The organism is Anaeromassilibacillus sp. 1001302B_160321_C8, from assembly GCF_015554745.1.
GTDB classification, from domain to species: domain Bacteria; phylum Bacillota; class Clostridia; order Oscillospirales; family Acutalibacteraceae; genus Anaeromassilibacillus; species Anaeromassilibacillus stercoravium.
The window spans coordinates 57,672-115,342 of record NZ_JADNJD010000010.1 but is presented as its reverse complement, the minus strand read 5'-3'; the positions used below and the strand labels follow the sequence as shown (position 1 = coordinate 115,342).

General features: G+C 59.2%; 52 protein-coding genes and 1 tRNA gene (2 of these 53 cut by a window edge). 27 read left to right on the top strand and 26 right to left on the bottom strand.

The window, feature by feature from the left end; all coding sequences use genetic code 11:
* Both I2E77_RS08660 and I2E77_RS08655 read right to left on the bottom strand, forming a co-directional pair.
* On the bottom strand, positions 1-46 hold part of the coding region annotated (locus I2E77_RS08660) for an ATP-binding cassette domain-containing protein (RefSeq protein WP_140400304.1) (this coding region is incomplete at its 3' end). The annotated region extends 157 nt beyond the left edge of the window; 46 of 203 annotated nt are visible.
* A gap of 122 nt (positions 47-168) precedes the next feature.
* Entirely contained in the window at positions 169-1,287 is a 1,119-nt protein-coding gene (locus tag I2E77_RS08655; RefSeq protein ID WP_195451040.1) for a galactose ABC transporter substrate-binding protein, read from the bottom strand.
* A gap of 436 nt (positions 1,288-1,723) precedes the next feature.
* Here I2E77_RS08655 and I2E77_RS08650 point away from each other — a divergent pair, with 436 nt between their 5' ends.
* Positions 1,724-2,545, top strand: coding sequence for a C40 family peptidase (locus tag I2E77_RS08650; RefSeq protein ID WP_195451039.1), 822 nt, complete (start codon positions 1,724-1,726; stop codon positions 2,543-2,545).
* 380 nt (positions 2,546-2,925) lie between these two features.
* On the opposite strand, the gene I2E77_RS08645 is transcribed toward I2E77_RS08650, so the two are convergent.
* Complete coding sequence (locus I2E77_RS08645) at positions 2,926-4,176, bottom strand: peptidoglycan-binding protein (protein ID WP_191441628.1); 1,251 nt, start codon at positions 4,174-4,176, stop codon at positions 2,926-2,928.
* A 26-nt stretch (positions 4,177-4,202) separates the two neighbouring features.
* Entirely contained in the window at positions 4,203-5,459 is a 1,257-nt protein-coding gene (locus tag I2E77_RS08640) for an ATP-binding protein (protein ID WP_237967223.1), read from the bottom strand.
* Positions 5,460-5,711: 252 nt separating this feature from the next.
* On the opposite strand from I2E77_RS08640, the gene I2E77_RS08635 reads away from it, so the two are divergent.
* Positions 5,712-6,533: a hypothetical protein gene (locus I2E77_RS08635; protein ID WP_087234510.1), complete on the top strand. Its 822-nt coding sequence runs from the start codon at positions 5,712-5,714 to the stop codon at positions 6,531-6,533.
* A gap of 120 nt (positions 6,534-6,653) precedes the next feature.
* Here I2E77_RS08635 and I2E77_RS13945 read toward each other — a convergent pair whose 3' ends face one another.
* Together I2E77_RS13945 and I2E77_RS08625 are read right to left on the bottom strand one after the other, a co-directional pair.
* Positions 6,654-7,265, bottom strand: a complete 612-nt coding sequence (locus I2E77_RS13945) for a hypothetical protein (protein ID WP_242969694.1) — start codon at positions 7,263-7,265, stop codon at positions 6,654-6,656.
* Between the two features lie 29 nt (positions 7,266-7,294).
* Positions 7,295-7,741, bottom strand: a complete 447-nt coding sequence (locus I2E77_RS08625) for a cell wall hydrolase (protein ID WP_195451038.1) — start codon at positions 7,739-7,741, stop codon at positions 7,295-7,297.
* Positions 7,742-7,937: 196 nt separating this feature from the next.
* Between I2E77_RS08625 and I2E77_RS08620 the strand changes: the two genes are divergently transcribed.
* The 5 genes from I2E77_RS08620 (at position 7,938) to I2E77_RS08600 (ending at position 11,879) form a co-directional block, all read left to right on the top strand.
* A tRNA-Ser gene (locus I2E77_RS08620) sits at positions 7,938-8,026 on the top strand.
* A gap of 286 nt (positions 8,027-8,312) precedes the next feature.
* Complete coding sequence (locus I2E77_RS08615; RefSeq protein ID WP_191521391.1) at positions 8,313-9,206, top strand: DUF2935 domain-containing protein; 894 nt, start codon at positions 8,313-8,315, stop codon at positions 9,204-9,206.
* A 248-nt stretch (positions 9,207-9,454) separates the two neighbouring features.
* A complete protein-coding gene (locus I2E77_RS08610) occupies positions 9,455-10,804 on the top strand; it encodes a replication-associated recombination protein A (protein ID WP_195451037.1) in 1,350 nt (449 codons plus the stop codon).
* 284 nt (positions 10,805-11,088) lie between these two features.
* On the top strand, positions 11,089-11,478 hold the full coding sequence (locus I2E77_RS08605) for a heavy-metal-associated domain-containing protein (protein ID WP_087234502.1): 390 nt from the start codon (positions 11,089-11,091) through the stop codon (positions 11,476-11,478).
* 161 nt (positions 11,479-11,639) lie between these two features.
* Positions 11,640-11,879: an Lrp/AsnC family transcriptional regulator gene (locus tag I2E77_RS08600; RefSeq protein WP_087234500.1), complete on the top strand. Its 240-nt coding sequence runs from the start codon at positions 11,640-11,642 to the stop codon at positions 11,877-11,879.
* 203 nt (positions 11,880-12,082) lie between these two features.
* Here I2E77_RS08600 and I2E77_RS08595 read toward each other — a convergent pair whose 3' ends face one another.
* The 13 genes from I2E77_RS08595 to larE all read right to left on the bottom strand — a co-directional run bounded on the left by I2E77_RS08595 (position 12,083) and on the right by larE (position 25,916).
* Positions 12,083-14,158, bottom strand: a complete 2,076-nt coding sequence (locus I2E77_RS08595; RefSeq protein WP_195451036.1) for a heavy metal translocating P-type ATPase — start codon at positions 14,156-14,158, stop codon at positions 12,083-12,085.
* Positions 14,159-14,239: 81 nt separating this feature from the next.
* Positions 14,240-14,509, bottom strand: a complete 270-nt coding sequence (locus I2E77_RS08590; RefSeq protein ID WP_191441632.1) for a DUF6110 family protein — start codon at positions 14,507-14,509, stop codon at positions 14,240-14,242.
* A gap of 185 nt (positions 14,510-14,694) precedes the next feature.
* Positions 14,695-15,630, bottom strand: coding sequence for a helix-turn-helix transcriptional regulator (locus tag I2E77_RS08585; RefSeq protein WP_195451035.1), 936 nt, complete (start codon positions 15,628-15,630; stop codon positions 14,695-14,697).
* A gap of 182 nt (positions 15,631-15,812) precedes the next feature.
* Positions 15,813-16,961 (bottom strand): aldo/keto reductase, encoded by a 1,149-nt coding sequence (locus tag I2E77_RS08580; RefSeq protein WP_195451034.1) that lies wholly within the window; start codon positions 16,959-16,961, stop codon positions 15,813-15,815.
* A 129-nt stretch (positions 16,962-17,090) separates the two neighbouring features.
* Positions 17,091-17,969 carry a DUF362 domain-containing protein gene (locus I2E77_RS08575; RefSeq protein ID WP_087234492.1) on the bottom strand — a complete coding sequence of 293 codons (879 nt, stop codon included), beginning with the start codon at positions 17,967-17,969 and terminating at the stop codon, positions 17,091-17,093.
* Positions 17,970-18,108: 139 nt separating this feature from the next.
* Complete coding sequence (locus I2E77_RS08570) at positions 18,109-18,714, bottom strand: ABC transporter ATP-binding protein (RefSeq protein ID WP_191448681.1); 606 nt, start codon at positions 18,712-18,714, stop codon at positions 18,109-18,111.
* Positions 18,711-19,643, bottom strand: a complete 933-nt coding sequence (locus I2E77_RS08565) for an ABC transporter ATP-binding protein (protein ID WP_195451033.1) — start codon at positions 19,641-19,643, stop codon at positions 18,711-18,713. Before I2E77_RS08565 ends, I2E77_RS08570 begins: the two co-directional genes overlap by 4 nt.
* 12 nt (positions 19,644-19,655) lie before the next feature.
* Positions 19,656-20,480 carry an ABC transporter permease gene (locus I2E77_RS08560; RefSeq protein WP_195451032.1) on the bottom strand — a complete coding sequence of 275 codons (825 nt, stop codon included), beginning with the start codon at positions 20,478-20,480 and terminating at the stop codon, positions 19,656-19,658.
* Positions 20,477-21,469, bottom strand: coding sequence for an ABC transporter permease (locus tag I2E77_RS08555; RefSeq protein WP_419761413.1), 993 nt, complete (start codon positions 21,467-21,469; stop codon positions 20,477-20,479). The genes I2E77_RS08560 and I2E77_RS08555 overlap by 4 nt, the downstream gene beginning before the upstream one ends.
* A gap of 46 nt (positions 21,470-21,515) precedes the next feature.
* Entirely contained in the window at positions 21,516-23,123 is a 1,608-nt protein-coding gene (locus tag I2E77_RS08550; RefSeq protein ID WP_195451031.1) for an ABC transporter substrate-binding protein, read from the bottom strand.
* On the bottom strand, positions 23,120-24,382 hold the full coding sequence (larC, locus tag I2E77_RS08545; protein WP_195451030.1) for a nickel pincer cofactor biosynthesis protein LarC: 1,263 nt from the start codon (positions 24,380-24,382) through the stop codon (positions 23,120-23,122). Before larC ends, I2E77_RS08550 begins: the two co-directional genes overlap by 4 nt.
* A gap of 4 nt (positions 24,383-24,386) precedes the next feature.
* Entirely contained in the window at positions 24,387-25,148 is a 762-nt protein-coding gene (larB, locus tag I2E77_RS08540; RefSeq protein ID WP_087234480.1) for a nickel pincer cofactor biosynthesis protein LarB, read from the bottom strand.
* A 12-nt stretch (positions 25,149-25,160) separates the two neighbouring features.
* Positions 25,161-25,916 (bottom strand): ATP-dependent sacrificial sulfur transferase LarE, encoded by a 756-nt coding sequence (larE, locus tag I2E77_RS08535; protein WP_191405534.1) that lies wholly within the window; start codon positions 25,914-25,916, stop codon positions 25,161-25,163.
* A gap of 476 nt (positions 25,917-26,392) precedes the next feature.
* On the opposite strand from larE, the gene I2E77_RS08530 reads away from it, so the two are divergent.
* The 3 genes from I2E77_RS08530 to I2E77_RS08520 all read left to right on the top strand — a co-directional run bounded on the left by I2E77_RS08530 (position 26,393) and on the right by I2E77_RS08520 (position 29,131).
* Positions 26,393-26,818, top strand: coding sequence for a MarR family winged helix-turn-helix transcriptional regulator (locus tag I2E77_RS08530; protein WP_195451029.1), 426 nt, complete (start codon positions 26,393-26,395; stop codon positions 26,816-26,818).
* A 91-nt stretch (positions 26,819-26,909) separates the two neighbouring features.
* Complete coding sequence (locus I2E77_RS08525; RefSeq protein WP_195451028.1) at positions 26,910-28,421, top strand: DUF1538 domain-containing protein; 1,512 nt, start codon at positions 26,910-26,912, stop codon at positions 28,419-28,421.
* Positions 28,422-28,423: 2 nt separating this feature from the next.
* Positions 28,424-29,131, top strand: coding sequence for a hypothetical protein (locus I2E77_RS08520; RefSeq protein ID WP_087234470.1), 708 nt, complete (start codon positions 28,424-28,426; stop codon positions 29,129-29,131).
* Positions 29,132-29,490: 359 nt separating this feature from the next.
* On the opposite strand, the gene I2E77_RS08515 is transcribed toward I2E77_RS08520, so the two are convergent.
* A complete protein-coding gene (locus I2E77_RS08515) occupies positions 29,491-34,338 on the bottom strand; it encodes a glycoside hydrolase family 2 TIM barrel-domain containing protein (RefSeq protein ID WP_195451027.1) in 4,848 nt (1,615 codons plus the stop codon).
* 162 nt (positions 34,339-34,500) lie between these two features.
* Complete coding sequence (locus tag I2E77_RS08510) at positions 34,501-40,512, bottom strand: discoidin domain-containing protein (protein ID WP_195451026.1); 6,012 nt, start codon at positions 40,510-40,512, stop codon at positions 34,501-34,503.
* A gap of 861 nt (positions 40,513-41,373) precedes the next feature.
* On the opposite strand from I2E77_RS08510, the gene I2E77_RS08505 reads away from it, so the two are divergent.
* The 11 genes from I2E77_RS08505 to I2E77_RS08455 all read left to right on the top strand — a co-directional run bounded on the left by I2E77_RS08505 (position 41,374) and on the right by I2E77_RS08455 (position 48,663).
* Positions 41,374-41,934, top strand: a complete 561-nt coding sequence (locus tag I2E77_RS08505) for a DUF3793 family protein (protein WP_172749724.1) — start codon at positions 41,374-41,376, stop codon at positions 41,932-41,934.
* A gap of 96 nt (positions 41,935-42,030) precedes the next feature.
* Complete coding sequence (locus I2E77_RS08500) at positions 42,031-42,438, top strand: flavodoxin (RefSeq protein WP_087234459.1); 408 nt, start codon at positions 42,031-42,033, stop codon at positions 42,436-42,438.
* Positions 42,439-42,885: 447 nt separating this feature from the next.
* Positions 42,886-43,170 carry a FeoA family protein gene (locus I2E77_RS08495; protein ID WP_242969693.1) on the top strand — a complete coding sequence of 95 codons (285 nt, stop codon included), beginning with the start codon at positions 42,886-42,888 and terminating at the stop codon, positions 43,168-43,170.
* Positions 43,171-43,191: 21 nt separating this feature from the next.
* Positions 43,192-43,416: a FeoA family protein gene (locus I2E77_RS08490; RefSeq protein ID WP_191405529.1), complete on the top strand. Its 225-nt coding sequence runs from the start codon at positions 43,192-43,194 to the stop codon at positions 43,414-43,416.
* Between the two features lie 211 nt (positions 43,417-43,627).
* Entirely contained in the window at positions 43,628-45,817 is a 2,190-nt protein-coding gene (gene feoB / locus I2E77_RS08485; protein ID WP_191405528.1) for a ferrous iron transport protein B, read from the top strand.
* 25 nt (positions 45,818-45,842) lie between these two features.
* Positions 45,843-46,019, top strand: coding sequence for a FeoB-associated Cys-rich membrane protein (locus I2E77_RS08480; RefSeq protein ID WP_195451025.1), 177 nt, complete (start codon positions 45,843-45,845; stop codon positions 46,017-46,019).
* Positions 46,020-46,066: 47 nt separating this feature from the next.
* Positions 46,067-46,456, top strand: coding sequence for a metal-dependent transcriptional regulator (locus tag I2E77_RS08475; protein ID WP_087234453.1), 390 nt, complete (start codon positions 46,067-46,069; stop codon positions 46,454-46,456).
* Between the two features lie 207 nt (positions 46,457-46,663).
* Entirely contained in the window at positions 46,664-47,386 is a 723-nt protein-coding gene (locus I2E77_RS08470) for a DUF434 domain-containing protein (RefSeq protein ID WP_087234451.1), read from the top strand.
* Between the two features lie 14 nt (positions 47,387-47,400).
* Positions 47,401-47,664: a TfoX/Sxy family protein gene (locus I2E77_RS08465; RefSeq protein WP_191441180.1), complete on the top strand. Its 264-nt coding sequence runs from the start codon at positions 47,401-47,403 to the stop codon at positions 47,662-47,664.
* 64 nt (positions 47,665-47,728) lie between these two features.
* Complete coding sequence (locus I2E77_RS08460) at positions 47,729-48,094, top strand: MmcQ/YjbR family DNA-binding protein (RefSeq protein WP_191405525.1); 366 nt, start codon at positions 47,729-47,731, stop codon at positions 48,092-48,094.
* The gene (locus I2E77_RS08455; protein WP_195451024.1) at positions 48,091-48,663 is read left to right on the top strand and encodes a hypothetical protein; all 573 of its coding nucleotides are present in this window, start codon (positions 48,091-48,093) and stop codon (positions 48,661-48,663) included. The genes I2E77_RS08460 and I2E77_RS08455 overlap by 4 nt, the downstream gene beginning before the upstream one ends.
* A 194-nt stretch (positions 48,664-48,857) precedes the next feature.
* Here I2E77_RS08455 and I2E77_RS08450 read toward each other — a convergent pair whose 3' ends face one another.
* Positions 48,858-49,373 (bottom strand): O-acetyl-ADP-ribose deacetylase, encoded by a 516-nt coding sequence (locus tag I2E77_RS08450; protein WP_191405523.1) that lies wholly within the window; start codon positions 49,371-49,373, stop codon positions 48,858-48,860.
* A gap of 211 nt (positions 49,374-49,584) precedes the next feature.
* On the opposite strand from I2E77_RS08450, the gene I2E77_RS08445 reads away from it, so the two are divergent.
* From I2E77_RS08445 to I2E77_RS08420, 6 genes are all read left to right on the top strand, one after another.
* Positions 49,585-50,442, top strand: a complete 858-nt coding sequence (locus I2E77_RS08445) for a DegV family protein (protein ID WP_191405522.1) — start codon at positions 49,585-49,587, stop codon at positions 50,440-50,442.
* A 204-nt stretch (positions 50,443-50,646) separates the two neighbouring features.
* Positions 50,647-50,970, top strand: coding sequence for a PadR family transcriptional regulator (locus tag I2E77_RS08440; RefSeq protein WP_087234439.1), 324 nt, complete (start codon positions 50,647-50,649; stop codon positions 50,968-50,970).
* A 17-nt stretch (positions 50,971-50,987) separates the two neighbouring features.
* Positions 50,988-51,623 (top strand): permease prefix domain 1-containing protein, encoded by a 636-nt coding sequence (locus tag I2E77_RS08435; protein ID WP_087234437.1) that lies wholly within the window; start codon positions 50,988-50,990, stop codon positions 51,621-51,623.
* Between the two features lie 4 nt (positions 51,624-51,627).
* Positions 51,628-52,542 (top strand): DUF4097 family beta strand repeat-containing protein, encoded by a 915-nt coding sequence (locus I2E77_RS08430; RefSeq protein ID WP_191448695.1) that lies wholly within the window; start codon positions 51,628-51,630, stop codon positions 52,540-52,542.
* A 139-nt stretch (positions 52,543-52,681) separates the two neighbouring features.
* Positions 52,682-53,047, top strand: a complete 366-nt coding sequence (locus tag I2E77_RS08425; protein ID WP_087234433.1) for a VOC family protein — start codon at positions 52,682-52,684, stop codon at positions 53,045-53,047.
* Between the two features lie 315 nt (positions 53,048-53,362).
* Positions 53,363-54,064 carry a hypothetical protein gene (locus tag I2E77_RS08420; protein WP_195451023.1) on the top strand — a complete coding sequence of 234 codons (702 nt, stop codon included), beginning with the start codon at positions 53,363-53,365 and terminating at the stop codon, positions 54,062-54,064.
* Between the two features lie 87 nt (positions 54,065-54,151).
* Here the strand turns inward: I2E77_RS08420 and I2E77_RS08415 are convergent, their stop codons facing one another.
* From I2E77_RS08415 to I2E77_RS08400, 4 genes are all read right to left on the bottom strand, one after another.
* Positions 54,152-54,952 carry a DUF975 family protein gene (locus tag I2E77_RS08415; protein ID WP_195451022.1) on the bottom strand — a complete coding sequence of 267 codons (801 nt, stop codon included), beginning with the start codon at positions 54,950-54,952 and terminating at the stop codon, positions 54,152-54,154.
* A gap of 126 nt (positions 54,953-55,078) precedes the next feature.
* The gene (locus I2E77_RS08410) at positions 55,079-56,680 is read right to left on the bottom strand and encodes a DUF975 family protein (protein WP_243252574.1); all 1,602 of its coding nucleotides are present in this window, start codon (positions 56,678-56,680) and stop codon (positions 55,079-55,081) included.
* A 257-nt stretch (positions 56,681-56,937) separates the two neighbouring features.
* Complete coding sequence (locus I2E77_RS08405) at positions 56,938-57,408, bottom strand: hypothetical protein (protein WP_195451021.1); 471 nt, start codon at positions 57,406-57,408, stop codon at positions 56,938-56,940.
* 6 nt (positions 57,409-57,414) lie between these two features.
* A protein-coding gene (locus I2E77_RS08400) for a hypothetical protein (protein WP_191448699.1) crosses the window boundary here: on the bottom strand, positions 57,415-57,671 show its final stretch. The gene runs 283 nt beyond the window's last position; 257 of the gene's 540 nt are visible here — the last part of the coding sequence; the start codon falls outside the window, past its right edge — the gene reads right to left on this strand; its stop codon occupies positions 57,415-57,417.

Here is a 57,671-nt window from a genome sequence, read left to right as displayed (position 1 = left end):
GGAATACTTTGGTGATGTTGTTCATTTCAAGCACATATTCACCCATTCCATCAGTCCTCCTTCTTGCTAAAATTAAGCGGGGAACGGAAAGCGCTCGCTTTCGCGTTCCCCGTAGAACAACAATTTCTTTAAGAAATCAAAAGAAAGTGTACTGCGTTCGCGCTAAACTTAGGAAATGTAATCCTGATAGTTGTCCTGCGTGACCTTTACATAGTCAATCCAGACATACTTGTCATCGGTTACCGGGTAGCCGATGTTCTCTTCGGTGACTTCCTTGCCCTGTGCAGCTGCAACTGCGATGTTCACGCTGGCGTTGCCCTGGCTGGTAGCATCGTTCAGAACGGTGCCGAGCAGGGAACCTTCCTTCATAGCTTCCAGAGCCGGAGCCGTTGCGTCAACGCCGACAACCGGGATATACTTGGAAGCATCGCCGGAGTTGTAGCCTTCTGCCTTCAGAGCTTCGATTGCGCCGAGAGCCATATCGTCGTTGTTGCAGAGAACAGCTTCGATCTTATCCAGGCTCTGGGAGGAGATGAATGCTGCCATCAAGTCGGTAGCCTTAACCTTATCCCACATAGCGGTGTCAGCAGCCAGCTGCTCAACCTTGAAGCCAGCCTCTTCGATTGCCTTCGGAGCATACTCGGAACGCAGGGTAGCGTCCTGGTGGCCAGGCTCGCCCTGGAGCATGACGTACTGGATGGTGCCGTCGCCGTTCTTATCTGCATCCGGATTCGCGGTGAAGTAGTCAGCGATGATCTCGCCGGACATCGTGCCGGACTGCTCTGCCTTACAGCCAACATACCAAGCCTGGTCATAGGAATTCATGTCTTCCTCGGACGGCTGACGGTTCTGGAGAACGATCGGCAGGCCTGCGTCCTTCGCCTTGGTGATGATCGGGCCAGCAGCGGTCAGATCAACCGGGTTAACGATCAGAGCATTGACGCCCTTCGTGATGAAGGTATCAACCTGTTCGTTCTGGGTCGGCTGCTTGTTCTGGGAGTCCACGATATCGATGGTTGCGCCCAGCTCTGCTGCGCGAGCGGTCATGGTGTTACGAACACCGGTCATGAACGTATCGTCGAACTTGTACACGCAGGAACCGATGCTTACGTCAGAAGCGTCTGCCGCCGGCTCTTCTGCAGGCTCCTCGCCATCAGTGGCCTCCGCAGAAGACGTATCGGTCGCTGTGCCAGCGTCTGCGGAAGAAGTGTTGCCATCATTGCCGCAGCCAACGGCCATAGAAGCCATCATCATAGCTGCCAGCATAAATGCTAATACCTTTTTCATACCTGAAAATCCTCCTACTTTCTTAGAATATCTTCTTTCGGTTTAGCAACCCGCCCATCCTTGTGCATTTGCACAAATGCAGGTGGAATTGCGATTTACTATTAGTAAGTATAGCCTCCTCAAATCAAAAAATCTATATAAAATTCTTTGGTCTTCTATAAAATATCTTCGCTCTTTTGCTCGATTGTTTTTGTCAAACCACGACCACCTTTGTGAAAAAAGACAAAATCTCCCTGTGAATTTAGGGGAACATGCCTAATACTTGTCCCATGTTGGGGTTGTAGCCATGAAAAGCACAAGATGCAGGCCCGCCCCATTTGCAACCCGGAATTTTGCCGCACCTCCCCTTTTTGGGGGATATCCGCGGCTTCCCCCGCCCCTGCATACATCCCCAGCCTGCGGCATATAGATTCCTGTTGAAGGGGAGGCGAACGATATGGCGAACGATGCATTGATCCAAACGGCAGCTGCCCCGCTTTGGAAAGAGCCAAAGAAGGGGGCGGAGCGTGTGGATGAAGCCCTCTGCGGCGTTTCCGTAGAAATCTTGGAATCCAGCGGCATTTACCGCCGGGTGCGCACCTGCTATGGGTACGAAGGCTGGGCGGAAGAGCCGGCCCTGTTTCCCCTGGCATCCCTTGAAGCATGGAAAGCCGCGCCAAAAGCCTTGGTCCGCGCGCCGTTTGCCGATGTCCAGGCGGAACCATCGGTGCAAGCGCCGGCTGTATGCACACTGCCGCGGGGCGCGCTGGTCCAACTGGACGCCCCAGCCGGCACGGGCAAATGGAGCCGGGTCCTTCTGCCAAACGGGGTCCCCGGCTTCCTTCCCGCGTCCGCCCTTACTAGGCCACACAGCGGCATGGGGCGCCGCAGCCAGGCGCGTTTCCGCTGTGATGTTGTCCGCGCGGCATGCTCCTATTTGGGCGCGCCTTACCGGTGGGGCGGCATGACACCGGCCGGAATCGATTGCTCGGGGCTCTGTTTCATGGCATATGCTTTGAACGGCGTCTGCATCTTCCGCGATGCGCGCCTAGAGCCAGGATATGCCATCCAGAAGATCCCCTACCGCCTCGTCAGGCCGGGGGACCTGCTCTATTTTCCAGGGCATGTCGCTATGTTTATCGGGAACGGCCGGTATATCCATACGACCGCGGGGAACGGCTGCCACGGCGTGGTGGTCAACAGCCTGGACCCCCGGTCGCCACAATACCGCGCGGACCTTCCGCCAAAGCTGCTCGCAACCGGCAGCTTGTTCCCATAAAAAGATTTCCGGCCAGGGGAGAGGAAAAGCCCCTGGCCGGAAGCGCCGCGTTGAATAACTATTTTATTCAATATATTGAGGAAAAACACGAAAGCAAATCCATAACAGCCAACCTTCCACCGGCCCCTCCCAATAGCTGGTCCCGCTTCAGGCAAGCTGTGACGCCTGGAACCCCTTGGTATTTGCGCCCTCTTAGCAGCAATTGGATCGGTCCTCCTGTGAGGGAACCCCCTCTGCATATTGCCGCTGTTTTCTGCGCACAATCATTCCCACGCATCAAAACCATTATTAGTATAAAAGATTCTTATGAAAAACGCAAGTGATTTTGCATAGAACGTTGGTCATATGTACCGATATGGTTTCGTTATTTCAACAAATACTTATTCGTCTGCAGAATAAATGAGGCTTCCCTCGGGGCGGGGCTGCGCATCCGCCGCGAAAAGGCGGTTGACGGTCTCTTCATCTGCCACCCCTGTGATCCGCAGGTTGTTGACATATTGGAAGTCCATAATCGACTGCTGGGTCCCTTCCCCGTACAGTCCCGTCGGCTGTACGAACAGATACCCCAGCTCCGCCAGACGCAGCTGCAAATTTTTCACCGCGTCGCCTTCGTCGCCAAGCTTCAGGGAATCGCCTTCCGGCTGTTCCGGGTCCGAGGTGACATCCCCGACCTCCATATCCGAATTGCCGCCGGTGGGCGTCTGGCTTTCGCCACCCTCCGGCTCCAGGGACGTGGTGCCCTCTGCCAGGGATGGGTAGACTGTGCCCGCCATAAAACTGACAGCGGAAATAACCCCGTTCCCCTGCCATTCCATCAAAGAGGGGTCCATCTCATAAACGCGCCCCTCCTGGACAGCAGTCAAATCCTTATATTGGTCCGTCTGGGCCAAGGTATCCTTGAGACCGGTCGGGCAGAAAATATACTGCGGCTGGACCATCAGCAGCGTTTCCACATCCATGTGGTTTCCCGCCCCGTCCGAAGCCGCATTGATCAGCCCGGCACATTCGATCAGTTTCCCCTCCAGTGTATCGCCCGTCACGACGCCGCCCTCGACATCGTAGAGGTAACAGACGGAAACCGGCGTATCCGTCTGGGGGATTTGGCGGCTGATGTCGTCAATCGTGCTAAAGATGCCCTCAGCGATCTTCTCCCCGCGTTCGTATCCTTTGACGCCGCCCATCATGCAGGAACCGACCTCCCGGTACAGGCGGGTAAAATCTTCGCGGCTGGTAGCGGGCGCAATGGTCACCACATCGATCCCCGCGTCGTTCAGCCCTTGTTTCTGCTCTTCACTGGGCGCGTCCTCCGTGAGGACCAGGTCTGCGCCAACCCCCAAAATCGACTGCGGGTCATCCAACGTCATATCCGGCAGCACCGACAGGTCCTCCTGGGTGCAGGCAGCGCCCTTGCCACAGAGTTGCATCTCGTAGCCGAGCGCCATAATGACCTCTGCCAAATTAGGGGACAGGACAACAACGCCCTTGGGTTCGTCCTGGATCGTCACTTCGTTTACCGTTACGGGGAAGTCCTGTTCCGCTACGCCGGAGCTGATATCACCCTTCGGCCCACAGCCCACGCAAATACTCAGCACCAACAAAATCCCCAGCAATGCTGCCAGCGGTCTTTTCATCTTCGATCGGCCTCCTTCCGTCCGTCTCAGTCCAGCGGCTGTCCGCGCCGGATGCGCGCCTCCGCATCGTCGATATACTGTTTTGCACAGCGCGGCGACCGGCCGCTGCGGGCAATCGCCCAGCGCTCCGCGCCCGCTTTGATCTCCGGGAGATACTCGTCCAATTCCCTCTGGCGCGCCAGCTGCTCCACGATCTCCAGGAAATGCACCTTGTCCGGCAAGGAGAATTGGATGGACAGGCCAAAGCGGTCCGCTAGGGACATGCTCTCCTGGATCGTATCCCCCAGATGGATTTCGTCCCCCTCGCGGTCCGAAAAGCTCTCCCGCAGGAGATGCCGGCGGTTCGAGGTAGCGTAAATCAGCGCATTTTCCGGACGGGCCGCCAGCCCGCCCTCCAGCACAGCCTTCAACGCCGCATAGGTATCGTCCTGCTGCGAGAAGGACAGGTCGTCGATAAAGATGATGAACTTCAGCGGTACGGCGGCAATCTGGTCCACCAGCGCCGGGAAATCCATCAGCGATTCCTTCGGGATCTCGATCACGCGCAATCCCTGCGGGTAGAATTCATTGAGCATGGCTTTGACCGTGGACGACTTGCCCGTGCCGCGGTCCCCATACAGCAGGCAGTTGTTGGCCGGCAAGCCCTGCAAAAAGGCCAGGGTGTTGTCGATGGCCAGCTTGCGTTGGATCTCATAGCCCTTGAGGTCCGCAAGGCGCTGCTGGTCCGGGTAGGCCACGGGCTGGATGCTGTGATTCCGCCAGATAAACGCGCGGTAACGCGCATACATGCCGCAGCCGTTGGAGCGGTAATATTCCGCCATCTTTGTGATGCAGTGGTCGAGGTCGCCGCCGAGCACGGCAACCGGCTCCCCTGTTTTCCATTCCGGCAGCTCCATCCCGGCGACGTCCTGCGCAAACGCGCTGTTTTCCCGGAGCTCCTGCGGTGTGATCGACGCGACCTGGCGGATGACCGCAAGATCCCGCCGGACGGCACGGCGCACGCCCTCCGGAAGCACGGCGGTGCCAGCCGCGGCCGCGAGCGAAAATGCATTTTCATCAAACAAGGCGGTCCCTGTGATGCACCCTGCAAGGTTTTCGCTGTATCCACGCATGCACAGCACATCGTAGAAATCGCCCCACGCATTCAAGAACGCTTCCAGGGAATCCCCCCGTGCCGCCCAAAGCAGCCGGTAGAACGCCTTTGGAACCGTCCGGTTTAAGATCCCTTTATACACAGAGAGCGAAGCCATTTCCATGGCCGCTTCCTTTACTCGATTTGCCAATGAAAAAACCCCTTTTCTACACAGCTGGTCCGCGGCTGCGCGGCCATTGCCCACGATGCGGATAACCCCCGTTTTTCCGTAAAATCTGCCCCGGAACAATTTGTAACAATACACAGTACATCATACCCTTTGCAAGGGGTTATGTCAAGTTCACGACATCGTTTGCCTTGCGAATCTATCCATTGTTTGTTACTATTATATATAAAAACAAATGGGGGCTGTCCGCTCCCATCCAAAGAAAGGCTGATCGCTATGAAACATTGGTGGAAACGGGCGGTTTATGCCTGTATTCTTTGCCTTTGCCTCTGCTGTACGGCGTGTTCTGCAAACAGCCAGCCCGATCCGGCGGTGCTCCTCCGGGAGACGCTTTCCCAGGTAAACGCCCTGGAAAGCTGCGAAAGCCGGTTTTCCAATGACTTGGAATTCAACGCGGGCACCGAACAGCAGACCTTCCATTCGGCGGTTTCGTCCGTCTATTTTGCAGACCCCTTCTGCCTAAAGAGCACCCAGGATACCGGGGCCGGCGCCCCTTCCGTCACCTATACGATGACCGAGGACGGCTTCTGCTGGTTTTACGCAGAAACCGAGGACGGCTGGCTCCGCACCCCGGCGGAAACGCTCAACACAACCCCTTCGGAACAGATCGAAATTTTGCGCCTGTTAAAGCAGGCCACTGACCCGCAATTTGTCCGCGAGGAGGAAGTCGAAGGTACCCCTGCTTATAAACTGGAGGTCACGTTCCCGGCGGACATCCTGCGCAGTTCCATTGAGGCGATTGTCTCCGCCAGCGGCATGGGGGACGGTTCCCAGACACTGGTGCAGGAACTTCTGGCGAGTACCCCCGCGGTGTACGGCTACTGTTACATTGGCAAGGACGACGGCCGCCTCCTGCGCATGGAGCTGGATACCACGGAAGCGCTCAACACCGTGTTCAGCAAGATCAGCGGCGACAGTGTGAAAGTTTCCATCTCCAAAAGCGTTTTGACAGGGGAACTGTTCAACTGCAATGCCGCCGCACCGGTCGAACTCCCGCCCGAGGCAGCTTCTGCGCAGACGGTGGAAGCCGCCGGATAACGATTTGCTGGAGCGTCCACGGATTGTAAACGGTTCCGATGTAAGAGAACCTAAAGACCGAAGCTGTGCGGGATCACCTCCCGCGCAGTTTCGGTCTTTCCGATTGTTTTCCATTTCCTATTAATAATAGAAACGGACGAACTTGATGTTATAAAAATCACAGGCAAGGATATCATCCGTTTCCGTCTCGTTGATGAGGATAAAATTTGCCCCAACGGCCAAGAGAATCCCGGAGCGTGTAACAATGCTGTTGGTCCCGACCAAAAAATCCACCTGCACAGGACGCCCCACCTGGGTGCGCAAAAAACCATTCATATATTGAAGGCTTTCCGCAGGGATCGACTGCGGCTGTGTCATGGACGTAATCGGCGCAAGGGAACCTCCGGTCGCGCCGCTCTGCGCAACGGCGCTGCTCTGTGTTTGTGTCCCCTGTGTGCCATTCGCATTTTGCCAAATGTTTGTTAACGGGGGCCACATAGCGTTCCGGTTTTCTTCTGCGTAATCCCGCAGGGGGCTGTTCCCGGCATTTTGCAATTGTTGCCTCTGCCTCTCCTTTTGGTACGGGTTCATCAAATTGTATGAGGCGATCTCCTCCAATGTGGGGAGATTGGGATTGAGCCGCACATTCGTAAATGCGGAGACGTCGGGCGACGCCCCTGCGCAGCCCGCCCCCATGCATGGCGTGTTCGTGTTAGACATCTCCTGATTTTGTGCAAATGTTCCTGTATCCATAAGTGAAACCCTCCTACCGACAAAATAGCCTAAGTCGTTGCATATTTCTGTGTGGGCGTATAAAAACAATGGTTATTGACCCGGTTGAACAGGACGCCGATCCCGCCGGGTGGGAAATACGTTGGGCACTCTGCGCTATAGGGATTAAAGAAGAACAAGCTTTCCCCCACGGCGTTCAAGGTATTGCCTGCCAACGCCCAGTCTGCGATCTCATAGTGGATATCCTCCGGGTCCATATTCCACACATTTTGCGGATTATACCTGCCGTTTACGGAATCCCGCATACAGACAAACTGCCCCTGCTGTTCCATAATGCTGCGGACGTCGCCGCCTTGGCTGACCCGGAAGAACTCGCCGTAAGGCACTCGCGCACGGTTCACAATGACGGATGCTACTGCCCGCATACCGTCCTCCCCTTCCCCGCCCGCCTCACATTGAATCAGCCGCGCCAAAAGTTCGCGATCCGTATAAGCCATACTCATCACCTGATTTTTAGAATTGTCTTAAAGCATCCTATGCCCTTCGCCCACCCCGTGGCACAGCTTTTCCCGCGCTGGATGCAGAATATTTCGCCATAACTACTGGAATCCCGCAAAATCTCTTGACTTTTTTCCCTCTCTTCTTTAAAATGTAAGTATTCGCCCTGTGGATGGACGATTTACAATGGAATATGGAAGCGTATCGAAGTGGTCATAACGGGCCTGACTCGAAATCAGGTAGACGGCAACGTCTCGTGGGTTCGAATCCCACCGCTTCCGCCAGGCTGAGCCTGGACGCAATTCGCGTCCAGGACTCGGCTTTTTCTTTTGCCTTGCCGCTCGCGTTTATAGCGGGTATCTTTTCGATAATATAAATCCAGCAGTAAACCGCACCTCACTTTGTGGGGTGTAGTTTTTTATTTCCAAGGAGCAATCCCTTTTTCCCTCCCCTGCGGCGGACCACGCCCGCAACCCGCATCTTTTGTGTGGAGAGAACCCGGTATAATCCATGTGCATTACCATACCAATGGATCAATCTCTTTTATTTACAGTTGTTTTGGAGGGTACTATGCACACAGATGATTATGTCGTAAGCTCCCTGGAACTGCATCTGTTCTTTGGGCGCATCATGAAAGAACATTCCCTGTTCCTGCGGGCGGGATTTACCCCGGCGAACGAATCGTTTTCGAAGCAGGCGGAGGTTTATAAAAGGGAATTTGAAACATTGCTCTGTCAAGCCATCGCGCTCAGCGACGGCGTTATCAGCCAGGATGTCCTGTGCTCCGGCGAACTGGTCACGGAATTTACCGCTCTGGCGGAACAGCAGACGGAGCGCTTTACCGGGATTGCAATCAACCGAAGGATCACCAGCCGTGAACTACAGCTGCGCAACGCGTGTGGCCGGCCGGATGTTTGCGCCAGAATACAACCCCAGGTACAAAGGCTGAACCGGACGGCGCTCCGGCTATTGAACGGATTGATTGGTTTTAAGGAACGAATCTTAAAACAGGTCCTTTGCTGTGAACTGTTCACCATGAACTATCCGCTACTGATTGAGCATATTCTGCGAGAGGCGAAGCTCTATCAGAAATATCTTCGGATGCTCGAGAACGACGGCGATCTGACCTGCCAGTCCATGAAGGAAATCGAACACTTTTGGAACCAGATCATGATGGAACACGCCATGTTTATACGCGGCCTGCTGGACCCCTCTGAAACGGAATTGCTGCAAACCGCGGACGGATTTGCCAATGAATACCAAGCATTGTTAAACGCCTGCAATCATGCGCAAAACCAGACCTTAACCGCGGATTCCCTGGAAAAAACCATCCGGTTCCGAGATTTTAAGGCGGCGGGCGCGCAAGGAATCGAACAATGCAAAATCCGTTCGATCATCTTGCCCCTCCTCGCAGACCATGTGCTGCGCGAAGCAAATCACTATATCCGTCTGCTGAAGTCTTAATCGGACGCCTCCTGTTTTGCGGGGCATCCATTACGGATATTTTCTTCCATGAGCCAATATCCGGCTTCTCCCCCGGAAGGAAAACAGGGAACGCCTGCGTCTGCCGGACCGACGCGGGCGTTCCCTGTTTTCTTTTTATATATGGTTTGGCATTCCCTGCTTGTGCTTCATCCAAAACGAAACTTTGTTCTTGTCCTTTCCTTCCACCGGTGGTAAAATAGAAAAAACGGTAACTGCGGAGGCGTCTTATGGAACAGCAGACCTTATTGGGGCAGCAGGGGATGGACCGGCCATTGGCCAGCCGGATGCGGCCGCGCACCCTGGAGGAATTTGTCGGGCAAGAGCACCTTTTGGGAGAGGGAAAAATTTTGCGGCAATTGATCGACCAGGACCGCATTTCCTCCATGATCTTCTGGGGGCCGCCCGGCGTGGGAAAGACCACCCTAGCGCGCATCATCGCCGGACGGACCCACGCCAATTTTATCGATTTCAGCGCGGTGACCAGCGGCATCAAAGAGATCCGCGAGGTCATGCAGCGCGCAGAAGAAAACCGCCGGTTTGGGGAGAGGACCATCCTATTTGTCGATGAGATTCACCGCTTTAACAAGGCGCAGCAGGATGCTTTCCTCCCATTTGTCGAGCGCGGCAGCATCATCTTGATCGGCGCGACGACCGAAAACCCTTCGTTTGAAATCAATTCGGCGCTTCTCTCCCGCTGCAAGGTCTTTGTCTTGCAGGCGCTGTCCCCGGAGGACCTGCAAACGCTCCTGCGCCATGCGCTTACGGACCCCCGCGGTTTCGGCGGGGAATCCGTCCAAATAGCCGGGGACATGCTGGCGATGATCGCAAATTTTGCAAACGGCGATGCGCGCACGGCGCTGAACACCCTGGAAATGGCCGTGCTGAACGGCGAACGGACCCCTTCCGGGGTGGTGGTCGGGCCCGAAATTTTGAAGCAGTGCCTTTCGAAAAAGTCGTTGCTCTACGACAAGAACGGAGAAGAGCACTACAATCTCATCTCGGCGCTGCACAAATCCATGCGCAACAGCGACCCCGACGCTGCAATCTACTGGCTGGCCCGCATGCTGGAGGGCGGCGAGGACCCCCTCTATATTGCGCGGCGCCTCATCCGCTTTGCCAGCGAGGACGTCGGGATGGCCGACAGCCGGGCGATTGAAATCGCGACGGCCGTCTACCAGGCGTGCCATTTTATCGGCATGCCCGAGTGCTCGGTCCATCTGACCCACGCGGTGACCTACCTTTCCCTCGCCCCCAAATCCAACGCGCTCTATGTGGCGTACGAAACCGCCAAACGTGACGCGCTGGAGATGCTGGACGAGCCGGTCCCCCTACAGATCCGCAACGCCCCCACCCGCCTGATGAAGGACCTGCACTACGGCGAGGGGTATCAATACGCCCACGACACAGAGGACAAGCTCACCACCATGCAATGCCTTCCAGACGCGCTGCAGGGGAGGAAATACTACATCCCCACCGCGCAGGGTTCCGAAGTGCGCGTGCAGGAGCGCCTGCGCCAGATCGAACAGTGGCGGGCGCAAAAGCGCAGGGAGGAACAGGAAGGCCCGCAGGGGAAATGACCTTGTTTGCGGTTGGCAGACTATGTCCCCGTCCCGTGCGCAAAAGATGCGAGCAAGATGGCCGGGAAAAGTTTTCCCGGCCATCTTGTCCTTTGGAGGACTGAACGGAAGCATTTGTTTCGATTCGCGGTCTCCTTGTGCGGCCGGTTCCGGCCAAAACAGCCGGCCGGCACTCCCGGGAAACACGCCGTATGCCTAAATGAAGCGATGGACGCCGCCGCATTGACAGAACGTGGAATTTGTGCTACCTTAATTAGCAGAAACTAACCAAGGAGGCTTTGGAAATGGCAACCCTCATAATCTCTGTTTTATTGGCGCTGGCCTGTATCTACGGAGTTTACAGCTACATCCGGAAACTCCGTTATGGGGGCGGTTGTTGCGGCGAACACGAAGGAGCGGTCAAGAAGGTTAAGGTAGCGGACCGGGATAAAACCCACTACCCATATGAGACGGTGTTGACCATCGACGGCATGACCTGTTCCAACTGTGTACGGCGCGTGGAAAATGCGCTCAACCAACTGGACGGCGTTTGGGCACAGGTGGACCTCAGCTCCCGCAAGGCAGCCGTGCGGATGAAACAGCCGCTTCCGGAGGACACGCTGCGGGATGCCGTGCGTGCGGCAGGTTACATCGTGCTTTCGGTCCAGAACAACCAAACGGCAGTATCCCATTGAGGCAGAAGCGGGCGGGAACGCTTTCTTTTTTGCGCATAAGTTAGCTTTGACTAACTTATGTATGTCCGTTTCCATCCGTTTGCCCATGCGCAAACCGCCAACCATGCGATGCATCGCCCCGTTCCCGGGGCAGCTTTCCAGAAAAAGGAGGTGAACCATCGTTGGACCGGCTGATGGAATTGTTGAACGATGGACGCGCCTGGTCTGTCGCGGACCTGGCCAATTCCCTGCGGGAGCCCCAGAAAGAGGTGCAACGGCGGGTGGAGTCCCTGGAATCCAACGGGTATCTGCGGAAGGCCTGCGGTTGCGGCCCCCAGTGTAAGGGCTGCGGGCACTGTGGGACGCACAGCCCCCACGCCCCTGCCTTTATACGGGCACACCCGTCACAGGAGACCCCATAAAACATCTGCCTTTTCATAGGCAGCCACGGTTATGCAACGGGCGGCGCCCCTCCGGCCTCATAGGCTGAAGGGGCGCCGCCCGTTAAAATTCGATCGGTTGGGATGGATAAAAACAGAAGGATTTCCAGGGCAACTGCCATCCTTCCCGGGTGCAGGCTGCGCACAGGGCCGCCTGCCTTGGCATTTCCGGGGGCGGACGCCCGTCAATCCAACAGGTTTGTCATGCTCCGCAGGCTGACGCCCAACGTGGAGAGGTTGTGCAGCATGGCAGAGGTGGCCGGGGGGAGGACGCCCGCGGCGCCCAGCCCGATCAGACCCCCATTGAAACCGATGACAAAGCGGTAATTCGATTGGATGCGGCGCAGCAGGCTGCTGGCGATCATCCGCAGGCTGACCAGCTCAAAGAGGTCGTCTGCGGCAATCGTGATATCCGCGATCTCCCGTGCGATCGCCGCGCCGTCGCTGATTGCGATGCCAACGTCCGCCGCAGAAAGAGCCGGGGAGTCGTTGATGCCGTCGCCCAGCATCATGACCGTATGCCCCTGCGCGCGTTCCTCCTCAACAAACCGCGCTTTGTCCTCTGGAAGGACTTCGGAACGGTATTCGTCCACACCCACCTGCGCGGCAATTGCGGCGGCAGTGCGTTCGCTGTCCCCAGTGAGCATGACGGTCTTTTGAATCCCCAGACGGCGCAACGCGTTGATGACCGCTTCGGCCTCTGTGCGCAACGGGTCGGAAATACAGATCACCGCCGCCAACTGTCCTCCGATGGCCAGATACAGGTGGGAATATTGCTCCGGAAGCGTATCGAACCGCTCCTGTTCCCCATCAGGAATTGTACAAGCCTCATCCTCAAAGACGAAATGCGCGCTGCCGATGACCACCCGCTCCGTCCCGACGGTGCTGGCAATGCCATGGGCCACGAGGTATTCCACCTGGGAGTGCATCTCCTCGTGGGAGAGCCCGCGGTCCCGCGCGGCCTGTACCACGGCGTTGGCCATGGAGTGCGGGAAATGCTCCTCCAGGCAGGCGGCCAGGCGCAGCATCTCCTCTTCGCTGTGGCCGCCGAAGGGGATGACCCCCGCCACCACCGGGCAGGCATAGGTCAGCGTGCCGGTCTTGTCAAACACGATCGTATCCGCCTTGGCGACCGCCTCTAGGTATTTCCCACCCTTGACTGTCACGTGGTAGCTGCTGGCCTCGCGCATGGCGGAGAGGACCGCCAGAGGCATGGCAAGCTTCAGTGCGCAGGAGAAATCCACCATCAGCACCGAGAGGGCGCGCGTGACGTTCCGGGTCAGCAGATACGCCAGCCCGCTCCCTACAAGCGTATAGGGCACCAGCTTGTCCGCCAGGTTGGAAGCCTTGTTCTCCGCTGCGGATTTTAGCTTTTCGGACTGCTCGATCATGGCCACGATCTTGTCGTACCGGCTTTCGCCGGACTGCTGCGTCACGCGCAGGATGCATTCGCCCTCTTCCACGACCGTCCCCGCGTAAACCGCGGTGCCGGGGCGCTTCGGCACGGGGATGGATTCCCCGGTGAGCGACGCCTGGTTGACCATCACCTCGCCCTCCTCGATGGTGCTGTCCAAGGGGATCAGGCCACCCATGCGCACGGCGATGCGGTCGCCGGTTTTGACCTGGTTCAAGGGCACGAGGACCTCGCCGGACGGCGTTTTGAGCCAGACACGGTCGATGTTCAGGGACATACAGCGCGCAAGGTCGTCCACGGACTTCTTGTGCGTCCACTCCTCCAGCAGCTCGCCCAGCTCCAGCAGGAACATCACGGAACCGGCCGTGGCAAAATCCCGCCGCACCATGGAGATCCCGATGGACAGCCCGTCGAGCAGCTCCACGCGCAGTTTTCCCCGCAGCAGGCACCGGACCCCGCGGAACAGGTACGGGATGGATTTCCACAGCGTATAGGCAATCCGCAGGGGCGCGGGAAAGAAGAGCGAACGCACCGCCTTGAAGGCAATGCGCCCCACCAGCTTTTCCTCATAGGTGCGGTTGAGCGCCCGGCTGCTGTGCAGCGGGGCCAGCTCCGCCACCCCTTCGGCGTCGTAGGCAAAGCGGCTGATCCGTTGCAGCAGCTCTTCGCGCGCGCACTGGTAATGGATTACGGCACAGCAGGTCCGCTCGTGGACAACGGCCTGCCGGACCCCGCCGGTCTGTTGCAGGTAAGCCTCGAGAAGGTCGGCCTGTTCCAATCTCATCCGCTTTTGCGCGCAGTGGATGCGCATGCGCCCGCTGCTCTCATGTACAATTTGAAATTTCATCGTTGACCTCCGAAAGGAAGAAGAGGGCCGCGCCTGCGGCCCTCTTCTGTTGGATGTGTAAATGGGCCGTGCGTTTCCCCATTAAGCCTCCGCTGCCTCTTTGGAGGTATCCTCGACGGTTTCCTCCTGCGCGGCGCGCTGTTCGTTGATGTCCTTGGCAGAGGCTAGAATATCCGCTGCGTTCTCCTGCACGGAGGTCACCGTGCCCATCACCGAATCTTTTACGCGCAATGCGGCCGCGGTGGCATGGGTATACGCCTTTTTCGCGTCCTTGCTGCTCAACAATTTGATCCCGGCGGAGCCAAACAGTGCGCCGCCCACGAATAAAGCGATCTTTTGATAGATGTTCATAAGGCAATTCCTCCAGAATTATTTGTGCCGGTAGCCTGTGAGAATCACCATCACCATGCAGATGACAGCCCCCCACGCCCAGAATTTGTGTTGCTTCAAACGGGACACCTCCTAGCACATGGCATTCATTTGAAACTTAAATATAGCACAGCCGGTGAGGAAATTCCGCCGGAAACGGACGGATTTCATCGGTTTTGGACATTATTTTCGCGGCACCACTTGCGGTACTGCGCCGGGGTCATATGATAGAGCGCTTTAAACGCAGAATCAAACTGGCTGGTGCCCGTGTATCCCACGGCCACCGCGATGTGCAGCACGCTGTCGGACGTGGTGCGCAGCAGGCGCGCCGCCGTTTGCAGGCGGTATTGCTGAAGATACGTGTGGACCGGCGCGCCATATAGCCGCCGGAAGCAGCTTTTGAGAAACGTGGGGGATAGCTGGAACCGGCGGGCCAGTTCCGGGACGGTCATGTGCTGGTCGAAATGCGCCAGCATATAGTCGTGGACGTTCCGGACGGCGTCCGCCTGGTAATGGTCGTAATACCCGTTTGCGCAGGGGGCAACCGCTGCCGGCTGCCGGTTGCACAGAAGGTACAGGAGTTCCCAGAGCTTGAGCAGGAAATAAGCGCCCCGCCGCTCTTTTGGGAGCTGGCACAGGGACGCGAGGACGGACGGCCCCCAGACCGGCTCGCGGACCGCCATACAGCCGTTGTGGCTGCGCAGCAGGCCGGCCACTTGGTCCATGGGGGAGGCATCCCCCGCCCACAGGGTGCGCTCCTGTGCGGGCAGGTCCCGGGAGGCGGCCTTGTCCATCAGGGCAAATATCCCTTGAAAGCAACCGTCTTCGAGGGAGAAACGGCGGAGTTCCGCCGCATCCGAGACCAGAAGCAGTTCCCCCGGCCCTGCGCAGACGGTTTGCCCCTTGCAAAGGGTTGCCCGCAGTTGTCCCGCCCGGCAAAACAGGGCCTCCACATGCGCGGGCTGTACGCTTGCCGATTCGAGCGGCGCACAGCCGGAAAGATCGCACTCCCAGGCCGTAATCCCCTCCAGGGAAAACGGCCCCTGTATCTCACCCGCATGGGCCCCTTCCGCTGCCCACCGCCGGATGTACTCCCCCATCATCTCACATGTCCCTCTTTTCCGGATGTCCCCACAGCATTCGGTGTGAAAATGCATTCTATAAGTTAGCTAAGGCTAACTTATAGCCTTGAAAAAGCCGCTCGCTTGGAGCGGCTCTTTGTGTATCATACCAGAGATGGTTTTGATTTGTCAAGGATTGCCGGTGCGGCGCCTGCGCGTCTTCCTTACGCGCCGAACGTCGCCGCCGCCTCCTTCATATTGGCGCGGATGGCCACGCCAAAGGGGCAGCGCTTCTCGCAGGCGCCGCAGGCCACGCACTCCCCCGCCTTATGGGGCAGCGCCGCGTAGTGCTCGCGCACGGTCTCGGGCACCATCCCCTGGGCGCGGGCCAAATTCAAAAACTTGGTGACCGTGGCCACGTCGATCCCCTTGGGGCAGGGCGCGCAGTGCCCGCAGTACATGCAGTGCCCCTCCCATTTCATGCGGGGGAAGGAGGCAAAGGCCGCGGCGTAATCCCGCTCCGCGTCGGTCGCGGTTTCATAGGCGAGCGACATCTTGAGCTCTTCCAGGCTCCGGACGCCCGACATCACGCAGGCCACGGCCGGGCGGGTCAGCGCATAGTGGATGCACTGGTTGACGGTGAGCGCCTTGCCCGCGGGCGAAAGCTCCTCGCTGAGCAGGTCGCCGCCGCCGAAGGCCTTCATCACGGTGATCCCGACCCCCAGCCGCTGGCAGGTTTCATACAGCCGTTCGCGCTGCGGGTCCATGTTGGAGAGCACGCCCGCATAGCTTTCGCCCTCCCAGAGCTTTTCGCAATCCTCATCGCCGGGCAGCAGGTCGTAGCACGGGTTGACGCTGAACATCAGCACGTCGATGCTCCCGCTCTCCACTGCGGCCAGGGCTGCCTCCGGGTTGTGGCTGCTCACGCCCAAGAAGCGGATATGCCCGGCCTCCTTCTGCGCTTTCGCATACTGCATGACGGGGCCGTTGGCAATCTTCTCCCACTCCGAAACGGAATCCACATAGTGGATCATCCCGACATCGATGTAATCCGTACCCAGGTTTTTCAGCATGGTCTCAAAGGAGGCGCGGACCTCCTCCGGGTCCCGTGTGGCGCGGTACTGGCCGTTTTCCCAGATGGTGCACAGGTGCGCCTGCAGCACAAACGCCTCCCGGCGGCCCTGGATTGCGCGTCCCACCCGGCGGTGTACGTCGGGATTGGGCGTATATAAATCCATACAATTCACGCCGCTTTCCAAAGCGGTCCGAAAAATTTCCTCGGCAAAGGCGTCGTCCTTCAGGACAAATCCTTCGCACCCCAGGCCGATTTCGCTGACCTGCAAGCCGGTGCGTCCCAATTTCCGATATTGCATACAGAGTTCTTCCTTCCTGTTGTTTTGCTTTCGGTGTGTCCGACCATAGACAAAAAAGCAGGGATGCTCTTTTGCCGTGCGGATCATCCCTGCGGATTCTGTTTTGCTGTGGGTATCCTTATGAATGTCTTAATCCAAGTTGACCAGCGTATATTCCCTGGAACCGAGGCCCAGCTCTGCGGCCGCCTCCACCGTATGGATGCCGTGGCGGGACTCCATGCGCTCGATCAGCGCCGCCTTACCCTCGTCCGGGGAATGGTACACCGCGTCCACACAGGCCTGGTCCACGGCCACCGGGTCCAGCGAGGCAAAGATGCCGATGTCCGCCATCTCCGGATCGTGGGGATTGGAATCGCAGTCGCAGTCCACGCTCAGGCGGTTGGCCACGTTGATGTAGACGATGTTTTCCCGGCCCATGAAATCCATCACGGATTGGTCCGCATCCGCCATGGACTCCAGGAAGGAATCCTGGTCGGCGGTGAAGCAATCCTCAAAGACCTCGCTCTTGGCGGAGTTGTGGATCTGGATCTTCCCGCGCGCCGAAGCCACGCCGATGGACATGTTTTTCAGCGCGCCGCCCAGGCCCGCCATGGCGTGCCCTTTGAAGTGCGAGAGCATCAAAATGGAATCGTAGTTTTTCAGATGCGTGCCCACATAGTTTTCCTTCAGGTGTTTGCCGCCCGTCACGGGGATCGCCATGTCGCCCTCTTCGTCCATGATGTCACAGGGCGCGATGGCCTTGAACCCGTGTTCCTCGATGGCCTTCCAATGCTCCTCCGAAGAAGAACGCCGTCCCGCATAGGCGGTATTGCACTCCACAATCGTGCCGTTCAGCGCCTTGACCAGGTCCTGGATCAAAGCGGGCTGCAAAAAATTGTGGCCGCCGGGTTCCCCGGTGGAAATCTTTACGGCCACCTTCCCCTTGAGCTGGACGCCAAGGGCGTTATATGCCTTCATCAGACCTTTCGCGGAAAGATCTTTTGTAAAATAGACCGTTGCCTTCTCCATGCTGGAATCCTCCTTTTGTAGTACGTCTGTATGCCCCGGCTGTCCCGGCAGCATCCTCTATCCTGTATGCTACAACCTGGAGTAAACTCCATGTCAAGGGGGAAAATGCATTTTTTCTTTTATCCTGTGCAAGCGGACGTCAAACGTCCAACTGTTCGATGCGGGTACACAGCTTTTCCAACAGCAGGGATTGGTGGCTCACGATCAACAGGCCCAGGTCCCGGCGGCTGGCTACATCCAACAGGAATTCCCAGATCTGCGCCTGCGTGACCAAGTCCAGCATGGCGGTGATCTCGTCGCAGAGCAGGAACCGGGTCTCCGGGCGGAGCGCCCGGGCGATGCAGAACCGCTGGAGCTCCCCGCCGGAGAGCTCCGTGGGATACCGGTCCAGCCAGGCGGGGGCGATGTGCAGCGCTTCCAGCACCTCCTCTTCCACGGGGCCTGCCTCATACAGGGTGTCCCCCAGGCGGAGCAGCGGATCGACGGCCGTCTCCGGGTGCTGCCCGATCAGCTGCACCGGGCAGCACCCGCGGAAACCGGAGAGCGGCCTGCCGTTCAGCAGGACCTGCCCGCCGCACGGCCGCTCGTATCCGGCAAGCAGCTTGCACAGGGTGGTCTTTCCGCGGCCGCTGGGCCCGCGCAGCCCCACCCGCTCGCCGGGGTGCACGGTCAGATTGACCGCCTGCAACACTGGCGGCTGTCCCCGCCGGTAGCGGAACGACAGATTTTTGGCTTCCAGGCTCATGGGGTACCTCCCTCCTCCGGATACAGGCAGCGCACACGCCCGCCGTCCGCCGCCCGGTATGGAACCGCCGCACGGCACGCCGGGCGGCAATGCGGGCAGCGCGGGGCGAATAGGCACCCGCCTGCAATCTCACCGGGATACGGCTGCGCGCCGGGGATGGGCATAAAGCCGTTCTGCGGCAAGGCGCGCCACAGCGCCCTCGTGTATGGATGCCGCAGGCGGCCCGCGGCAAAATCGGCGGCGTCCGCCTCTTCGACGGTCTCCCCGGCATAGAACACCACCACGCGGTCTGCGATGGTCAGGGCCAGCTCAAGGTCGTGCGTAATCAGGAGCATCCCCGCGCCCGCGTCCGCGATCTCCCGGAAGTGGCCCAGGATGCGGCCCGCGGCCCGGGCGTCCAGGCCCGGCGTGGGTTCGTCCGCGATGACCAGCCGGGGCGTCTCCATCACGGCGGTGGAGATCAGCACCCGGCGCGCCATCCCGCCGGAGAGCTCGAACGGGTACAGTTCCTCCGTCTCCGCGCCCAACCCATACCGCTCCAAGACGGAACGGCTTTTGGCGCGCGCCTCGGGTGAGCGCTTCCCTCTGCGGATCTGCGGCCCCACCTTCATCAGCGGGTCCAGATACGTCACGCCCTGCGGGACCAGCACGATCTCCCGGCCCCGCAGCGCTTCGACACGCTCGGGGGTCAGGAGCTCGCCGTCATAGCGGATCTCCCCCTCCATCGCGGCGTTGTAGGGGAGGATTCCCAAAATGCCGTGGGCCAGCAGGCTTTTGCCCGAACCGCTGGACCCCACCACGGCCACCACCTGCCCGGCCCCGATGGACAGGGACAGGTCGCGGATGACCGGCAACCGGCGTTGGCGGGTCCCCGCGTCATACTGTTGAAAGGCGATGGACAGCCCTTTCACTTCCAAGATCGGTTCCATGGGATTCCTCCTTTATTGATGGGCACTGGCCGGGTCCAGCAGGCGGCGCAGGCGCTCCCCCATCCCTGCGAACAGGAGCACTACCAGCACCAGGGCCAGCCCGGGGAACAGCGCCAGCCACCACTTCCCGGTGGTCAGGTAGCGCATGCTCTCCGAAAGGATCACGCCGATGGCCGGCTGCTCCGGGGAGAGCCCAAACCCCAAAAAGGTCACGCTGGCCTCGTGCAGGATGGCGTGGGGGAATTGAAGGATCAGGCCGGTGAGAAATTGCGGCAGCAGATGGGGCAGGATATGCCGCCGGACCACCCGCCGCCGGGGGATGCCCAGCTTTTCCGCGGCCCGCACATAGGCCGCCTGCCGCAGTTGCAGCACCTCGCCCCGGATGACCCGGCTCAGCGAGGGCCAATGGCTCAGGGCCACGCCCGCAACCACCCCCGCGAATCCCCGGCCGAACGCCAGCGAAATCAACATCACCAGGAGGATGTGGGGAATCCCCATCACCAAATCCATACACCACGAGAGCGCCGCGTCCACCTTGGGGCCCAGCAGGGCTGCGGCGATTCCAATGGCCAGGGCAATCACCGCGCTGACCGCGGCGGTGAGAACCCCAATCCGGATGCTCAGGGACAGGCCGGTCAACGTCCGGGCCAGCATGTCCCGGCCCATCCAGTCCGTCCCGAAGGGATATTGCAGGGAGGGCGCCAGGTTTTTCTGCGAGAAGTCGGCCTGCATCGCCCGGCCCTCCAGGAATATCCCCGCCACCGCCACCGCGCACAGGAGCACGGCGGCGGTGCAGAAAAGGAGCAACGCCTTTTTCCGGCTGTTCCATGCCTTCATGACCGCGCCGCCCCCCTTCGGATCTTCGGGTCCACCACGCCATAGAGCAGGTCGGCAATCAGGTTGCCCGCAAAGACGATGGCGGCGGTCACCACGGTGATGCCGAGCAGCAGGGGCAGGTCGCTGCCCAGCCCGGCGTCCACCGCCACCTGCCCCAGGCCGGGGTAGGAAAAGACCTCCTCCACCAGCACCGAACCGCCGATGATCTCGCTGATGGACGCAAACTGCAATGTGATCGCGGGCAGGGCGACGTTCCGCAGCCCGTGGCGCAGGACAATGGACCGCCGGGACTCCCCCCGCGCCCGCGCAAACAGGACATACTCCGACTCCATCACGTCGATCATCTTCTCCCTTGTGTGCAGGGCGATGTTCGCCACACCGGTGATACTCAGGGTCAGCGCGGGCAGGATGGCATGGTACAGCCGGTCCGCCAGGGTGATGCTCCCGGCCTCCACGCCGATGGGCACGGACAACCCGACCGGCAGCCAGCCCAGCCAGACGGAAAACACCATCAGCAGCAGGAGCGCCAGCCAAAACGCGGGGGTGCTGGAAATCAGCAGGCAGTAGCCCCGGATGAGGCGGTCCGGCAAGCGGCCACGGAAACATCCGGCCGTCACCCCCAGCGCCAGCCCCAAAACGCCGGACAGCACCCACGCAACGAACAGCAGGCCCAGGGAATTGGCCAGGCGCTGTCCGATGATCTGGAGCACCGGCTGGCGGTAGAGCAGTGAAACCCCGAAATCCCCGTGGAGCGCGTCGGACAGCCAGCCCAGATACCGCTCCGCCAGCGGGGTGTTCATCCCCCAGTAGTCCTGAAGCTTTTCAATCTGCTCCGGGCTCATGGACCCCAGGGCCGTCTGGCCCACGTTCGTCTGGAGGGGGTCCAGGGGCGAAAGGGACATGAGGAGAAAGGCCGCCAGGCTCACCCCCAGCAGCAAGAGCACCATGCGCAGCAGCTTTTTCCCCGCAAATTGCAGGCGGTGTTTCACAGCTGTCCCTCCCTTTCAAAATCGAATCTGGCGTTGCCCCACATCCTCACGCCCAGCTCCATTGGTCCACATTGTTGACAATGGACCACCCGTGCCCGTGGGGATGGATTTTCTGTTCCGCGACCTGCAACCCGTCCCGCACCCAATACAGATGGTCCACGTTCACCAGCCAGACCCAGGGGACGTCGCCCTCCTGCGTCACGCCGGTGGCCCCATCCCACTGGGCTTTCTGCCAGAGCGCATAGGACGCCTCCAAATCGGTGCTTTGCAGCGCCTGGTCCATATAGGCGTCCACCGCGGGGTTGGAATACGGGGAATACTGCGCGGAACCGGTGTCCCCGATGGTGTGATAAAGATTGTACAGTTCCATGGGCGTGTGGGCCCCCCAGCCCCAGATCAGGGGCTCGGACAGGGCGCGGTCGTACGCGGTATCCCACCCGACGCCCTCGATGGAGGCGGAAATCCCCAGCTCGCCGAGCTGGTTGGCAAAATCGGCGGCCAGGGCCTGCCGCACCGAATCGTCGCTGGAATAGAGCAGGGTCAATTCTGCTTGGACGCCGTCCTTTTCCCGGACGCCGTCCGCGCCCATATGCCAGCCCGCCTCGTCCAGCAGGGCGGCGGCCCCCTCCGGGTCATACGCCACCTCGGACGCCGGGTTGTACCACGGCAGCTGGTCACAGATGCTGTAGGCGGGCGTGCCGTAGCCGTTCAGCACGTTGTCAATCATCTCCTGCCGGTCGATCCCGATGTTGATCGCCCGGCGCACCCGCACGTCGGCGGTAAAGTCGTTGCCCACCGCGCGCCCGTTGGCGTCCGTCCCGGCGGGAACGGCGGGCAGGTTAAATCCCCGGTTGTCCACCGTGCGGTAGGAGGCCAGTGTATAGCCGTCCACCGCCTGGTCGGAATACGTGGCGGAGGTATAGGCCACATCCACCTGCCCGGCCTGCGCAGCCAAGAACGCCGCGTCCTCCTCCATAAACAGGATGGTGACCCGCTTCATCTTGGGCGCTTCGCCGTAGTAGTCCGGGTTGGCCTCCAAAATGACCTGCTGGCCGCGGTCCCACTGCTTTAAGAGATAGCGGCCCGACCCGATGGGGTTCGCGCCATAGGTGGCGCTGTCATAAGCGTGCTCAGGTACGATCCCCACGATGGCCATGGTGTACGGCCAGATGGAGAAGGGCGTGGTCATGTGGAACAGAACCGTCGTATCGTCCACCGCCTCGGCATAGTCCAGCATCGTAAAGTCGTTGACCGAGCTGGCCTCCTTGACGGTGTTATAGGTAAAGGCCACGTCTTCGGCGGTGAGCGGTTCGCCGTCGGTGAAGGAGACATCATCCCGGATGGTCACTGTCCAGGTCAGGCCGTCCTCGCTGACCGAGTAGCCCGTCGCCAGGTCATAACCGATGTTCAGGCCGGCGTCGGTGACCGTCAGGGTGCTTTGGATCAGGGGCTCGTGGACATGTTCCCCCGCGCCCCAGCCATAGGCGGGGTCAAACCCGGCCTCCGGCTCGGAATTGGTGTCCAGGGCGATGACCACGGAATCCTTCGCCGCCTGTCCGCCGGACGGGGCGTCCGGCTGCTGCCCGCTCTGGCAGCCGCAGAGCACCGCCAGCACCAGGAGCAGGGACAGAACGATCTTGCATGCACGCTTCATCGCGTTTCCTCCCCCTCTGCGGGCAGGTTGCGGACCGCGTCGGTCTGCACCTGCTGGAAGGGGACGCCGTGCTCCCGCGCCAGCCTTGCCACGTCGTCGTACTCGGGCTTGCAGTGGGTGACGCCAAAGCCCCGCGCCCATTTGACACGGACCGGCCCCCATTGGGTCGCGGCCTCGCCCGCCCCGGGGGTCAGGAAATACTTCCCACACCGCCGCACGCGCAGGCCGTTTGTGGTCGTCTGGGCCAGGACCTGCCGGGCCATCTCCCCCTCCTGCTCCCGGCGGCACAGCACGGTGAGCACATGACCGGGGCGGCCCTTTTTCATGGTGCCGGGCACCGTATAGACGTCCAGCGCCCCCAGATCCAGCAGGCGGGCGCTGGCAAAGGCGAGCGCCTCCGGGGTCATATCGTCGATGTTACACACTAGCTCCACGATCTCGCCGTTTGTTTCGTCCACTGTCTCCCCCAGGAAGGCCCGGACGCAGTTGGCCTGTTCAAACGTCTTTGTGCCGATCCCCACGCCGGCCGCCTCCACGGACATCACCGGCATGGGGCCGAAGGAAGCGGCAAAGTGGGTCAGCAAGGCCGCCCCGGTGGGTGTGCAGAGCTCCCCCTGCACCGCGCCGCCATAGATGGGCACGCCCGTCAGGAGGTTCGCCGTTGCGGGGGCAGGCACCGGCATCACGCCGTGGGCGCAGCGCACCGTGCCGCTCCCCACATGGATGGGGGAGACCACAACCCGTTCCGGCTGAAGCAGATGCAGGGCGTAGCACACGCCCGTGACGTCGGCCACCGCGTCCAAAGCCCCCACCTCGTGGTAGTGGACGTCGCCCACCGGGCAGCCGTGGGCCTTGGCCTCCGCCACCGCAATCGCATCGTATACCGACCGCGCGTGCTGCTTGACCGCATCGGGCAGCGTCAGTCCGTCGATGATCTCCGCGATATGCCCCGGCGTGGCATGGTGGTGCGCATGGGCGTGGGCGTGTTCGTGCGGATGGGCATGGTCATGCCCGTACGCGTGGCCGTGGCCGTGCCCGGCGGCGGGTTCATGTTCCTCCTCGCCGTGCACCGTGACGCGCATATGGGTCCCGGCGATCCCGCAGGTGGTCCCGGGCACGGCTTCCAGGTGTACGCCGGGCAAACCCAGGCCGTTCATCGTGTCTAAAAATGCGGATTTATCCTCCAACAGCTCATAGAGCGCCGCCAGCAGCATATCGCCCGCCGCTCCCATGTTGCATTCGATGTATAGCGTTCTCATTTCCTCAATCCTCCAAACCTTCCATCTGATTGATCCGGCTCGCCAGATACCCGGCCCCGAAGCCGTTGTCGATGTTCACCACGCTGCACCCGGAGGCGCAGGAGTTGAGCATGGACAGCAGTGCGGATAGGCCGCCGAAGCTGGCCCCATAGCCCACGCTGGTGGGGACGGCGATCACGGGGCAGTCCACCAGCCCGCCGACGACCGAGGCCAGCGCGCCCTCCATCCCGGCCACGGCGATCACACAGCGGGCGCGCATCAACACGTCCAAATTGGACAGCAGCCGGTGCAGCCCGGCGACGCCCACATCATAAAGGCGGGTGACCTGGTTCCCCATGGCTTCCGCGGTGAGGGCGGCCTCCTCCGCCACCGGCATGTCGCTCGTCCCGCCGGTGGCCACCACGATGTTGCCGCGCTGCTTCCGTTCGGCGGGGAAGGCCACGGCCAGCTTTGCAAGGGGATGGTACTCCAGGGGGACCGACTCCGCCACCCGGTCCGCGGCCTCCTGGGAGACCCGCGTGATGAGGATGTTGCGGCAGCCCCGCTCCCCCATCGCGGAAACAATCCCCGCGATCTGTTCCGGGGTCTTGCCCGCCCCATAGATCACCTCTGCGGCTCCCTGCCGGACGCTCCGGTGGAAATCCACCTTTGCATAGCCCAAATCTTCAAAGGGCGACTCCTTCAATTCCAACAGCGCGTCCTCCGGCGCCGTCGTCCCGTCCGCCACGCTGCGGAGCAGACGGAGAATCTCCTGCTTATTGTCCATCGGGTTCCCTCCTCATCGGGACGCCTGCCGCGGCGTTTGATCCAGCAGGACGTCCGTAAAATCCGGTTTGAGTTGCTCCAAAATTTCCTCCCATTTTGCCCGGGCCAGCGCCATCTGCGCCGCCGTCACCTGGATGCGCGCGCCGTCCTCCCGCAGGCGCACCCGGAAATCGGCAAACCCCAGGCGGGAAAGGGCGTCCTCCGCGCGCTCCACCCGCGCCAGGTCCCCCGCTGTGATGCGGGTGCCGGTAGGGATGCGGGTAGCCAGGCAAGCATAGGCGGGCTTTTCCCAGGTAAACAGCCCGGCCTCCCTGGACAGGCGCCGCACGTCGTCCTTGGTCAGGCCGCACTCCCGCAGGGGGGAACGGACCTCCAATTCACGCAGCGCCTGCATACCGGGCCGGTCCCCCTCGTCGTCCGAGGCGTTGGTACCGTCCAGCAAGAGCGTGTGCCCATCGCGGCGGGCGCGCTGCCAGAGCGCGGAAAACAGCTGCCGCTTGCAGTGGTAGCAGCGGTCCGGCCCGTTGGCCGCCGCGCCGGGCACGGCCAAGATGTCCGTCTCGATGACCGTCATGGGGATGTCCAGCTCTCCGGCGAGCCGCCGGGCGTCCGCCAGCTCAAAGGCCGGCTGGAAGGCGGTCTTCATATAGTACGCATGCACATCGCACCCATAGGTTTTGGCTGCCCACAGCAGGAACGCCGAGTCCGTCCCGCCGGAAAAGGCGACAGCCGCCCGTGGATGCGCATGAAAAAATTGTTCCAGCGTCATAAAAGCTCCTTTCGATAAAAAAAGAAGGCACCCGCTTTCTCCTGAAAGCAGATACCTTCCTGGTATCGATGTTGTTGCATGGTGCAATGCCCCTTCCCAAAAAGAAGCGGCAAATGGTTGCGCTGGCCCAAAATCCGGCTTCGGCCGGTTTCCCCGGCTTCTTGCCGGGCGGTTTCGCAGGAACCAGCTTGTCTAGTTTACCATCTGGAGTGGACTCCATGTCAAGAGGGAAATGGCCTCGGACAAAAATTTTTCTGGGCGGCGGAAAAACACGGGGCCGTTTCCCCTAAGCGGCTATCCAAGCCATAGAGCGCGCATATGCAAAGCGCGCATATGCAAAGCGCGCCTGAAAAAAGTCCCCCCACGTGCCGCCTGCCAAAAATTCCTGGCAAAAAGTTTACATCCTGTTCATAAGATTCTAAAGGGATCCCGGTAAAATAACTAATATAGTTAGTTATTTTACCGGGGTGAGCAGAATGGATTACAAGTCCCTCGCAAACGAGTGGATTGCATTACAAGGGCAACTGTTGCAGGTCCCTGCCTGCCGGGAGCTGTCCAGCTTGTCCAAAGGGGAATGGTTTGTCCTGAACTATCTGATGGGGCACGCCGGGCTGGTGCATCCCAAGGACCTGAGCAAGGGCCTGGTGGTCAGCACCGCACGCATCGCCGCCCTTTTGAACCACATGGAAGAGCAGGGGCTGGTCACACGGAATGTGGATCCGGAGGACAGCCGGAAAATCCTGGTCTATTTGACGGACGCGGGCGTGCAGATGATCCAGAAAAAGCGCGCCGAAGTGGTGGATTCGGTCGCCAAAACGCTGGAGCTGCTCGGGCCGGAGGACGCCGAAGCCTATCTGCGGATTAAAACAAAGATCCTGCGCAACTATATGGAATCCCACTGAGGGCTGCGCTGCGTCCCGGGGTTGTGTTCCGCTCCCCCGGGAAACAATCGAATGCGTCAATCATCGAACAAAGGAGGTCTGCTTACGCAAAATGAATGAGAAACTGAAAGAAAAAATCAAGGAGTCCCTGGCGAGCGTGCTGCCGATCACCGCCATCGTGTTGCTCTTGAGCATTACGATCGTGCCCATGGAGGTCGGAACCCTCATGCTGTTTCTCACAGGAGCAGTCCTCCTGATCGTCGGCATGGGTTTTTTTCAGCTGGGCGCGGAAATCGCAATGACGCCGCTCGGCCAAGGCGTCGGCGGCAGGCTGGTAAAGAGCAAGAGCATCCTGTGGATCGCCGCCGTGTGCTTTGCGATGGGCGCGATCATCACCATCTCTGAGCCCGATTTGCAGGTGCTGGCCAACCAGGTGGCCTCGATCCCCAACCAGGTGCTGATCTGGACCGTGGCGACCGGCGTGGGCGTCTTCACCACCATCGCGGTCCTCCGCATCCTGTTCAAAATCAGCCTTGCAAAAATGCTCACGGTCCTGTATGTGCTGCTGTTCCTATTGTCCTTCTTCGCCCCCTCGGAATTTATCGCGGTGGCATTCGACGCCGGGGGCGTCACGACCGGGCCGATGACCGTCCCCTTCATCATGGCGCTCGGCGTCGGCTTATCCGCCGCCCGCAGCGACAAGGACGGCGCCAACGACAGCTTCGGCTTTATCGCCCTGTGCAGCATCGGCCCCATCCTCATGGTCCTGCTGCTGGGCATCTTCTACCACCCGACGGACGCGGTGTATGAGGCGGTGAACATCACGCCGGTGCATACCACCCACGACGTGGCCATGCAATTTCTCTTGGCCATCCCCCAGTATGCCAAAGAGGTCCTCATCAGCATCCTGCCGGTGGCGGGTGTCTTTATCCTGTTTCAGCTTTTCACCCGCCATTACCACAAACGGCAGGTGTTCCGTATGAGCGTGGGAATTCTGTACACTTACCTGGGCCTGGTCCTGTTTTTGACCGGCGTGAACGTCGGTTTCGCGCCCGTAGGCAGCCTGCTGGGCAGCGGCCTGGGCGAGGGGAACCTCAAGTGGCTTTTGATCCCCATCGGCATCCTGATCGGGTATTATATTGTCAAAGCGGAGCCCGCCGTCCAGGTGCTCAACGAGCAGGTGGAGGACCTCACGGGCGGGACCGTCTCCCGCGGGATGATGAACGCCGCCCTTTCCATCGGCGTGGCCTGCGCGGTTGCGTTGGCCATGGTCCGCGTCCTGACGGGCATCAGCATCTATTGGGTCCTCATTCCCGGGTATACTCTGGCGCTGGTCCTCTGCCGGTTTGTCCCGCCGGTCTTCATCGGCATCGCCTTTGACTCCGGCGGCGTGGCCAGCGGGCCCATGACGTCCACCTTCCTGCTGCCCCTGGCCATGGGGGCTTGCACCGCCATCGGCGGCAACGTCGTATCGGACGCCTTTGGGATTGTCGCTTTGGTGGCCCTGGCCCCGTTGATCGCCATTCAAATTATGGGGCTTGTCTATGCCCACAAATCCAAAACCGTCCCACAGCCTTCCGCGCAGCTGTCGGATGATATCGTTATTGAACTGGAGGAGGAATAAGTATGCCGGAACAGGAGAAACTTCGGATTCTTTTTCGGATGCTCATTACAATCACGCGGGAAGAAGAGGAAAAACGATTGGAAGAGGTCTTGCAAAGCATGCATATCCCGATCTTTTTCCAAGCCCGCGGGCAGGGGACCGCCCCATCGGAGATCCTGGATCTCTTTGGGCTGGGGGGCACGACGCGGATCATCACCACAGCGTTTGTCCCCAAATTCCTGGTCCAACCGCTTTTGGCGTCTTTGCACCAGCACGGCTCCTTTGCACATAAGGGCGGCGGCATCGCCATCACGGTTCCAGTCAGCGGGATTCAAACCCATGTGTTACAGATGTTGAACGACGAAGCGCGCAGCGCGGTGGAAGCCATACAAAAAGGAGACGAAGCAGAAATGAAAGAGAAGTCGGAATTTTCTTTGATTTGGGTATCTGTGGAGAGCGGGTGCAGCGACGACGTGATCGACGCAGCCAGGAGCGCCGGGGCGCGGGGCGGCACGGTTGTGAAGGGCCGCCGGCGGAACTCAGAGCGCGCCAGCCAGCACTTCGGAATCCCCATCCAGGAGGAACAGGACTTTGTGATGATTGTCGTCCCGCGGGACAAAAAAGGCGAAATCATGTCTGCGATCAGCCAAGCCTGCGGCCTCAGGACCGAGGCGCACGGCGTGGTCCTCTCCCTCCCGGTGGACGATGTGATGGGGTTGGAGGAAGGATAACCCTCCCACGGCACGGCGGTCTTCGCGCCTGGGCGCAGCCCTTTTTCCCGCACGGGAAACCGGGCGTCTTTCCTAGCGGGCCCTTTGATGCGCTTTTCAGACCAAAATTTTTACATTGTGCGGAGAAAGCTGCGCCAGAGGGCGCTGTTCCCGGCGGAGCGCTCCCGCACGGCCCATAGTTCCTTTTGTATGTACACAGGAAAACGGCCCCTTGTTGTAGAAGCAACTACAACAAGGGGCCGTTTTGATTGCCTGTTTTTCCAGGGTTACCGGCGCTTTATCCCCAGCGCTGGGGCCCCCGCAAGCGGCCTTGCAAAAGGCCGCCGGGGGGAGATTCTATTGCGAAAAATCCGTGCCAATTAATTGGCCTGCTGTTTAATCAGGAACAGATCGTGCGCATCCATGACGCCGTCGCCGTTCATATCGGCGGAGAGCATTTCCACCTGCTCCAAGTCGCGGTTGCCCACGATGGACTGGCGGACCAGCTCCACATCGGAACCGTTGACCGCGCCGTCCGGGTTGATGTCGCCCAGAAGCGCCACGCTCATGCGGTCCTCTTCCGTGCCGTTCACACGCAGGATCACGATGTAGCCGGAGACAAGCGTCGAACCCTCGTCGATGGAACCGCCGGTCGCCTCCATGAATTCCAGCGTGCCGCCCTGCACAGGCTTGAGCATCGCGGCGACGTCCTCGGTCGTCGCCCCTGCCGGGACGTTGTAGAGGATCTTCGTATCGCCGTCGGTGGTGATCTTCGCATCCGACCCCTCTGCGACCTCAAACTGCGGCTCCGACGGCTCTGTGCCCGTCACGAGCAGCTTTGCATCCGCCCAGACGGTGTTGCAGCGGCCGTTGCTGCTGCTGGTCAGTTCTGCGATCAAAGTCAGCTTCGTCACACCCGTCACATCGACGTCCACATATTCCGCGTTGGTATTTCTGCCCTTCATCTCGCTGGAAGCAAAGATTTCGTTTCCATCTGCCAACACACGGAAAATCACGCCCTTGACGTCCTGTCCACGGTCCTTGTCCTCGATGCCAACCCATGCCTGGAAGCGGGTTGCGTTGAGGCCCGTCAGGTCATAGACGACCTCGGAGGCCGCATGCGCGGCAAGGCCCTTTTCAAACGAGGTCTTCACGCCGTCCGGATAGACGGTGATCTCACCGCCCTGTAGGTTGGCGTCCTTTGTGAACTCGCCATATCCCACCTCGGCGGATTCCTCCTGGACGTCGGAGAGGAAGAGCTCTTCGCTCTCTGCCCGCACCTTGATCTTTGCATCCGCCCAGACGGTCTGGCAGTTGCCGTTGGAGCTGGTGGTCAAATCGGCAATCAGGGTCAGCGTCGTGGCGCCGCTGATGTCGACATCCACATATTCCGCGTTGCTGCCGCTGCCCTTCATTTCGTTGGACACGAACTTCTCATCGCCGTCGACCAGCACGCGGAATTTCACGCCGCGCACATTGTTGTTGCGGTTGATGCCGTCGATGCCGACCCATGCCTGGAAGCGCTCTGCGTCGAGGCCGGTGAGGTCATAGACGACTTCGGAGGCCGCATGTGCGGTGATGCCCTTGTCATACGTGACCTTGCTGCCATCCTGATAGACGCTGATCTTGTCGCCGCTCAGGTTGGCGTCCTTGGTAAAAGTACCGTAGCCGACCGTCTCGGAGGTCTCCTCCAGGTCGGACAGGTAGACATACTCATTGAAGATAAAGTCCACGGTATAGACGCGCTGGAAGCCGCTCGCACTGGTGGCCGTCACAACCGCCTGGCCCGGGACTGCCTCCGCCTGCTGCACCGTGATGGTCACGTCGTCGCTGGCTGCGGTGGCGGTGACCTGTGGGATACCCGCGGACGGGCTCTTGCGGGAGGTATAGGTGAGGATGTCGCTGTTGAAGCCTTCAATGGACTCGCCGTCGATCTGGATGTCCGTCACCAGCGTGGTGTCGTCCGGCAGCGCGATCTTGCTATCCGCCATGAGCTGTTCCGTGGTCGCGTTGTGGATGGGCTTCATGCGGAACAGGTAGGTGTAGGCCTGGTCGGCCGGCAGCGTGTACTGCTCCAGCGTCTCCGGGCCGCAGCTTGCGCTGCCCAGGCCCATCTGATGCTGGTCGATCGTGACGACCGTATTCTCGGTCCCCTCTACGTTATAGAGATACCGCGCCTGCTCCAGGTCTTCCTGGGTATAATGCAGGGCGCTGACTTCCACAACCTCCTGCGCATCGAAGAGCAGGCCGTCGCCGGAATCGTTGGTGATGGCCAGCCAGCGGGTATCCGCCTTGTTGCCCATCTCCTGCGGCTTGAGGAAGCTGGTGAACTGTTCGCCCACCGTGCTGTTGTATACGCCGACGTCATAGCCCCACTTGCGGTCCCAATAGTTGTCGGCCTCGCCGCGGCCATACCACTGCATGTTCTCATAGCCGGCGGGCATCTGCAAGCGCATGCCGACGCGCAGCAGGTTGTTCATGGAGCTGTCCGGCATCAGGGTGCTGCGCACCACCACATTGCCGTCGGAATAGACGGTGAAGGTGGAGGCATACTGCGAATCCGCTGCCGAAGGCATGGTCATATTCACTGTGACAATGACCTTTTTCTCCTCCTGGAAGACGTTAAAGCCCGTGACTTCCGCGTCTTTGACCGCGTCCTGCCACTTTGCGTCGTGGGAGGTCTTGACGTCGTTGTCGGTGACCGCACGCCAGAAGTTCGGCTCCAGCGGCTCTGCCAGCAGCTCTTCGCCGTTGGACGTATAGGAGGTGAGCTTGCCGCTCGCCTTGTCAAAGGTCACGCTGAAGGTATCGTTTGCAATGGTGAGCGCCGTATCGCTCTCCTGGATCTGCCCTTCGGTGAACGCAGGCATGCTGCTCTCGTCGATCTCCGGCAGATTGTCCTCGGCCACGTCGAATGCAAACTGCTCGGTTGCGACCTCATGGCCGGCGTCCGCCCACCAGCAGTCCTCCTTGGTGGTAAAGCAAATGTTCAGGAAGCATTCCTCGCCGGGCTGCACATCCGCCGGTGCGGTGTATCCTTCCAGCGCGACGTCCACCGTCTCCTGCGGCGGCACGTCTGCGGTTTGGGTGTTCTTCGCAACGACTTCGCCGTCGCGGACCAGCTCCCAGGTCATATCGTACTCGTTCGCATTCGTATCGATGTATTCGTTGGTGATGGTGATCACACCCGCTTCCAGATCCTTTGCCGTCATCTGGAAGGACTGGTAGACCTTCTTGACCTCATACATCGCCGGATGGATGGAACGGTCCGGGGCCACCAGACCATTGCCGCAGAAATTGTTCTTTCCGGTGTAGACGTCCCAAGCGCCGTCATACGCCCAGAAGGTCTCGCCGGGCTCCGCGCCGGGGATCTGGGTGTTGATCGACTGGTCCGCCCAGTCCCAGATCCAGCCGCCCTGGAGGTTCGGGTACTGCCGGATGATGTCCCAATAGTCCTTCAGTCCGCCCGTGCTGTTGCCCATGGAGTGGTCGTATTCGCACATGACGAATGGGAGCGTGCTGCGCTGGCCGTTCTGCTCAACGCTCTGGCTTCCGGTATAGGACGGGTACATCTGCGACTTCATGTCAACATACGGGCTGTCGTTCCAGCCCTGGTAGTGGATCAGGCGGGTTGGGTCGTTCTCGTCAAAGTACTGGAGCATCCCCTCCAGGGACTTGCCGGTGCCAACCTCGTTGCCGGGGGACCACATCAGCACGCAGGGATAGTTCTTATCGCGCTCCAACATGCTGACCGCGCGCTCCTTACAGGCGACCACATAGCCGGGGATGTCGCCGGGTACGCCGGGGTTCAGCCTGCGGCCGTTGTGGGATTCGTTGTTCGCCTCGTCCATGACATAGATGCCGTACTTGTCGCACAGCTCATAGAAATACGGGTCGTCCGGATAGTGCGCGGTGCGCACCGAATTCAGATTGTACTGCTTGAGCAGCTTGATGTCCGTCTCCATCTCCTCGTGGGAGAGGTGGCGGCCCGTCTCCGGCGACATCTCGCCGCGGTTTACGCCCTTAAAGTAGACCGGCTCGCCGTTCAAAACCATCTGCGCATTGGTGGTGCCGCGGTTGATTACATCAAACTCGCGGAAACCGACGTTGACCGCCGTGCTTTCCACCGGCTCGCCGCCGCGCTTGAGGGAGATGGTCATGCGGTACAGGTTCGGATGCTCGGCGTTCCACTTGAGCGGGTTTTCAAAATGGCCGGTCAGGTTCACAACCGCCTTGTTTTCCGCAAAGGCGGGCGCTTCCGCCGTCATCGGCTCGCCCACGGGGTTGCCCTCCGCGTCGTAGAGCTGCGCCTCCACGGTGATGCCCGCGGTGTCCGCATCGCCAAAGCTGCGCAGTTCCACCTCGGTGTTCAGGTCTGCGTCCACATATTCGCTGTCCAAATCGGTCACGACGGTGAAGTCGCGGATCTCGATGTCGTCCTTGGAGAACAGGTACACATCGCGGTAGATACCGGACAGTCGCAGGCCGTCCTGGTTCTCAATCCAGCTGCCGTCGCTCCAGCGGAAGACCTCGACGGTCACAACGTTCTTCGCGCCCTCGGTAAAATCGAGCGCATCGGTGATGTTAAACTCCTGCCGGGCGGTCATATCCTCGCCGTAGCCGATCTTCTGGCCGTTGACATAGAGGTACATCGCGTCTTCAACGCCCTCAAAGGTGATGAAGACCTGGCGGCCCTGCCATGCAGAAACGTCCGGCAGAACCTTCCGGTAGGTGCCGACCGGGTTGAAGTTGGTCGGCGCTGCGCCGGTGGGGATATTCGCGTCCTGCGAATTGTATTTCCAGGGATAATCCTGGTTGGCATAGATGGGCTCGTCGTATTTGAAGCTGCCATCCTCGTTCTTGACCGTCTGCCAGCTCAGCGGGACCGTGATGTCGTCCCAGCCGCTGTCGTCATAGCCGGCGTCTGCAAACGCGCCGTCCTTCTGGCTGATGCGGTCGGCAGGCTTCTCCGCCCAGCTGAACTTCCAATCGTCGCCGTTGAGCAGCTTGTAATAGGCCGACTGCGCCGGGTCGTTCTCCTGCGCCTTTTCCTCCGACTCATACGGATACGCCGTCGCGCGGGCAGGTTCCCGGTTTACCTGGACAACCTCGGGCTGCCCGTTCCATTCGCTGCTGTCGTCGGACAGCACGGCGAACGCTGAGATGCCCGCAGCGGACAGGGCGATCACGCCCGCCAGGATGCCGGCAACCAGTTTCTTCACTTTCATAAGGCTTCTCCTTTCCTTTCACTCCACCGTTCCGGAACCGCCCCGCCCCTTTCGCGGGACGGGCGTCCCCGGGAAAGCAAATCCGCAATCCCCGCGCAGGAGATTCCGTTCCATCTCCCGCGCAAGGGCCTTCCCCTCCGACGGGATTGCAGGATTCTGCATTTAGCCGATGGTCACAACGCAATGGCGGACCGGGTTCTGGCCGGGCAGGGTCGTATAAACGCCCGTGCTCTCGCCCGGCTTGCCGGTTGCATAGACGCGGAAGTAGTAGTCGTTTCCGGATCTCGCCACAAACTGCGTCTTGAGCACACTGCCATTGCCCACGGTGAAGCTCGGCATCACATTGCTGCCGTTGAGCACCGTCATCTTGAAGCAGTACGCGCTGCCTCTGGTCAGGGTGAACGGGAGCGTCGTATCGCTGCGGACCGAAGTCTGTTCTACAACGGACTGCGCCGCATTGACCACCGGGTTCACCGTTGCCGTTCCAGCCGCTCCATAGGCGTTGCCGCTGTTGGGGCTGCTGGAGGAGGAACCCTGCGAGCTGCTGTTCTGGGTCTTTTTCTTGAGGTTCTTTTCCGCCTGCAGCGCGGTATCCTGCGCTGCCGCCAGCTCTTCCGGCGTTGCGTCGGACTTCGCCAGTACCGCGGCCAGGTTGTTCTTCGCCGCGGTAAACGCCGCTGCGCTGGATGCGGTATAGCTGCTCAGGTCCTTGGATTCCATGCGGCTGAGAAGCGCTTCCAGCTCTTCGCGGTCCGGCGCTTTGCGCAGGTCCGCCATCGCCCGGTTGAGCGCCTCGGCCGCTGCGTCAACCTCGGCCTGGGTTGCGTCGTTGCCGATCGCCTTGGCTGCTTCCAGGGCATCCAGGAATTCCTGCTTGCCCTCTTCCAGGTAGCTGTCCAGGCCGGCGCGGATGACCTCCGCCTCTGCGATGACCATGTCCAGCGTCGTGCGGTCCGCCGTGCCGGCCAGGTCCATCATCGCGTCGTAGAGCGCATCGTATGCGCTGTCGATGTCGTTCTGGACGGCGTTTTCATCTTCTACGGTCTCCTGTGCCGCTGCGAGCGCATCCTGGAATGCCTCCCAGCTCGCCGCTGTATAGTCGGCCTCGTCCAGCGTCTCCGCAATGGCAACCAGCTCTTCGAGCTTTGTCTTGTCGCCCACGGTGAAGTCCAGATAATGCAGGGCGTCCAGCAGGTTGCTCCACGCCTCGTTGATCTCGTCCTGGGTGGCCGCCGGGTCGTCGTTGACCTCAACCGCCGCGTCGAACGCCTTCTGGAACTTCTCCTGCACGGCCGGGACCAGGTTGTCCACGTCGCCCGCGTCGATGCGCGCCTGCGCGTAGTCGATCACAGCCTGCAGGGTGGTCTTGCTCACCGTCTCAAACGCAAAGCTAAGCGTCGGGTTCAGGGTGTCCATCGTCCCGGTGTACGTATAGGAATCCTCGCCGATGAGTTCCGGCTCGCCGCCGTTCACCGTCACCGCGCGGAAGATTCTGCCGTCCACCGCCGGCGTGAAGTCAAACGTGAGCGCTTCGCCGTTTGCAACGTCCGCCTGCTTGTAGGTGCCGAGGAGGTTGGCAATGGTCTGCTCTTCCCCGTCGATCCACAGCTTTGCATCCTTGCCGTTAAAGGTCACGGTCAGGTCCGCCGTCTCCGGCGCGGTCTGCCCAACCTGCACGGCCGCATTCTGCAGCGCGCTGCCGACGTCGTTGCCGTCCACCGTCAGGGCGATCACATTGCCCATTCCGATGGTGTAATCGCCTTCCGCCATCGCTTCGTCCACCGCAAACGTGGCGGTAAACAGGCCGCTCGCGTCCGTGGGCAGGCCGTCAAAGGTATTGCTATCGTAAAGGATCGTCACTTTCTGTTCGTCGTTGTGGATGCCGACCGTCAGGTTCCCGTCGATGCCGTCGTTCGGGACGACCAACTCGCAGGTCAGGCCCTCCGGATAGGTGAGATCCATCTGGACGATATAGAGGGGATCCATCAGCTCGCCGAGGCCGCTGAAGGAATGGGTTACGGTAAAGGTGCTGCCCGGGGCCACGGTTTCCGGCGCTGTCAGGGCCATGGAAACGGTCTGCTCCGGGATCTCCTGGACGTCCACGACGATGGAAGCCTTCACGCCGTCGCTGTTCTTGACGCCCGGGATCATCGTCAGGGTGCCGGTGATGGTCTGCTCTTCCGCGGTATCCGCGCGGTAGCTGTCCTCATCCCAGACCACCGGGAGCTTGGTCGAGAGGTCGCCCTCCAGGGTGGCGCTGATTTCGTCCGGCAGGTCCAGGTCCTCAAACGCCGTGCCCACATACGCTTCCACGCTGTCCAGCGTTTCCACGCCTGTGACCAGCCTTGCGGAGGCCTCGCGGCCGGTGGAGTTGATCCAGAACCCTTCGGTGCTGCCCGCCGGGAGCGAAATGCGCACATAGCGCGCCAAGCCGGAGATGTCGTCGTTCGTCAGGGTCAACGCTTCGCTGCCGTCCATATGGTCGGCGACGGTGGTCCAGGTCTCCCCATCCACGGAGAGGTCGATGGTATAGCGGTGGGATTGCTCGCTGTTCCAGGTAAGCTGCACATTGCTCATATCGTACAGGCCGCCTGCGTCATAGTACCACCACGGGGATGCATCGTCCGGCGCCGGGACCCAATACTTGGCCGGGTCGCCGTCGTTGCCATAGGACGGGTCGCTGTCTGCCGCGCTGGAGCTCGCATAGGACGGGGCGCCGTAATCCAGGCGCGTCTCTTCCGCCGCCTCGGAGCCGTAGGCGCAGAATTCTGCGATTTCCGTCCAATCCCTTGTGCCGTCGCCCGCATACAGATTGTATACGCGCAGGTAACGGGCAAGCGTATCCACCTGGAGGGAAGCGGTCTTATCCGGGCCGCTGTAGGTTGCCACATCGGTCCAGCTGTTGCCGTCCATGGAGCTTTGCAGGGTGAAGTTGTGCATCAGGGAACCGTCGCCCCAGACAAAGTCCACGTCCACCTGGTTGATCTGGTAATCGCCGCCGAGGTCCACCTGCCAGTTGGCCGCGCCCATCGCCGCGTTGGTCCAATAGGTGCTCGGGTCGCCGTCCACCGCGTCCGAAGCCGGATGGCCGGAACCCTCCCGGCTGGCGGTCGCGTCCTTGCCGAGCGCCACGTTGGTGTTGAGGCTCTCGCCCACGCCCTTGACCTCCAAAATGCAGGGCCAGATGTTGGAAGCCGGGCAGTTGACATACACGCGCACATACCGGCATTCCCGGTCGATGTTCTCCGTCACGCGCTGGACACTCTCCGCATTGCTGCTGCGGTCCACGACCACATCGGCCTGCGTCATGTCCGGGCTGTCGGAGACCGCGATCTGATACTTATAATTGGTATTCATCTCGAAGAGGATTTCCACGCTCTTGAGGTTGTAGGTGTCGCCCATGTCGACCTGCCACCAGTGCGGGCCAACCGAGCTGTCGCTTGTGTCGGTCACCCTGGCGCACCATTTGGTCGTTTCGTCGCCGTCGTTAGCGCGCTCCGCAGCCTCGACGCCCAGCTGACTGCTGGTGTTTTCGCTGCTGGCGCTCGCGGGCTTATTGAGGAACAGGTTGTCGGTGGCCGGCTGCTCCGGCGCCACATAATCCGCCTCGTCTGCGTCGCCGCCCTCCGGGACTTCCGGCAGGCCCTCGACCGTCTCGGTCGGGATGGTGAGGGTTGCGGTGGTGAGCCCATTGGAGGTCGCCGTCAGGGTGATGTCGCCCGAACCGCGCTTGCTGCGCACCCAAACGCCCATCTGTCCGCCCAATGCGGTGATGGTCTTGGTCGCCTGGCCCTCGTCGGCCTCGGTCTTGTCGCCGACCACGATGCCGGGGCCGTCCACGGAGAAGGTGATGGCATTGTCCGCCGTGTTGACCACGGTGCCGTTTGCGTCCCGCACGTCGACCCAGACCAGCTTGGCGGTGCTGCCGTCCAGCTTGAGCGGCTCGTCGTTTTCCGCCTCAAGGGTGAGCTGCGCGGCTTCTTCCGGCGCGCGGCGGACATATTCCGCCACCTGCTGGCCATCGATATAGCCGACCGCCGTGATGGTGCCCTCGCCCGGCGTGTAGGCGCTCAGGTCAAAGGTGAACGGCGGGTGCTTGAGGTTTTCGGTGCTGATGTATTTGCCCGCGCCTTCGGCCGGGTAGTTATTCGGGCTGCCGTCGCCGTGCGGACCCCACATCTGCGTGTCGGGGGTCTGCCTGCCGATCGACTCGCCGTTGACAAAGAGTTCCACTTCGTCGCAGTTGCTGAATACGCGGACCTGGTCCGGGGAATCGGAAGCCCAGGTATTGGCCACGAAGACCATCGGGCCGCTGTCAATCCCGTATTCGCTCAGGTCGATATCCGCGTCGCGCTGGCTCTGCACAAAGTATGCGCTGAACTTCGGGATGCGGTAGATGTCCACAACGCCGCAGTAGGTGAGGTCCGTGGTATCAAAGCCTGCATAGTCAGCGTACTGCCAATAGGCATAGGCGCCGCCCCACTCCTGGCTGCGGTTGAGGGCCATGGACTCCTGGAGGTTGTCGCACTGGATCAGCATGCCCTCGTCGCCGCCATTAAACTTCGTGTGCGCCGGCTCGCGGGTCACACGGGTGGTGGAGGTATAGCCGCCGTAGTTCCAGTCGCCGTACTCGCTGACGATCACCGGCTTGTCGCTGTAGGTGGCAGCGTCCCCGATGACGTTTGCCTGCGGGGTGCCGACGCCCATGTCGTACACATTCCAGTATCTCCAGCCGCCGGTATAGATGCGGGAATCGCCGTCCTCCGGATATTCCTCATGGGAAATGCGATGGACTTCCTGCGCCCACGCCTGGTTGTAGCCGCTCTCGTTGAGGCTCGGTTCCCATGCGACGATGGAGCAGTAGTTGCGGTTCATGTGGAACATGTCACGCACTTCCTGATAGGTTGCATTCTTAAAGCTGTCGGTGTTATTGAACTGCTGCCAACCGGAGAGGCAGTCGATCACCGCCACGCCGTATTTGTCGCACGCAGCGTAGAACGCCGGCGCGTGCGGGTAGTGGGACATCCGGATGAAATCGAAGCCCCACTCCTTCAAGCGGCGGATCTCCTCAAAGATCGCGTCGTTGGACTGCGCGTTGCCGAGCATGCCCGTCTCCGAGTGGAGGTTCGTCCCGTTGAGTTCCACAAATTCATCGTTGATGTAGCAGCCGTCGCGCTTCCATTCCACCTTGCGGATGCCGTAGGTGGTCTCGAGGGAATCGCGGACCGTATCGCCGGTCAGGACCGTGGTGCGCACGGTGTAGAGCTCCGGCGTATTGACGGACCACAGGCGCGGGTTCTCCACCACCAGCTCCTGGGTAAACGCATAGCGCTCGCCCGCTTCAATCGAGGCGGTGTCCTCCTTTGTGGCGACGACGGAACCGTCCTCATCCACGATTTCGGTGCGGACGGTGGTGTCTTCCGCCTGCGCCCCTTCGTTCTTCACGTCGGTCTGCGCCTTGACCGTAGCGCTCTCCTTGGTGACGGAGGGGGCCGTCAGGAAGAGCCCGCCGCCTGCGGCCTCGTTCTCATAGACCGCGTCGCTCACATGCAGCGTGTCCATCGCCGTGAGGTATACATTCCGGTACAGGCCCCCGAAATACTGGAAGTCCGGGTTGGTCTTGCCGGGGTTGAAGGCCGTGTTCGGGCGCGTATCGATGCGCACCGCGATCACGTTTTCCTCGCCATAGGACACGAAATCGGTCAGGTCGATTACAAACGCGGTGTAGCCGCCCTGATGGGAGCCGACTTTCTCCCCATTGAGCCACACTTCCGCGGCCTGCATCGCCGCCTCAAAGGTGATGTAGAGCTTTTTGCCCTGCATTTCCTCCGGTACGGTAAAGTGCTTGCGGTACCAGAAGACCCCGAGGTCCTTCTGATAATAGTTGTCCGGGGTATAGTGGATCGTGCTGTGCGGCAGGTTCACATAGAGCCATTCGCTGTCCTCAAAATCCACCGCTTCCGCACCGGTGATGTCACCCTTATAGTACAGCCAATCGTTGTTGAAATTGATGGTTTCCCTGCCGGGTTCCGCTGCGGAGCTCGGCAATGCCGCGGCATTGCCATCGTCCGGCCCGGCCGCCCATGCCGCAACGCCCGGCCCGGCAAACACAGAGCCGAGGACCATCAGCGTTGCCAGGAGGCAGGCCGTCCACTTTTGCCATGCTGTTTTCATACTTCTTCTCCTTCCATTGTATAATGCCGTAGACTCCTTTTCTTCTATTCTGCAACCTCCTCCTTTCTTTCCTGCAAGTCTTTCAGATATAAGACCTTAGGCCCAAAGCACAGCGAAACAGCAATTTTACATATCCCGCGTGCCGCTTACCCCGCTTTCCGTATATATATGCTCCCCTTTATGAAAGGCACCTTTGAAAAAAAGCCTTCACACTTAGGGAAACCCATCACTATGCTCAAAAACTTTGCACATATATGCGTACGCCTTTATAATAAAGATGCCAAGCAGAAGAATCCATACAAAATTCTTTGGCAAGATATCAAATTTATTTTCTCTTTGCCTAAATGAAACATTTCTCCATATGTTTGAGAAATTTATCCATAAAAGGCATTTCAAACGATTGCCAGGTATTTTGAAAAGGAATCGCCTAGGGCCATCGTCTTGCTATATTGGCGGGCGGGAATCTGCCCGCCCGCTTGCCCAACAGGCCATTTTTGTAAAGAGCGCCATGGAACCTCCCTTCCCAGAAAGCGGGAAGGCCCTGCCCGCAGCCCGCCCTTTCCCTGGCGATTTATCTTATCCTTATCTAACATGTTGCAAACCGCTTGACATCCTCTGGAACGCATGGTACCATAGAGCCGTGGTTAGCAGGTGCTAATCAAGAAGCGGATGCTGGTTGCAAGCCTACGTTGCGTTGATGGCACACGGGGCCATACGCACCAAAGCCAGCAAGAAGCGCCACTGCCCCGGCCGGTATCGGCCCCACAGAATTGTCAGGCTTTTGGAGCGCTTCTTTTCCACTTGTTTTTTCTTTTTGCCAATCAGTTAGCTATGACTAACCAATATTTAGGAGGAAACCCCATGGCGGATACGGTAGAATCCATTTTGGCGCGCAACTGCGCCCCGGTTCTCGCGGGAATGAAGCCGTCCAACCTTTTTTCCTGCCCTGCTTCCTGCAGCGCATCGCTCTCCGCCTACCGGTCACTCCTGGAAGAAAAGGGCATCCGGACATTTTCCATCTGTGCATGCGGCGCGCGCACCTTGACGCTGGTCTACCGCGAACGCCTGCTAAAACAGCAGCTCCGCCGCCCAGACGTCCAAGATTGCCTTATCCGGTTTGGCTATCCCGTCACAGAGGGGATGGACGCGATGCTCGCCTGGCTGCAACGCCGGGCCCGCCTGGAAAAAGGGTTCCCCCACGAGATCGGCTGCTTCCTGGGCTATCCTATGGAGGACGTGACCGGCTTCATCCGGGAAAAAGGCCGCAACTGCAAATGCTGCGGCATGTGGAAAGTATACGGCGATGAAGCATATGCGAAACACCTGTTTGAAAAATATGAGCAGTGTTCGCGGGCCTTGTGCAACCATTTGGAGCAAGGCGTGCCTTTCCTACATATCCTCGCCGCACTTCCCGCTGCATAAAACAGCATACCTGTATATAAGGAAAATCCGACAAACTTACCCGCGCGGGTGGGGAAGCATTCCCAACAGCGCCGCGCAGATCAGGAGGTTTTTGCTATGAGTAAAACAGCAGTGATCTATTGGACAGGCACCGGCAATACCGAGGCCATGGCGAACGCCATTGCATCCGGCATTGGGGATGCCGACGTGATGCCGGTTTCGGAGGCTGACGCTTCCGCCGTGGCGCAATACGACAAGATTGCGTTCGGATGCCCGGCCATGGGCGACGAAGTCCTGGAAGAAAGCGAATTCGAGCCCTTCTTTGCCGATGTAGAAGGTAGCCTTTCCGGCAAGAAGGTCGCGCTCTTCGGCTCCTACGGCTGGGGCGACGGGCAGTGGATGCGCGATTGGCAGGACCGTGTCTCCGGCGACGGGGCGCAGCTCTTTGAAGAGGGCCTAATGGCCAACGGCGCGCCCGACGAAGCCGAATGTGAAGCGTTTGGCAAGCGGTTCTCTGCGTTTTAAGTGGGTTTCTCTTTGTATCCCATTTTTTGGAAAGCCGCCGGATGCCAACCGCATCCGGCCCCGCTTCCGCTTTAATATTGCGATCAAGTGTCATCACAAATTGCTTATAGGGTACTCCATACGGGACGGCTGCCGGGTGCCTGCCGCATCCGGCTCGGCGTCTCCTCTAACCTCTAACACCGCTTACAAGGTACTCCATACAGATATTTTCTTCCTTAGTCGCAGAGGCCCGGCAGACCCGCCGGGCCTTTTGCTTTCCCCAAGCTTTCCCGCGGGTTCCAGCTGGCCAGCGTGTTTCCTGTAATCTGGAAAAAATTTTAGAAACCTATTGACAAACGCAAGTTAGCTGGTGTAAACTAATATCCGCAGAAATGGGATTAGCGAGAGCTAACCCCTAATAAAATGTTTAAAAGTTAGCCTAATCTAACTTTAAAAGGAGTGACGGAGATGTTGGCAAAAGAAGCTGCTCTGCATACGCCTGTGCAGGAACCCCCCGCACCGGCCGCACAGGTCATGTTGATGCCGCTGGCCATGGCGGAAGCGGGCAAGACGGTGGAAGTGCATGCGATCCGCGGAAAAGATGAAGTCCGCCGCTTTTTGCAGAACCTTGGCTTTGCAGAGGGCGCGCAGGTTTCGGTCGTTTCTGAATTGAACGGCAACATGATCGTCAATGTAAAAGGGACCCGGGTGGCGATTAGCAAATCGATGGCCAGCCGTATCCTGACAGCCTGATTTCATTTAGGAGGGATCATCATGAGAACATTGAAGGAAGCAAAGTGCGGCGAGACCGTATCTGTGGCAAAGCTTACGGGCGAAGGTGCGCTCAAGCGCCGCATCATGGATATGGGCATCACAAAGGGCACACAGATTTATGTGCGCAAGGTTGCGCCTCTGGGCGACCCGGTCGAGATCAACGTACGCGGCTACGAGCTTTCCATCCGCAAGAGCGAGGCGGAAAACATTCTTCTGGAAGCATAAGGCGTTTGAATGCCGCCCTGCCTAGGGCGGCCCCACCCCAGACGGGCTGCGGACTTTCAGATGAAGGATGGAGCGGGAACGCCAAATGCGCAGGCCGCTTGCAAAGGCCCTGCCGCGGTATCCGACTGCGCAGCGCTTTGTTTTCCATCCAGATGATAAAAGGCCCATAAGTTAGCCATAACTAACAATTGTATCGAGGAGGAACATCGGAATGCAAATGAAAATCGCGCTTGCCGGCAACCCGAACTGCGGCAAGACTACCATGTTCAACGACCTGACTGGCAGCAGCCAGTATGTCGGCAACTGGCCGGGCGTCACGGTCGAAAAGAAAGAGGGCAAGCTCCGCGGGCACAAGGACGTCATCATCACGGACCTGCCGGGCATCTATTCCCTCTCCCCCTACACGCTGGAAGAGGTGGTCAGCCGCGACTACCTGCTCAACGAACAACCCGACGCCATCATCAACCTGGTGGACGGGACCAACCTGGAGCGCAACCTCTATTTGACCACCCAGATTTTGGAGCTGGGCATCCCTGTGGTTATCGCCCTTAACATGATCGACCTGGTAAAAAAGAACGGCGACACCATCGACACCCGCAAGCTCTCCGCAGCGCTGGGCTGCGAAATCATCGAGACCAGCGCCCTCAAAGGCACCGGCTCCATGGAGGCGGCAGAGCGCGCCATCGCCCTTGCAAAGGCAAAAAAGGCTTCCGCCCCACAGCATGAATTCACCAAAACCGTTGAAGAAGCGCTTGACCATATCGCCAAGGCCGTACATGGCCAAGTCCCCGTGGCGCATGAGCGTTGGTATGCGGTGAAGCTGTTTGAGCGCGACGAGCGGGTCATGGCGCAGTGCAATTTCAGCGCCCAGACGAAGGATGCGTTGGAAACAGCCATTGCTTCCGTAGAAAAAGAGCTGGACGACGACAGCGAAAGCATCATCACCAACGAGCGCTATGCCTACATCGCCAAGCTCATGAAAAACTGTGTACATAAAAAGCGCTCTGGCCTATCGATGAGCGATAAGATCGACCGGGTTGTCACAAACCGCTGGTTGGCCCTGCCAATCTTTGTGGTTATCATGTTTGCCGTCTATTATATCACGGTGACAACCATCGGCACGATTGTCACAGATTTTATGAACGACACCCTGTTTGGCGAGTGGATTCAACCCACCGTGGGCGGCTGGCTGACAGCCGCTGGCGCTGCGGATTGGCTCAACGGCCTGATTGTAGACGGCATCATCGGCGGCGTCGGCGCTGTGCTTGGCTTTGTCCCGCAGATGCTTATCCTGTTTTTCTTCCTCGCTATTTTGGAGGACTGCGGCTATATGGCGCGCGTGGCGTTCATTATGGACCGCATTTTCCGCAAGTTTGGCCTTTCGGGAAAGAGCTTTATCCCGATGCTGATTTCCTCCGGCTGCGGCGTGCCAGGCGTCATGGCCACCAAGACCATTGAAACGGAAAAAGACCGCCGTATGACCATCATGACCACCACCTTTATCCCGTGCAGCGCCAAGCTGCCGATCATCGCGCTGATGTTCGGCTCCATGTTCGGCACGGAACAGGCCGGATGGGTGGCGCCGTTGTTCTACTTCCTCGGGGTTGCAGCGGTCATCGTCTCTGGCATCATCCTCAAAAAGACTAAGATGTTTGCGGGCGACCCTGCCCCGTTCGTAATGGAGCTTCCGCAGTACCACATCCCCTCCCCGAGAAGCGTGCTAATCCATATGCTGGAGCGCGGCAAAGCCTTTATCATCAAAGCTGGTACGGTAATCTTCGTCGCCTGCGGTGTCGTCTGGTTCCTCAGCAACTTCGGCTGGGCAAGCGGCGGCGCCACCTTCGGTATGCTGGACATGGAGGACCCTGTGGTCAACCAGATGGACTTCAGCATCCTGGCTTACCTCGGCAACGCAATCGCCTGGATCTTTGCGCCGCTCGGCTTTGGCAACTGGCAGGGCGCTGTCGCCACGATCACCGGCCTGGTGGCAAAGGAAAACGTGGTCAGCACCTTCGGCGTGCTCTTCGGCCTGGCAGATGCAGGCGAAACCGACCCCGGCCTCTGGACGGCGGTTTCCACTATGCTTCCCACGATGGGCGCAAAACTCTCCTTCCTGGCATTTAACCTGCTGTGCGCGCCCTGCTTCGCGGCCATCGGCGCGATCAAGCGCGAAATGGCGAGCGCCAAATGGACGGCCTTTGCCATTGGGTATCAATGTGTCTTCGCCTATTGCGTGGCGTTGATGCTCTACCAGTTCAGCCTGCTCTTCTCCGGCGCCGGCTTTACCATCGGCTCCGCAGCGGCCATCATCATTCTTGCGTTGCTGCTCTTCCTGTTGTTCCGCCCGGACCCGAACCGTACCGCGGAACTCCGCCGCCGTTCGGCAGCGGCAAACGCATAATCCCCCCTATGAAAGGAGCGGTTTTATGGTAACCTTCCTCATTGCAGCGGCACTCGCTGTCCTGTTTGGCCTGGCCATCCGCCATTTGATAAAGCACGGCACATGCGATTGCAGCAGCAAAGGCGGCTGCAACGGCGGCTGCGCCGGTTGTCCGCATGGTTGCCATTGCGCAGGGCAGGCACAGAAGCGCCAAGCGCGCTGACCCTGCCCGCATACGCAGCCCGTATAGAAAGAAAGGGGCCTCTTCCATTGCTCTCTTCAGGAAAAAAACGCTATCTCTTTATCATCCATGAGTTGGGCCAGAATGGAAACGCGGTCCACTCCAAGGACATCGCCTCTTCGCTCTCCGTCAAGCAGCCCAGTGTTTCGAAAATGCTCAACGCCCTGGCGGAAGACGGACTGATCGAAAAGGAGTACTACGGCGCCGCAACCTTCACGCCGGAGGGGGCGCGCCTCTCCAACAAGCTCTATACCGACTATCTCCTGCTGTTTTCCTTCTTCCGGAAACAGCTGGGCCTGTCTGAATCGGACGCGCGCCACGATGCAATCGTATGCCTGTGCGACCTGTCCGATGCCGGTGTACAACGCATGGCCTCCGCCGTGTTGGACTGCGAACCGTGCAAACAAACACAAATTTAAGCCATTCCCAACCTAAGATCGAATCCCAAACAGGGCGGCGCGGATGTAATTCCGCGCCGCCCTGTTCCCATTCCCCCGCCGGCGCCCTTTCTGACGGGGCACCGTCCACCGGCCCTCGCAGCGCCCGGCAACGGCTTGACATTCAGCCAAAATGCCAGTAAGCTAAATTTATCAACAACCGGCCGGGCCGGGGGAGGAGGGAACGCTATGCCGGAGTGTGTCCGCCGCGGGTTTGTCCCCACAGACGCGCGCGACTTTCAGGGGGATTCCCTGCGCCTGCTCCAAGAGGCGCAGGCCGACGCCGCCTACCTGTTGAACCGGGGATACGAGCTCGAACGGGCCGTCTCCTTTGTGGGCGACCGGTTCCAATTCTCGGCGCGGCAGCGCATGGCATTGATCCGCGCCACCTCCTCCCGCTGCGATATTGCGCTGCGCCGGAAGAAGGAGATCACCGGCTCCCTCTCCCGGAAAACCCTGTGGCTGGACGGTTTCAACGTGGTCATTCCTCTGGAAGCGGCCTTGTCCGGCTCAACCGTCCTGCTCTGCATGGACGGCACAGCGCGCGACCTCTGCGGCCTGCACGGGAGCTACCGCCTGATCGACAAGACGGATCTCGTGCTTGCATTGCTCTTTGATGCGCTTGCACGCCTTGCACCGGAACGCGCCGTCTTTGTGCTCGACGCTCCGGTCTCCAACTCCGGCCGTCTTGCCCAACGCATCCGCTCCTTCGCGCAGGGCTGTGGGTTCCCCGCGGAAGCCACGCTCGTCCCCAACGCGGACGCCCTGCTCTGGGACAAGGACTGTGTCGCCACGGGGGATGCGATCATCCTCAACCGCTGCGGCGGTTGGGTCAATCTATGCCGGGACATCATCGAAACCGCCTTGCCGGGGTTCCGTTTCACCGACCTGTCCGGCAGGGCAATCCAATAAAAGGGGGAACCACTTTGGGAGAGCTCGCAAAACTGCCAAACATCGGGAAAGTCTTAGAGGCACAATTGGAAGCGGTGGGGATCGCCACGCCGGAGGCGCTGCGCGAAACCGGGAGCCGCGCAGCGTGGCTGCTCATCCGGGCCGCCGACCCTTCTGCCTGTTTCCACCGTCTATGCGCTTTGGAGGGCGCCCTGCGCGGCGTGCGCTGGCACGCGCTGGACGGGCCGGTCAAGGCGGACCTAAAAGAATTTTATCAGTCCCACAAAGGGCTGCAATAGGAGGAATCCGTATGGATGGAAAGCAAATGATCCATGCGCCGGCAATCGCCGCGGGAGGAAGGCCATGACCCGGCGCGAGCTGGCAGAGCTCTGCCTGGCCTTTCCCGATTCTTACGAAGACGCACCCTTCCACGACCCCAACTGGACAGTCATCCGCCACCGGTCCAACCGGAAGTGCTTTGCGATGATCTATGAACGCGGCGGCAATCTCTGTATCAATTTGAAATGCGACCCGATGCGGGCTGATTTTCTCTGCAAGGTTTACGAGGGGATCGACCCCGGCTACCACATGAATAAGCAGCATTGGATCACCGTCATCCCAGATTCGGACGTCCCTTTGGATGAGCTTTACGACATCCTGCGGGAGAGCTACGAGCGGACGCGCACCCATCCGCGCCGCACCAAGGAAGAGGAGGGAGAAGCAACATGACTGAATTGGAGACCATGCAGCGCGCCAAACAGTATATACATAAGCTCGCCAATGGCATCGACCCGCTCACGGACCGGCCGTTGCCCCACGACACCGTGCTGCACCAAGCCCGGATCTCCCGGTGCTTCTTCTATGTAGAAACGCTGATCGACCGCGCCATCGAACAGGAAAGCCACCCCGCCAAGGTGCGCAAGAAAGAGCTGCCTCCGTTCTCTCTGACGCCGGAACAAAAGCAACAGGTCCTACTGGTCCACAACCCGATCCCCATCTCCCAGTTTGTGCAGGCGGCCAACGCCGTAGCCGACCTCGACCATATGCAAAAGCTGAAGGCCACAGACCTGACCGCCTGGCTGGTGCGGAAGGGCTTTTTGCAGGAGGTCATCCGGAACGACAAACGCCAGAAGGAACCGACCGCCAATAGGAACGCCATCGGCATCACCTCCGAATGGCGGCAGGCACACTCGACCGGCGCGCACTATCTGGCCATCCTCTACAACTACGGCGCGCAGCAATTTTTATTGGACCATTTGGAATCGGTCTTTTCGGAGGAGTCTGCTCCCACCGAGTAGGTAAAGAAGATCAAATAAAAGGGTTCGGGCAGCCAAACAAGGCTGCCCGAACCCTTTTATGTAAGTCTTTTTATTCGATTATTCCGCCATTTTCCCATAGGTAGAAAATGGGCCCTACAAATGCAGGAAAACGCCCAGCCGTTCGATAAGCCATTTATAACCGGTGGACGCCGCTGCGCCACACATCGAAAAGCTTACCGCTCTTTCATTTTCGCAAGCGCTGCATCATAGGCAGCCTTGGTCCGGCCGTCAAAACAGACCATCTCCACCACTTCAAGGGCCGTTCCGCCCTTCCCATATTCCAGGATGGTGCGCACCGCGATCTCCGCTGCCTGTTCCAACGGGAAATGGTATACCCCGGTGCTGATGGAGGGGAACGCCACCGTGCGGCACCCATTCGCCTCCGCCAGTTCCAGGCAGGACCGGTAGCAACTCTCCAAGAGTTCCGCCTCATGGCTCCCGCCCCCGTTCCAGACCGGGCCCGGCGTATGGATCACATATTTGGCGGGAAGCCGGTATCCCTTCGTGATCTTTGCCTTTCCCGTCTTGCATCCGTGCAGCGTGCGGCATTCAGCCAACAGCTCCGGTCCGGCCGCGCGGTGGATCGCGCCGTCTACCCCGCCCCCGCCCAGCAGCGAAGTATTGGCGGCGTTGACAATGGCGTCCACCGGAAAGGTCGTGATATCTCCACGTACGATTTGTAAGTCCATAGGTTCTCTCCCCCGTCGTTTTCCTCCATTGTATCCCCTCCGTCGGAAAAAAGCAATTTCCTCTTGCCGATTGCCATATTGAAAAATACTGCCAAACGCGGTATCATAAAGGAAAATCGCCGGGATGCCCGGCAGTAAATTTGGAACACACCGGTTTGGGCGGTGTGGGTCTTGTTAAGGTCAGCCGTAAGGCTGTACGGGAGGAGAAAGCATGGCCAATAAAATCATTCTCAGCGCAGACAGTACCTGTGACCTGAGCCCGGAGCTAAAAGAACGTTACCAAGTGCAGTACTTCCCCTATCACATCCTTTTGGATGGGCAGCAGTATATGGACGGCGTGGATATCCAACCGGAGGATCTTTACCGCACCTACCGGGAAAAGAAGCTGCTTCCCAAAACCGCAGCGATCAGCACCATGGAATTCTATGAATATTTTAAACAATGGGTGGACGAGGGCCATGAGGTCATCCACATCAACCTGGGATCGGCGCTGTCCGCCGCCCACCAGAACTGCCGCCTTGCCGCGGAGGAATTGGGGCACGTCTATGTGATCGATTCATGCAACCTTTCCACGGGCATGGGACTTCTGGTGATCGAGGCAGGGCGGCGCATTGCCCGCGGGATGTCCGCCAAAGAGATTTATCAGGAGGTCTCCGCGCTCACCGCGCATTCCCACGCCAGTTTTATTCTGGATACCCTGGAGTTCATGCACGCGGGCGGCCGCTGCTCCGCTGTGACGGCGCTCGGCGCCAACCTGCTGCGCCTGAAACCCTGCATTGAGGTGGATAACCTTCGCGGCGGCGCGATGAGTGTCGGCAAAAAGTACCGCGGCAGCTTGGAAAAAGTGCTGCCGCAATACACGCGGGACAAGCTGGCGGACCGCGCAGACCTGGTGTTAGACCGGGTCTTTATCACCCACTCGGGGATTTCCCAAAACTACATCGACCTCGTCCGCAGCACCATCCAGCAAATTGCGGACTTCCGGGAAATCTGCGTAACCCGCGCAAGCTGCACCATCTCCTGCCACTGCGGGCCCAACACGCTGGGGGTCCTCTTTTTGACCAAGTGACATACGAATTTCCAAACAGGCCGCTCTCGGGGACCCGGGGACGGCCTGTTTTTTGTCCCCTATGTGTTCCAGTGTCCGGTAACCGGCCGAACTTTTTGCGCCCCCTATTGCATCCCCAAAAAATTCATTATATTCATTTTCAATATACCTTGACAGATGAGGTATATTGTATTATATTATAGCTCAGAAAGGATGTGAGCAGGATTGTCCATCACGGCCGATATGATCCGTGGGCATACGGACACCATCATTCTGCGGCAGTTGATCGAAAAGGACAGCTATGGATATGAAATCAACAAAGCCGTGCAAGAAAAAACCGGCAACCAATACGAACTCAAAGAGGCTACCCTCTATACGGCATTCCGCCGCCTGGAACAGGCCGGGCTGATCCTCTCCTATTGGGGGGATGAAACCACGGGCGCCCGCCGGCGCTACTACACCATCACCGAGGAGGGTCGGGCGCAGTACCAAGCCGCTGTTGCGGAATGGGCACGCACCAAAGACCTGATCGACAAACTGATTTTGTGAAAGGAAGGCTATCATTTATGATTGACCGAATTCGCGCCTATCTGGAGCACGCCTTCGCGGACGCTCCCAAAACCCGCCGGGTTGAGGATCTCCGCGAGGAACTTTTCTCCAATCTGGTGGAAAAATACAACGACCGCCTGCGCCAGGGGATGTCGGAAGAGGATGCTTATAATGCTGTGATCCGCAGCATCGGCGACATCGACGAGCTGATCGACAGCGTACGCGGCCCTTCCCCTCTTGAACCGCCCCCTATGCGCGAATCGAGCATACGCGCCCTGCGCACCGCCATTGCGGTGGCGCTGTATATCATGAGCCCGTTTATGGTGATCTTGCTCCGCGGCCCTTGGGGAATCGGGGCAATGTTCCTCTTTATTGCCGCTGCAACGGGCCTGCTCATCTATAACAGCATGACGAAACCGCATTATGCCCGCGCGGACGACACGATTGTCGAGGAATTTAAAGAATGGCATGTGAAGAACGACCGGCAGCGCGACGCTTTGAACGCCTTTAAGGGCGCTTATTGGAGCATTGTCGTCGGGATCTATCTATTCGTCAGCTTTCTCTTTGGCATCTGGAGCTTTTCCTGGATCTTGTTTATCATGGCAGCGGCAGTGGAAAATATTATCAAGGGTGTCGTCGCCCTGAGGAGGTAGAAACATGGGCAAGACCGCAGCAAAAGTTTCCATTGGTATTTGGAGCCTCGTATTCGTGCTGTTTGCCACACTCTTTGGTTACCTGTGGTACAATGGCGGTTGGGGCGGGCTGTTTCTGCCCTTGCGAGGTTGGTATCACAACAGTTCGTATCAGACAGTCCATGAGCAAACCTTTACAGACCCTGTCCAATCCCTGGACCTCCGTTGGAATGGCGGCGACGTTTCTATTCGCTCCAGCAGCAGCTCCGAAATCAAAATTGTGCAAAAAGGGGTCAAAAACACGCCGGAAGAGCAGTTTTTCCAGGCATCCGTCCGCGACGGTGTTCTGACGGTTACAGATGGCAGCACGACAGCTGGCCTTGCGATCGGCCCATTCCCCTTTTCGATCGGTTCCGATTTGGAGGTCTACCTGCCGGAAGAAACCTATGACGCCCTGTCCCTGGAAACCACTGACGGCGACCTTTTCTTTGAAGCCCTGCAAGCAGAACGCCTGGAAGTCCGCACACAGTCCGGGGACGCAGAGCTCTCCGGCGTCTATCAGGAATTGGCTTTTGCCTCCCACAACGGCGACTTTCTCTGCCGGGATGTCACTGTGGAGCAGTTGGCCTGCCAAACCACCAGCGGGGACATGGAGATCTCCGGGAAGCTCTCCCAGATCACGGCCACCAGCACGTCCGGCGACGTTTCGCTGCGCACCAGCCAAATGATTACCAGCGCTACGATACAGTCCACCTCCGGCGACGTGCTTCTCTTCCTCCCGGAAAACGACGGCTTTACGGCGCAGCTCCACAGCTCGTCGGGCGATCTGATCTGCGCCTTCCCCGGGTTCCAGGGCGGCAACGAATTCCGCTATAAAGACGGCGGCGCATCCATCCGGCTGGATACCACCAGTGGGGATGCCTGCTTACTCTACGCATAAGGCCGCAATTTTGGGCCTCCATCCAGAGCCATCCCACCGGCAGATTTTTGCCGTGCGCTTTATTATTTTCGAATTTGCAATCATAAAAAGAGCAAATCATGGCATGCTTTAAAAAAATCCCACCACGGAGGAAACGGATATGAAATCCACCTTTTTACATGCCAACTTAAATGTCTTTGACCTGCAAAAAAGCCTGGCGTTTTACGACAAAGCACTCGGCCTCAAGGAACACCGCCGGAAGGAAGCGCCGGACGGTTCCTTCATCCTGGTCTACCTCTCCGACGGCGCCACGCCGTTTGAGCTGGAGCTGACCTGGCTGCGCGACCGCACCGAGCCCTATAACCTGGGCGACAACGAGATCCACCTCGCCGTGCGCGTGGAGGACAAGGCCGCCGCGCATGCCCTGCACGAAGAAATGGGCTGCATCTGCTTTGAAAACCGCGCGATGGACCTCTATTTCATCCACGACCCCGACGGCTACTGGATTGAAATCCTGGACCGCTGATGCAATCGAAAAAGGAAACGCCTGCTCCATATGGGGCAGGCGTTTTTGCTTCCAGGAGTCAGGAGGAGCCCCCAAAGGGACAACCGCCGTTAAAAGCCACCCTACATGCAAAAGCGCTCCCATGCCAGGTGCTGTATGGAAAGGAGACACAACCACACAGGATTTTTTTCATCTGGATTTTCGGCCTAAATCTCCCTGTAAAATTTGTGCAATTTGCAAATAGAACCCTATTTATTCTCTTTCTATAATATAATCAGACGCAAAATGGCCATCTATTCTCTGATCCTGCAACTCCAGACGAGGGGGACGATATCTGTGACCTGGAAAAAAACAGCTTTGCCAGTGCTTGTTTGCCTAGGGCTGCTTACCCTGTTTTGCTCCTGCAACTCCTACTCGGACGATTCGCTCTATCGGGCGATCTTAGGGACGGACGGCCGTGCATCCCCCCTGGTAGAATACCATTATCCAGCCGGCATCCCAAGGACCGTATCCGAAATGCCCGAAACCGCCGCACTGATTGTCCGGGGGACCTTCTTGGACGACGCACAGGGAGAAATCACCTATTTGGACGAGGTGCTCGATCTTGGCCGCGGCGCTGCACCCGGAGAGAGGAGCGTCCTTTCCGCACAGACGACCTCCACATTTGAAATCACCAAGGTTATCCAGGGGGACCTGCAAGTGGGCGACCAAATCAAAATTTCGGAGCCTTATTATGTGGACAACCAAGACGGCGTGGAAACCATCAAACGGTCCCCGGAATGCTCTGAACTTTATGCGCCCTCTGAGCCTGGGAAGGAATACCTATTCTTTTTCGGCCAGCCCGCCGATAACGGGGATTCCGCCGGAGTCTATGTCCCTCTTTGGCGCGAATTTGGCCGGTATCCGGTTATTTATCCCTTGAGCTGGGATGCGCTGTCCATCCCCTCCATGACAAACGAAGAGCTGAACCTGGGCGAAGGAGACGCATCCGTCTATAAAGACGTCTACCGGCAGGTAGTGAAAAAATTCATGTGGTAACACCATATCAGCAATAAAAAGGCGGGCGATGCAGGATCATTTTCACTGCATCGCCCGCTTATTCCGTTTTGCGGCATTTTCTAACGGTTACTTCATATACGTTGGCGGCGGGCCAAAGGGGTTTTCCCCGCCCGGCGCATGGAACACCAGCCCCAGCTCTTCCGGGCTAACCTGGCCCGTCTGAATGGCACGGTCCCGCAGGTAAATATAAAGCTCCGCTTTGGTTGCTTCGTAATACGGGTTCACAAAGAATACGCCCACGCCCAGGCAGAGCGTGCCCAACAGATACCACCCCAAAAAGGAAAGGTCAAGAAGGAAGATGTTGAGCTTCTCCCCGTCGGTCATCATCCGGCTGATGGTGCGCGCACGGTATCCGGGAATATGCGGGTTGTCGGAGAGGATGTATGGCACCATAAAATACTGATAGGATTTATAAATCCCGGGGATGAGCAACAGCAGCGACCAGAAAAATACATATAAGCCGGTGACAACCATCGCCGCCACTGTATTTCCATACCCGCTGCGGAAGCCGCTGAACAGCGTCTCGATCGACGTCCCTCCGAAATGGTTCTGTACGAAATAGCGCGCCTGCCCGACTTGGAAAACATTGTACACAAAGACCGCAAGCAGGAAGCCAAACAGCGCCAAGGCAACCGTCCAGGCATCCAGCCAATTCATAAAGTGTACATGTGTCGAAAAATTTTCCAAATCATGTGCGCCCCATATCCCCCAAAAGGACTCATATGTGTCCGCCAGGCGGCTGAGTGTATTTCCCAAGTTGGCAAGCCCCGACAGCAAAGACACCAGCAGGGCCACCACAAATGCGCGCCAATAACGCCCTGTCAGGGCAATCTTTGCGTTGGATTTCAGGATCTCCCTGCTCCACATAACGCATCCTTCTTTCTCTCCATGAAATTCTTCCACTTCCAACCCGAAGCCCGCTTTCGGTCTTTTCCCATCCAAAATCGATCCGTGCGCCCGTCCTTGCTGCCGCCTTTTCCCAGGAAAAGGCGGTCAAAGCGCGGTCGGCGTAGGGGGGTCTTGGTTTGCACCGGAATCCTCCGATGCCGGATCGTTCTTCCGATTGGCTTCGTCTTCCACCTGCCCTGCGCCAGCAGAAGCACTCCCCGTGGGCGCTGGCTGGGGATGTTTTGTCAAATCGGGGGCCTTGGGCCCGGCCTCTGGCGCCCCTGCCGAAGCCACATCATGCGGCGGGGCCTGGAAGATGTCCCGCGTGCCCGGATCTGCTGGATGTGCAGCCGCGGGCTCCGAAGGATGTTCCCATGGCGCCGGCGCCTGCGGTGCTGCCCCAGGATATCCAGGGGCATTCACGCCATATGGCGCATGCGGACCCGATGCATCCGGATTTTGCGCAGGCGCCGCGCCATACGGCGGATACGGGGCCGATGGATTCTGCGGAGGCGTGGCTCCGTACGGCGTTTGCCCCTGCGCAGGGTTGGGGTAGCTGCCCGGCATCGTCCCATAGGGCGGGTACCCCTGCGTGGGTGCGTGCGGCGGCACCGGCGCGCCCGGATACATCGGAGACGGCGCGCCATAGGAGGGGCCTTGGCCTCCCTGCGCCGGTTTTTGATAGGCCGCATACGCCGTATCCTGCTGCGGCACCCCGTACGGGGGTACCGGCGGGACCGGGTACAGGTTCAGCTCCCTGGGATCGAGCAGACCATTCTGGATGGCGCGCTCACGCAGGAAGATATACAATTCCGCCTTGGTCGCTTCGTAATACGGGTTGACGAACAGATGCCCCAACCCCAGGCAGAGCGCGCCCAGGAAATACCATCCCAGGAAGGACAGGTCGAGCACAAAGAGGGAACCCTTTTCCCCGCTGGTGAGCATGGTGCTGAGCTGGCGGGCGCGCGTCCCTTTGAGCTGCGGATTGTCCGCCAGCAGGTATTTGACAAATGTATACTGGTACAGCTTGATAAAATACGGGATGAACAACAAAAGACAGACGATCATCAGCAGCGACATCATGTAGGCGCCGCCGATCACAGCCACCAGACAGACGGCCATCAACGCGATCAGAATATAGAGCCATAAATCGATCAACAGGTCGGTGGTAAACATCGCGCCCACCGCTGTGGGATACCCGCGGCGGAACGCGCCGAAGAGATGTTCAAAGCGGCTGTCCCCAAAGCGGTTATGTACAAAATAGCGGCATTTTCCCATGTTTACCGGGTTGCTGACAAAGACGCGGAATGCCGTGCCAAAGGCAAAGGCCAACACGCCGATGGTCCCCAACAAGCCGATGACCACGCCGTCATACGCGCCAAATCCATCCTCATAGGAATTGCCATAGGGGGCGTTGTATCCATGGTTAAATCCGCGCCCATAAGGGTCGCCCCATGGGTCCATGTAGCCGCCATATCCGCCAAAATCCCCGTAATAATCATAATAATATGGCTCGTCATAGGGGGTAATCTGCTCTTCAATGCTCGAAGCCGCCTCCCCAATCTGGCCCCAGCTCCAGGGATTAAGCCCTCCGGCGAACAGTTTCCCCGCCAAGAGGCTTGCCACCAACGCCACGGCAAACGCCAACCAATAACGGCCGCGCAGCGCCGTTTTGGCATTGGATTTTAAAATTTTTCGATCCCACATAGAAAACACCCTCTCTTCCCGATCAGATATAAGCGTTTGAACTACGCCGTTTTATGTATCAACCAGCCTATTGCATTCCCATCTAAAAGATAAAATGGATAGATTCATTATAAACATTTTCGACCCGCTTCGCAAGAACTATTGCAAATCCTTTCCTTTCCAAAAGAGGGAGGCTTTCCTATCCATATGCTCCCCAAAAGCCCGATAGACAGCAAAACGCCGCATCGGATGGTCCATCCGATGCGGCTATCTCATTTTTAACCTTGCGCTCCCTTCAGACGCCTGCGCACCAAGCGCGCTGCGCGGGAACCTTTTTCTTGCGTTTTCCCCCTGGGCCCGGCCACCCCACGGGCGGTGCGTGCAGCTGCAACGCGGATGCTCTCCTGCACGACCCTGCGGTGCATTTCGTCCAGCGCCTCGGACTGCCTCACAACGTTCGCACGGGCCGTCTCGAAGCCCACCGTGCGGACGACCACCGCCTTCTCAATCTGGGCCACCTGCTCCCCGGCAGCATCCTTGACGGACGCTTTCAAAATGGTCCTCTCCGGGTTCTCTGTTTGGACGCGGGCCACCTCCAGGTTTTTCCCAACCGCATAGGCCTTTCCATCCTTGCCTATCAAGACGAGCTTGCCTGGCTTCGCAAGGCCGGATGCGGGCTTCACTTGGATCCCGTTTTCTTTCAGGGCTTCTTGCAAAAGCTGCCCATCGATCTTCTTATGCTTCATCATGGCTGTTCACTCTTTCTCCATCAGCCGCTTGCTGATAATGGCGGCCTGGTTGAACACGCACACCTGCGTCTCCACATAGGAGAGCTGCAATTGGTCGAAATCCGGTGTGCGTGGGAAGTCCAAATAGGGCTGCTCCGGCAAATGGAACGTCCCCACAATCAAATCAAACCGGTATTGCTTATAAAGATAATCGCAAAACGAACAGCGCAGTTTTTTGAAGCTGCTCCGCTCCACATGCGTTTTCTCTATCAAATAGTCGATCA

Excerpts from the sequence above, each read along its gene's own strand:
- I2E77_RS08490 (WP_191405529.1), top strand. The coding sequence starts at position 43,192 with ATGAGAACATTGAAGGAAGCAAAGTGCGGCGAGACCGTATCTGTGGCA.
- I2E77_RS08590 (WP_191441632.1), bottom strand. The coding sequence starts at position 14,509 with ATGAACATCTATCAAAAGATCGCTTTATTCGTGGGCGGCGCACTGTTT.
- I2E77_RS08515 (WP_195451027.1), bottom strand. The coding sequence starts at position 34,338 with ATGAAAGTGAAGAAACTGGTTGCCGGCATCCTGGCGGGCGTGATCGCC.
- I2E77_RS08550 (WP_195451031.1), bottom strand. The coding sequence starts at position 23,123 with ATGAAGCGTGCATGCAAGATCGTTCTGTCCCTGCTCCTGGTGCTGGCG.
- I2E77_RS08455 (WP_195451024.1), top strand. The coding sequence starts at position 48,091 with ATGACTGAATTGGAGACCATGCAGCGCGCCAAACAGTATATACATAAG.
- I2E77_RS08410 (WP_243252574.1), bottom strand. The coding sequence starts at position 56,680 with ATGTGGGATCGAAAAATTTTAAAATCCAATGCCAAAACGGCGCTGCGC.
- I2E77_RS08560 (WP_195451032.1), bottom strand. The coding sequence starts at position 20,480 with ATGAAGGCATGGAACAGCCGGAAAAAGGCGTTGCTCCTTTTCTGCACC.
- I2E77_RS08580 (WP_195451034.1), bottom strand. The coding sequence starts at position 16,961 with ATGCAATATCGGAAATTGGGACGCACCGGCTTGCAGGTCAGCGAAATC.
- I2E77_RS08445 (WP_191405522.1), top strand. The coding sequence starts at position 49,585 with ATGGCCAATAAAATCATTCTCAGCGCAGACAGTACCTGTGACCTGAGC.
- I2E77_RS08435 (WP_087234437.1), top strand. The coding sequence starts at position 50,988 with ATGATTGACCGAATTCGCGCCTATCTGGAGCACGCCTTCGCGGACGCT.
- I2E77_RS08610 (WP_195451037.1), top strand. The coding sequence starts at position 9,455 with ATGGAACAGCAGACCTTATTGGGGCAGCAGGGGATGGACCGGCCATTG.
- I2E77_RS08415 (WP_195451022.1), bottom strand. The coding sequence starts at position 54,952 with ATGTGGAGCAGGGAGATCCTGAAATCCAACGCAAAGATTGCCCTGACA.
- I2E77_RS08585 (WP_195451035.1), bottom strand. The coding sequence starts at position 15,630 with ATGATGGGGGAGTACATCCGGCGGTGGGCAGCGGAAGGGGCCCATGCG.
- I2E77_RS08425 (WP_087234433.1), top strand. The coding sequence starts at position 52,682 with ATGAAATCCACCTTTTTACATGCCAACTTAAATGTCTTTGACCTGCAA.
- I2E77_RS08495 (WP_242969693.1), top strand. The coding sequence starts at position 42,886 with ATGTTGGCAAAAGAAGCTGCTCTGCATACGCCTGTGCAGGAACCCCCC.
- I2E77_RS08595 (WP_195451036.1), bottom strand. The coding sequence starts at position 14,158 with ATGAAATTTCAAATTGTACATGAGAGCAGCGGGCGCATGCGCATCCAC.
- I2E77_RS08505 (WP_172749724.1), top strand. The coding sequence starts at position 41,374 with ATGGCGGATACGGTAGAATCCATTTTGGCGCGCAACTGCGCCCCGGTT.
- I2E77_RS08430 (WP_191448695.1), top strand. The coding sequence starts at position 51,628 with ATGGGCAAGACCGCAGCAAAAGTTTCCATTGGTATTTGGAGCCTCGTA.
- I2E77_RS08655 (WP_195451040.1), bottom strand. The coding sequence starts at position 1,287 with ATGAAAAAGGTATTAGCATTTATGCTGGCAGCTATGATGATGGCTTCT.
- I2E77_RS08565 (WP_195451033.1), bottom strand. The coding sequence starts at position 19,643 with ATGGAACCGATCTTGGAAGTGAAAGGGCTGTCCATCGCCTTTCAACAG.
- I2E77_RS08570 (WP_191448681.1), bottom strand. The coding sequence starts at position 18,714 with ATGAGCCTGGAAGCCAAAAATCTGTCGTTCCGCTACCGGCGGGGACAG.
- I2E77_RS08450 (WP_191405523.1), bottom strand. The coding sequence starts at position 49,373 with ATGGACTTACAAATCGTACGTGGAGATATCACGACCTTTCCGGTGGAC.
- I2E77_RS08470 (WP_087234451.1), top strand. The coding sequence starts at position 46,664 with ATGCCGGAGTGTGTCCGCCGCGGGTTTGTCCCCACAGACGCGCGCGAC.
- I2E77_RS08530 (WP_195451029.1), top strand. The coding sequence starts at position 26,393 with ATGGATTACAAGTCCCTCGCAAACGAGTGGATTGCATTACAAGGGCAA.
- I2E77_RS08520 (WP_087234470.1), top strand. The coding sequence starts at position 28,424 with ATGCCGGAACAGGAGAAACTTCGGATTCTTTTTCGGATGCTCATTACA.
- I2E77_RS08650 (WP_195451039.1), top strand. The coding sequence starts at position 1,724 with ATGGCGAACGATGCATTGATCCAAACGGCAGCTGCCCCGCTTTGGAAA.
- larC (WP_195451030.1), bottom strand. The coding sequence starts at position 24,382 with ATGAGAACGCTATACATCGAATGCAACATGGGAGCGGCGGGCGATATG.
- I2E77_RS08525 (WP_195451028.1), top strand. The coding sequence starts at position 26,910 with ATGAATGAGAAACTGAAAGAAAAAATCAAGGAGTCCCTGGCGAGCGTG.
- I2E77_RS08605 (WP_087234502.1), top strand. The coding sequence starts at position 11,089 with ATGGCAACCCTCATAATCTCTGTTTTATTGGCGCTGGCCTGTATCTAC.
- I2E77_RS08615 (WP_191521391.1), top strand. The coding sequence starts at position 8,313 with ATGCACACAGATGATTATGTCGTAAGCTCCCTGGAACTGCATCTGTTC.
- I2E77_RS08625 (WP_195451038.1), bottom strand. The coding sequence starts at position 7,741 with ATGGCTTATACGGATCGCGAACTTTTGGCGCGGCTGATTCAATGTGAG.
- I2E77_RS08645 (WP_191441628.1), bottom strand. The coding sequence starts at position 4,176 with ATGAAAAGACCGCTGGCAGCATTGCTGGGGATTTTGTTGGTGCTGAGT.
- I2E77_RS08500 (WP_087234459.1), top strand. The coding sequence starts at position 42,031 with ATGAGTAAAACAGCAGTGATCTATTGGACAGGCACCGGCAATACCGAG.
- larE (WP_191405534.1), bottom strand. The coding sequence starts at position 25,916 with ATGACGCTGGAACAATTTTTTCATGCGCATCCACGGGCGGCTGTCGCC.
- I2E77_RS13945 (WP_242969694.1), bottom strand. The coding sequence starts at position 7,265 with ATGGATACAGGAACATTTGCACAAAATCAGGAGATGTCTAACACGAAC.
- feoB (WP_191405528.1), top strand. The coding sequence starts at position 43,628 with ATGCAAATGAAAATCGCGCTTGCCGGCAACCCGAACTGCGGCAAGACT.
- I2E77_RS08405 (WP_195451021.1), bottom strand. The coding sequence starts at position 57,408 with ATGATGAAGCATAAGAAGATCGATGGGCAGCTTTTGCAAGAAGCCCTG.
- I2E77_RS08635 (WP_087234510.1), top strand. The coding sequence starts at position 5,712 with ATGAAACATTGGTGGAAACGGGCGGTTTATGCCTGTATTCTTTGCCTT.
- I2E77_RS08510 (WP_195451026.1), bottom strand. The coding sequence starts at position 40,512 with ATGAAAACAGCATGGCAAAAGTGGACGGCCTGCCTCCTGGCAACGCTG.
- I2E77_RS08480 (WP_195451025.1), top strand. The coding sequence starts at position 45,843 with ATGGTAACCTTCCTCATTGCAGCGGCACTCGCTGTCCTGTTTGGCCTG.
- I2E77_RS08575 (WP_087234492.1), bottom strand. The coding sequence starts at position 17,969 with ATGGAGAAGGCAACGGTCTATTTTACAAAAGATCTTTCCGCGAAAGGT.
- I2E77_RS08460 (WP_191405525.1), top strand. The coding sequence starts at position 47,729 with ATGACCCGGCGCGAGCTGGCAGAGCTCTGCCTGGCCTTTCCCGATTCT.
- larB (WP_087234480.1), bottom strand. The coding sequence starts at position 25,148 with ATGGACAATAAGCAGGAGATTCTCCGTCTGCTCCGCAGCGTGGCGGAC.